Here is a 57671-nt window from a genome sequence, read left to right as displayed (position 1 = left end):
GAATGTCACCATCTCCCGGCTCCAACCTATCGTCAGATTGCGCTCAGTGCTTTTACACCCTACCGTCTTGGCCTCAGCGCCACTCCTGAGCGCAGCGATATGGCTCATCTGGAGCTGGAAGAACTCATTGGTCCCGAGGTCTACCGGCGCGGCCCAGAGGAGCTAACCGAAGATCGCTATCTGGCCCAGTATCGGGAAATCCGTATTGAGGTCACGCTTCCTCCCGAAGACCAGCAGCACTATGCCGAGCAGCGGGCCCTCTATCGTTCCTTCCTCCGTCGTCGCCGGATCGCTATTCGCTCGCCAGAAGATTTCCAGCAGAAGCTGATCTTTCTCAGTGCGCGTGACAAAGAAGCCCGAGCAGCCATGCGTGCCTGGAGAGAAGCGCGTCGCATTGCTCTCAACGCAGCTGCCAAATATGAGCAGATCGAGCAATTGCTTAAACGCCACGCCTGTGACCAGGTTATCCTCTTCTCCGAATATAACCAGGTTGTTGAAGAGATCAGCCGGCGCTTCTGTCTGCCAAGCGTCACCTACAAGACTGCTGCAGAGGAGCGTCAGCTTATTCTAGAGCGCTTCCGCCGAGGGCAGTACAGCAAGCTCGTTACTGGACGTGTCCTGAACGAGGGAGTTGACCTTCCCGACTGTCGCGTGGCTATCATTGTCAGCGGGAACAGCACCAGACGCGAATATATTCAGCGTCTGGGACGGGTTCTGCGACCCAAAGAGGGACAAGCCACCCTCTACGAGCTAGTCACCAGCGGCACGACCGAAGAGGAGATCGCTCGTCGGCGGCGCCAGTCATCTTGAGTGCCACAAGCCAGGCTTTTATGCCTCTGGGCCTCTCTTCCTTACTAACTAAGCTAAGGTGGACGTGAGAGGGAGGGGCTTCCTGCCTGCAGAGAACGGCTTGTCTCGAACCTGGACGAAGCAACCTGCTGTTCTAGCTTCCGCTCATTGCGGCTCAGACTTTTTGCAGGGGTACCGCGGCCAGATACTGACACTCGACATAGGCTTGATACATCCCTGCCGAACCCTGGTCCATCGTGGGCTGGTCGTTGGGTGGAATCACGCGTCCGGTATAGGAGTCTGCTGCAGCCTTCTTCAACTGCAGTGCCAGATCGAGTGCGTTCTGACTTCCCATCTGATCCAAAGGAGTCTGAGCCAGTTTAGCACTGTAGGTGCGCATATTGGCCACCCACTGTCGTAGATCGCTCAGGGCATTATTAATATGCTGGATATGCTGCAGCATTGTGCTATTCTGACCAGCGACCTCTTGCAAGTGGCTGATCTCGCTGGCCATCATGTCCAGATACCCTGGAGTAGATGGCGAAGAAATGAGGCCGATCGGGATCTGTAGGAGCGCAGGCTGATTCGCGGGAAGGTCGCCGCTGCTGTGAGCGTAGTTGGTACTGTCGATCATGGTAATAATGCGGTTCGCCTGGCGCCAGGCCAGACCGTAGTCGTGGGGACCTTGCAAATCATCGACGATACTGCTGGCCTTATCATTGATGGACTTAATTGTCTCGAACATCTCCACAGCGATACCAACCTTCTCGGGCAGGCCCGGGGCGAGGTAGAGCAAATGCTGCAGGTAGGGAAGCGCGGCCCCATTCAGATTACCAGCATAGACCTTGGGTCCTGCAGGAGCTTGCGGCTGCTGCTGGCCATCTTCCAGGGTCACGAAGAAACCGGTAGCGACTGAGAGCAGATTTGTATGCTGGACATCGCCCGGATAGACGAGGCTTGCCTTGCCGTTGGAGATCAGTAACTTCCCGAGGGGGATAATGCGAGAGCCGCTGACCTGCATCCAGGCATAATAGGCCTGGTTCGCTGCCGGAGCAGGCAAGTCGGAGATCTCGATACGGAGCACATCGGCGTGACCCAGAGCGTCATCCTGGAAAAAGACGTAGCCGGGAATGCTGGGCGTCGCCGGCTGACTAGTCGGCTGACTTTGGTGGGGCCAGAGGCTGGCGAAACTGGCACCCAGAATGATGATACAGAGAACGACCCCGCTGATGATAGCGTAGCTGAGAGGAAACTCCTTTCCACGTCCTCGGGCAGGAACGGCAGGCAGCACTGCTGTAGTCGCTGGAGGCAGAGCAGGCGCAGGGGGAGCGGGCGGGAGAGGCTGGGGAACACGAGCGGAAACGGGAGCCGGCAAAGGCGTACTTGGCGCCGCTCCGCTCTCCGGGGTGACCACCGGGATGCGTCGTGTCGTCTGAGCGGTGGCAGCGGGCAGCGGGCCGGAGAGAGCGCTGGACTCCTCTGCGGAACCGTGGCCATCGCGGAGGAACTCGTCACCCAGCGAAAGCTGGCCCGTAGGTAGCGCCGCACAGGCTTCTGCTACCGCGTCGGCCAGGGCAGAAGCGCTGCGGAAGCGTGTCGCCGGGTCCTTAGCGATTGCGCGGAGAATCACCTCTGAAAGGCCTGGTGGGATGCTCGAATTAATCAAGATCGGAGGGGTCGGCAGCACGTTAATATGCTGCATCATCAGCGCGACAGCGCTCTCACTGCGGAAAGGCTGGACTCCGGTACACAGCTCATACAGAATGACGCCGAGCGAGTAAATATCGCTCCGCTCAGTAGGGGGCTGGCCACGGGCTTGCTCAGGTGAGATATAGAGGGCACTCTGCAAGCTGCTCGTCCCTTTGAAAAGCGTGGCCAGGCCAAAATCAGCGATGCGCGGCTCGCCAATCTTGCTGTGCAAAGCATGGCGCTGGTCCAGCAGGATATTGGAAGGCTTCAAACCGCCATGAATAATACCCTGCTGGTGAGCGTAGTCCAGGGCAGCTCCAAGGGCCTTAAAAAGATAGACGAGGGCGGAAATAGGAGGAAAAAGGCCCTTGCGCAGCGTATGCTGAATATAATGGGCCAGCGTCTCCCCCTCCACGTACTCCATCGCCATACAAGCCATCGTGCTGTTGGTCTCCGGTACGCGGAGCACCTCAAAGCCGAGCAACGACACAATATTGGGGTGATGCAGGGCGCTCAGCATCTGGCCAGCTTGGTGGAAGCGTGCCAGGAAGTTGGGGTCGGCCTGCAAATCGCTGTGGAACAGCTTGAGCGCTACCACCTGGTTGCGCTCAAGGTCGTAGGCCATCCAGACCTCGCCCAGGCTGCCACTGCCCAGTTGCTGCTGTAATCCATATCTGCCAATGCGGCGCGGGATGGTGCTCATAGCAACCCCCCTCTGTTCAGGATGGTGGTTGTCCTACAGTGTGTATGCTCTCTCCCTGAAATAGAACACGGTCGCAAGCGCCCATTTTTGTGAGGATAGCGCTGCGCTGCTTCCCTGCCCAAGCGGCGCGCCCAAGGGCGAGAGTGGCCGTTAACCAGCCCAATGCCCATCCATTGCCTTCCCGTGAGTACTATACCAGATACGGGACAACCATGCAATGAGATCATACCAATGTCTCTGGGTCAGCTTCTTTACAACCTTCACGACAAAATTCTTTTGGAGAGGAATGATTTTATCGATCATAATAATATTTTTGTTGCCTTTACGCCGGAGAACCCCCTATGTACGTCATACCCTCATGGGATGGGAGAAAGGTCCCACCGCTGGCCCGTCCGCTGGCCTGCTTGTGGCAGAGAGGTCACTGCTAGGCAGTGCCGCTTGTTTGCGATATAATGCCTCTGTCCGTTAGAGAACGACGGGGGCGAGAAGTCAGGGAGATCGTGTGTGCGTCTCAGTCTACAAGATGTCAAAAAGCAGGTCTACCGTCGCGGTGGCGAGCGCTATCTAACGCTGCGCTGGCTGCAGCCGGGAGAGCTAAGTGCCGAGATCGCGCAGCTCCTCGCCTACTATGAAGGGCTGCTCGGGCGACCGCGACGGGCCTTTTCTCTAGATGAAGCGCGTGCCTGTATTGGTGACTATCGTCTTGCCGATGGTCTGATTGCCGTTCTTGGAACCTGGTACACCTGGCAGCAGCCAGCCTGGACCGACGAGCTCAAACACCTCGCCGCTGGTGAGCAAGCGCTGATGGCTCTCCAACAAGCGGGCATTTCCTCCTCCGTTCAGCTCCGTCTTGCGCTCTTCGACTATGTCAACAGCAGCTACGACGGCTTTCTGGCCGGCAGCGAACGCACGGCGGCCCTCACAGCCTTTGCTGCACGTTTCTCTCTCTCGCTCCCCGAGCTAGAGCGGCTGCTCATCCTCGACAGTGAGGACGAGGCCTGTCTGGTGCGAGTGTGCGAAAGTCTTCCTCAGCCGGCGCTGATCGTCGCCCATTACAACCAGGCTATCTTTGAGGCAGCCTTGAGCAGCGCAGCTCGGGTGACCTTTCTCCTTGACTCTCAGGTGTTACGCGCTGTCGAGCCGGTCGGCCTGGGTGCAGTGATCAAACGCTTCTGCTACCTGGCGCGCCGCCTGGGCATCTATTATGATCTGGATTACGCCGCTGAGCTGGAGGGTGATCCTCTGCCGCTCTCCGAGAGAGATCAGCCCACTCGTCTGCGCCTGACCTGTTATGGTCCCCAGGAGATGACAGGCCTCCCTCAGCAGTATGGGCAGCGGCTGGCCCGTCTCTGTCGCTTGCTCCTGGAGTACGCGCCCTTGCCCGCAACGGACACAAGCGCCCGTCGGCGCCGGCGCAGCGGTGAACGACTGCGCAAAGCCATTGTGGCTGCCGAGGCCCTGGTTTATCTAGGCGAACGAGCCTATCATCTCCCCCTGGACCCTGCTCTGCTCTCCCTGCTGACCTTGCCAGAAGAGGACCAGGCGGGACGGCCAGCCGAGGCAGACGAAGCTCTCTTTGACAGCGAGCTGGAAAGTACCTTCGCCGCTGCCTTCCAGGCGCTCGAACGTGGCCCAGGTCAAGGACTGGAGGGCTGGTACCTGGAGCGTGAGCCTGAGCCACTGCTGCTGCGAGAAGGTATCTTTATTCCTGATTTTGCTCTTTCACGAGGACAGCAGCGCCTTTATGTCGAAATCCTTGGTTTCTGGACACCTGCTTATCGAGAACGTAAAATACAGAAATTGCGGCAGCTGCAAGGACGTGGCGATATTATTCTTCTCGTACCTCGCGATGCGCGGGCAGCCTTCGCCTCTCTGGAAGGAGCCTTTCCCATCGTGAGCTACGATGGCCAGGTGGCCCTCAGCGATCTCCTGCACCTGCTCCGCAGCCGTTACGATGACTTCGCCAGGCGCCTGGCCCTCCTCGATCGAGAGGCGATACGGCAGCAGATTCGTCGGGAGAACTTCATTGCTGAGCGTGACTGCTATACCTTGCTGTGCTGCTACCGGCGGACTGAGCTGGAACAGGCAGCAGCAACCATCAGTGATCAGCATATTCGCTTTCTTCCTGGCGTTGGTCTCTATACGCGTGAGTGGTTTGAACGCTTTGCCGCCTCATTCGTAAAGTGGGTAGAAGAACGTGGCACAACGGCCTGGAGCGCTGTAGCGGCTGAGCTACGTCTGCGATGGCCATGCCTGGCGAACTGTGATGATGCAGCCCTGGAGGCCCTACTTGAACAGCTTGAAGGCGTGGGCGTCGAGCACAGCTCCATCTTTGAGACACAGATTACCTATAGAGGCGTGGAGAGCACTACCACCACTGAGGTCACTAGCGCTAACGACGAGCCACCGTCGGTCGTCATCCTACCGGCAGGGCGGCCTGCGCGTGAGCGCAAAGCGCGTTCTGGCGCGGGAAGCGCAGGCGAAAAAGAGCGTCGCCCGCGCGCCTCTCAGGATCTGGCGCAACCTGATCTCTGGGCCTGAGCAGGGCATAACAGTGCCACCATCTCTGTTCTCTGCTTGCTGGGTAGTCAGAATAACAAGGGAATTGCTTCTTAAGGATAGAGAATGGACGTCAATGAGCTTCTAGGCGTGACGCTTGGCACATGTACACTAGAGCGGATCATTGGACGTGGCGGTATGGGAGCTGTTTTTCTGGCACAGCAATCGCGGCCTGTGCGCACAGTCGCCGTCAAGGTGCTGATTCCGTCCCTCAGCTACGACCCTGAAGAGCAACGGAATTTCTTAGAGCGCTTTCGGCGCGAAGCTGATACTGTTGCTCGTCTAGAGCATAAAAATATTCTTCCTATCTATGAATATGATGAAGCGCTCGTTGGTAACGAACGACTGGCCTACCTGGTTATGCCCTACATGCGCGGGGGAACGCTGCGCGACCGCATCGATGAAATGAAACGCGAGGGGCGGCACTTCGATCTGCGCATCATCGTCAGCTACATGAGCCAGCTGGCTGATGCCCTTAACTACGCTCACAACTTTGGCATCGTCCACCGCGATGTCAAACCGGCGAACCTGCTCTTCCATCTGGATGGGCGCTTGCTTTTGAGCGACTTTGGCATTGTGCGCCTGGAGACCTTACCGGCCTTGACTGCCATTGGTGACTTCCTGGGGACCGTTGAGTACGCCTCACCGGAGCAGGTCAGTACCAGCGAGGTTGATCATCGCTCCGACATCTATTCGATGGGGGTCGTGCTCTACGAACTCTTGACTGGTGAAGTGCCCTTCACCGGTACCACACCCTTTATCGTCATGAACAAGCATCTGAGCGAGCCTGTACCTTTGCCGAGCCAGAAGCGTCCCGACCTGCCACCAGCGGTTGAAGAGGTCGTTCTCAAGGCCCTGGCCAAGCGTCCCGAAGATCGCTATCAGAGTGCCTTAGAGCTAGCTGCCGCCCTGCGCAGCGCTGTACTCGGGGCCTTCCCCACGCCAGCTTCAGGCGTATTGCGTATCAGCGGCAATGCTGACAACAGCGATCTGACCGTTGCCGAGCCGGTGAGAGAGGCCGTGAGCGAGGCCGTAGGAGCGAGGCAGAAAGGCTGGGAGGGAGGCGCCTCCCCAGCAGGGCGCGCTCCCTGGCAGCAAGGGCCGCGACCCTGGGAATGGCCTTCACAACACCAAGCGCAGGAGCAGCTCACACCGCCTGTTTCGCCGGATGAAGAGACCGAGCCAGCTCCGATCTTCCACGAGGGGCGGCGTCTCTTTTACTATAGTCTGATCCTCATCGCCCTGGTGGCCCAATTCCCGATTCTGGCCCTGCTCTACGCTCTCAGCAGTGGCAAGGGTGTGCTGCTGGCTGATCTCGGGGTCTTGCTGGCCACGGGTATCAATCTGCTGGCCCTCGCCGCCCTTGGATTCTGCGGCGTTACGCGCTCCTCTCTGCGCAACGTCAGAGGAGCCATCTACCGCACCTGTGCGGCCTCGCTAGTTGCCCTGGCGGGCGCCACGCTCCTGGTCGGCCTGGCTGATGCTGCCGCTCCCTGGCTGCCGCTGCTGGCCTATATCCTGCTTTTAGGCAGCAACATCTATGCCGTGCGTCAGCTGGGGCAGGTCGATGTGGCCCATGATCAGGTCGAGGTTGCTCCTGTCCATTGGCGCGCCGCTGCTGAGGCGGCTCTCACCGGACTCTTGCCTCTTACTATCATCTTGATCCTGACCTTAGCCACCTCGGCTCAGCACCTCTTTGTCCCCCATTTGCTCAACATGCTCGGTTTATTGCTCATTGCCCTTGTGGCTGCTCCAACGCCAGGCGCGGTAGTCTCTATCGAGATGCGCAGGCTCTCCACGGCCTCCTTCATACGCACCAGCGCCTGCGCAGGCCTCTTCATGTTTCTAGCGGCCTTCCTGTTCGCCTCTGCCTGGGGCTTACTCGTCGCCAGACAGAGCTGGTTCTTTGCCCAGTTTAATCCCCCCTGGATAGCCCTGCTCCTCTGGGCAGGTCTGCTGGCCCTGATCGGCTCCCTACGCGGCTTGCTCGATGCCTATCTCTACCTGCGCCTGACCCCGCACAGCCACTAAGACTGACTGGGCTGGTGGGGATAGCCCGGCCTCTGCTGAGTGCCAGAGACCAGGCTCTCAACATTGACAAGCCTGGCTTGACGGAGACGGCCCTATAGGGTATACTGTCCCTCAAAACTAGAACAAATTTTCTAAGTCGTCCCCAAAGCCTAAGCGCAAGACAAGAAAGGAAGCAGGTGACAGTTTGAACCCGAGCCATCTTCGGCGAGCTGCGGAGTCCCTCCCTCTGCGTCAGCTCCCGCACAGCGATGACGAACGAGTGAGCACAGTTCACGAAGAAGATGAAGCTTCCTGGAAGGAGGTGCGTCCCACCAGCGTCGTGCGTCGCTATCAGGTGTTAGCCGATGTGAAGACTGAGGTCGGGCGGGTTCGTGCCGATGCTCTACCGGAGAGTAGTCTGGTCAGTACACGGCCTAGCGCTGCTCAACGTCAGAGTGAAATGAGAACACCCGCGCCAGCGCGCCGCCGGGCCAGCGAGCGACAGCCTGCAGTGAACCCAGCAGTCGCTGCTCCAGAGCGGGCGCGGGAGCGGCGCACCGAGGAGCCATTACGGTCAGCACCATTATCCCAGCAAGCCGGGAGGCGCTATCACTGGCTGCTGTGGCTGGGCCTCTTTTGGCTGGCGATGGTTGTCGGCTGGGTCGTCCTGACCGCTCTGACCGGCTGGTGGCAGACCACGCTCGATGACTGGCGTTATGGGCGCCCGCGCACCTTCCAGATCGATGCCGTGGTGGGCCATAACGATTCCCCCACGAACCCGAGCCACTTTATTGCCTTGAATCTCAACCGCCACGTCGAGATTATCGAATTTCCTGGCGGCGATGCTACCAAAGCCCGTATCTATGTAGGGCCAGTACTGGTTGGGCCTGGGCAAGACCTGGCACCAGTGACTCTCAGCTTCCAGGATGTCAACGGAGATGGCAAGCCCGATATGGTTGTGACCATCGAAGGAAGCCACTTCTTCTTCATCAACGAGAACGGTTCCTTCCGCCCCGCTCGACCTGGCGAGCCACTCAGATTCACCTCTTCCTGATGTGGACAGCGCTGTCTCGGCCCCGGGGCGGGGTTCAGCGCCTCTCGCCGGGAGAGAGCTGGTCAAGATCAGCACTCTCTCCCCCGGCCCGGGAGGCAACAAACCGCTTGATGCTGCAGTGCATCTCTTGCTTCCTCTATCGCAGGGCGAGCAAGCCCGACTAGACTCAGCTATCGCGCTCCGATGGAGCGGCTACTCCCACAGCCTGCAGCACTTGTGGCTGCCGATGCTGGTGACCTGGGAGCTGGAATTCGGGCACAACACTGACTTCTGCGGCAGCTGGGACGTGATAGACACGTCCTTCAGCGCTTTCCTTGTTGGACGGTTCTGGACGTAATGCGAGAATAGCGAAAATGATTATCCATGAAATGAGTAGTATCAGAAGTGTCCAATATATAATAGTTTGGCTTAGCAGAATAGCGAGACCGCTCATGGGCACATCCCTTAGAGATTTGGATACGCTGACATTGTCGTAGACGATAACCAGACAACAGCTTAACGATGGCCAGACCAAGGTACCGCCGTAGTCGTTGGCTGCGGGTAGGTGCCGAGGGTTTCAAAAGGACAGAGGCGAGCTGGCCTCGCTCTGTCGAGCGTTGTGCCTTCTTCTCCCTCCTGTGCTGATAGACTTTAGAGAAGCAGCCGACCGTACAGACTCCCCAAGGTTTACAAACGTATCCTGCTCTCAAAAGTTACGTAGGAGGAGAGGATTTTTCTCCCCTCGATGGGCGGCGAGACCAGCGCGTGCAAAAGTCAGACCGCTGCTCCTGATGGCGAGGAATAGGTCTGCCTACGCCTGGCCTGTGGAGAAAGTCTTGGCCCTGCTTGCATCAGCATCCGCTGTCTGCCAAGCAGGCATGATCTCTCTAGTAAGATAGACCTGGAGAAAAGCACTGCTTTGACAGGCAGCGCCAGCGCTCAATCAAGCTTAATTGAGCACCCCTTCCCTGCTTGTCTTCCCATCGGGAGAGGAGCATAATAGAAGCGAATGATTCCGGTGAAGGGGTGCTGAGCCTGGTAAGGAGGGAGTGCATGGAGCGTGTTAACTGGCAGCGTGTTCGAGATATTCTCATTAGCATTGTCTGCATCTGCATTCTAGGCTGGTTAGGATGGAGCATTTCCGGCCTCTTTCTCCATGCCCTGGTGCTGCTCCTGCTGGCCATGGCCATAGCTTTTCTTGTCTCGCCACTGGTCGACAAGCTCCAGCGCTTTGGTCTACCGCGCTCGCTGGCCACACTGCTCGTCTACGTTGTAGTATTAGTAGTGGTCGGAAGTCTCTTCTACGCCTTGCTGTTTGCCCTCATTCGTCAGGCGCAGACCTTCTCGGTGACCATCCAGAATTATGCCTATCAGCTACCTGAGTTGTCGGCGAAGCTGCAGAAATTTCTTGTTGACCAGGGCATTCCGCAAGAAAAGATCGACAGCGTCTTAACGCAGATCGAGATGCAAGCGACCGACTTTGCGCGTTCGCTTGTCAACAACATTGTGGGCTTTCTCTTCACCCTGACTGATCTCATTGTCAATGTCGTCCTGGTGACGGTCCTCAGCTTTTACCTGACCCTGGATGGCAAACGTATCCGCGACAGTCTTTTCAAGGTGGTGCCGCGGCGTTCATTGCCTCACTTTCTCCTCTTCGAAGATGCCCTCAATCGCGTCGTAGGCAACTATATCCGCGGTCAGTTGACGCTGGCGGTCATCATTGGGGTGCTGGCGGGGCTGGGCTGCGCCAGCCCCTGGTTGGGACTCAAAGACTATGCCTTGATTGTGGGGGCCCTGGCCTTCCTCTTTGAGACCATTCCGATGGTCGGTCCGGCTCTGGCCTCTCTGCCGGCGGTGGCCATCTCCCTTCTCTTGCCCGAGCCATTCCCTCGCACCTTCGTGGTCATCGGCTACTTCGTGATCATCCAAATCGTCGAAAGTAATGTCCTGGGTCCGCGCATCGTGGGCCATGCTGTAGGGCTGCATCCGGTGGCCTCGATCCTGGCCTTAATCATCGGCGCCCAGCTCTTTGGAGCCTTCGGCGCCCTGATTGCGACTCCCATTGTGGCCGCCGCCTGGGTGGTGGTTACCAGCATCTACCGCTCCCTGGTGAAGGGAGAGAGCGCTGAGCAGATCTTGACCCCGCGCCGTCAGCCCTGGGTCTTGCGTCGACGCCGCACTCAGCAGCAGCCGGGCCTGACCGGCGCGGCCAAGGTGGCTCATGGTCTGCGTACTACAAGTGAGGTGATCCTTGATCAAGGGATAAACCGTGTCAGCGCCGCTCCGGCTATCAAGAAGGGAATCGACCTGGAGGAGAAGATCGAACAGCTCGACCTTCTGCGCTCCTTCCCTGAGCCGCAGGAACAGCGCCACACGGTTGTTCAGGGTGAGCAACAGGAACAGGATGAACCTGTCGAACGCTAACAGGGGCAAGCGGACCGCTTTAGCCAAGCGCCCCAAAAGCTTTGCGAATGGCGTCCTCGCCTTCTGGACTCACCAGCGCGAAGATCTCGTCATCTTCCTGGATCACAGTGTCGGCGTTGGGGATAATAGGCTGGTTATTCCGCACGATCAAAGCCAGGTTACTATTGCGCGGCAGGTTGATCTCGCGTAAGGTCTTGCCGATCGTGGGCGACTCCGCAGGTATGCGCAGTTCGACAAAGTCAAGGCCCGCCCTGCGTAGCTTCATGAGCGGTACAAAGCGTGTGGTAGGTATCTCCGCCTCGATGAGCGAGAGAATGGCTTTAGTTGGACTGACGGTGATATCGATGCCAAGCTTCTGAAAGATCTTTTCGTGCTTCGGATTGTTGAGCCGGGCTATAGTGCGGTTGACGTTAAAACGTCGCTTGGCCATCTGGCAGATGACCAGGTTGTCATCGTCTTCGCCGGTGACGGCGATGACCACATCCGCACGCTTGGCACCGGCATCTTCCATGACGCGCGCTTCGCAGGCATCGCCACGCACGACGGCCTCCCCCAGCTCTTCACTCAGTGCCTGGTAGCGCGCGGCGTCCTTCTCAAGGAGCAGAACCTCATGTCCCTGGTTCAGGAGCGTTTTGGTGAGGTAGTAGCCGATGTCGCCACCGCCTCCGATGATGATATACATAGAGCTATCCTCTATTGTTTCTCGTCTTGTCGCGCTGCTTTTGCCGCTGTAGGCTCGCTGAGGAGGACCTCAGCTAGCATCTGCGCCCCTATCGTTGTGGGACAGAAGGTCTCCAATCCCAGCTCATGATAGGTGCGCTCCCGAATCGGGTCGTAAATACGGCAGACGACTTTTTTAACGTGGAAGATCTCCTTGGCGATCTGGCTCGCCATGATGTTGCGATTATCGCCATTCGTGACCGCCGCGAAGGCGTCGGCTTCCTTGATACCGGCGCGGATCAGGATGTCCTCATCGACCCCGTTGCCCAGGATGGTCTCGCCCTTGAAGTCGGGATCAAGACGCTGAAAGGCTTCGCTACTATAGTCGATGACCGAGACCTGGTGACCCGCGCGATCCATCATATTGGCCAGCGTTGCGCCAACGCGGCCACAACCGAGGATCACTATTTTCACCTGTTGCCTCCTGATTGGCAGTGAGGGTTGACGTCCCTCCCGCCAGTACTATCAGCCTTGGCTCGCTGACTGACCAATGCCGCACCTCTCCGCTCGTGGACAGGTGTGCATAGCGGGGAAACCCACCAGACGATATTATATCATTGCTGTGCCAGCCTGTACGCTCTCCCTGACCGGGCCTCCTGTTGCCAGCCAGGCTCCTCCCGGGACGAACTGCTCTCTTGTCGAGAGCGCTGAGCATGATACAATAAGGCTCATGAAGCAAGGTTATCTCTTGAAGAGGATTGACGAGCGCCGGGTCTGGGATAGCTTTCTGGAGGAACACGACGGCCACCTGTTGCAAAGCTGGGGCTGGGGTGAGCTAAAGGCCGAGGCTGGCTGGCAACCTCTGCGTCTGGCGCTCTGCGAGCGGTCGACGGGACGCATAGTGGCTGCTGCTCAGGTGCTCTGCCGCGGCGCTCCTCAGATGCCGTACTGGTGTGGGCATCTGGCCTACATTCCTCGCGGCCCTGTGCTCGACTGGTCTCATGAGGAAAGCTGCAGCGCTTTCTGGACAGCTCTCCATCGTCTGCTGCGCCGACGTGGGGCCTTAGCTCTGCGCCTGGAGCCACCCCTGCTGGCGGGCACTGAGCTGGGAGAACGAGTGGCACACCGCCTGCTGTCCTCCGGCTTCCGCCCTGTGCGCACTATTCAGCCGCTGCGCACAATCATAGTTGATCTAGACGCTGACGAGGAGACACTCCTGGCTCGTATGAAGGAGAAGTGGCGCTATAATCTGCGTCTGGCTGCCCGACGAGGTGTCAGGGTGCGCGAGGCTCAGACCCTTGAGGATGTGCGCGCCTGGTATGAGCTATTGAAGATCACGGCAGCGCGCGATGGCTTTGGTATCCATCACTACGAGTACTATGAGCACGCCTGGCTGATTCTCGCTCCCCGCAATCAGCTTGATTTGCTGCTTGCCGAGTATGAGGGACAGCTCTTAGCTGGGATCTTTGTGGGACGCATGGGGCGTGAGGCGCTCTATCTCTATGGGGCCTCCAGCAACGAGCTGCGCCAGCTTATGCCCAATTATTTGCTCCAGTGGGAGGCAATGCGTCGGGCCCGCGCCGCTGGGGCTGTCCGTTACGACCTGTGGGGTATTCCTGAAACCGAAGACGAGCACGAGCCGCTAGCGGGTGTCTACCGCTTCAAGCGCGGCTGGGGTGGCGAGGTAGTGCGCTTCCTCGGCGGCTATGAGTACGTGTATCGCCCGCTCAGCATGAATCTGACACGGCGCCTCCTTGGCAAGCGCCTTGCCCTCTAGGCAGACACCTGCTCTTTCTCACGCTCTCCCCTGTGTTGCCCTCCCCCTCGGCTCCATTGCCGCTTCTTCTGGCCTCGCCTCTCTCCGACCTGTCACCTTCTGGCTGGCTGATCCGTGTCTTTGGAGGAGAGAACCAGGCGAAGAGAACATGCTCTTGGAGAGTGGGCTGCTGGTGAGGCGTATCAGGCCCATTTTCCCCCCCTGGACTTCTTTCTCAAAGAGGTGCAGATCATTCAGAAGTGGTGCGGAGGGCAGGAGCAGGTTAATCGCTAGCGGGACCTGCTCTGCCCTGTTGGCCTGCATAAGCGGTTTTACCTAAGGAGGCGATATGTCCGGTGAGCGTGGATGTTTATTCAATTCACTGCTCTTTCTCATAATCGTCTTTGTGCCAATTGTTGGGCACATTATCGAGACATTCATGATTTTAGAGGATGGCCATTCGACCGCTGGCAAGCTCCTCTGGCTGGCGGTCATCTGGTTCATCCCGTTCCTTGGGCCGTTTCTCTACCTGCTCTTTGGTCAGCGGCGTCATCATGTTGCCTTTGGCCAGCCGAGCTATGGGACGCGCTAAGACTGAGAAGGGGAGGAGGGCATGGTGGATGGAGCCTCGCGCAGCATGGCCCACAGGCGCAGGCCCTGGCCGTGGGGAATCGGCGTCTCGCTGACCACGCGGAAGCCATGCCTCTCGTAAAAGCCGACGTTGCGCGGATTCTGGGTTTCCAGGTAGCAAGGGAGGTGGCGGGCGTCGGCCTGCTGGAAGACAACCTTCAGCAAAGCGCTGCCGATTCCCTGGCCCTGGTAAGGAGGATCAACACCCAAGGCCCAGAGATACCAGTGTGGCCCATGTGTGTGCAGCGCATGCTGACGGGCGGCATAGCGCTCGGCCAGGCCGATCCGCCAAAGACCGCCCAGGCCGACGCGCAAGGGAGAAAAGCGCAGGCCGATGCTCAAGAGGCGCTCCAGTGTAGGGGTTGTCTCGCCGGGTGGTAGCCAGCAGGCGATCCCTTCCAGGCCCGGTGAGGCATAGACCTGACCGTAGCGCAGGCAATAGTGGACCGTCATGGAAAAAAGGCCGGGCAGCACAACGGCGCGGCGCCTCTCCTCAGGAAGCACAAAAACCATCAGCGGATCATGTTGGAAAGCTCGTGCCAGAACCTGGCAAGCCTCGGCTGCCTTTTCTGCAGATAACAACATTGGTTCAGATCTCGATTGATTCATAGCCTTCCTTTCGTCCTTCTCTCTTCTCTTGGTGTCCATACCAACCTGGCCCGCTCATCTCCGCCCAGCTGACAAGCAGCCTGGCGTGGTCGAGAAGCGGCCAGGCCGCAGAACAACCAGTGCCATGCTGACCCTTGACAGCTCCAGCCATCTCCGCTATACTAACTAACAACTATAATGTACCCGAACAATTGAACCGACGCGGTTAGCGCTCTCATCAAGACGGGTGGAGGGAGACGGCCCTGTGAAGCCCGGCAACCCGCCAGCAGAGCTGCTGGTAAGGTGCCAATTCCGGCGGAACACTGTTCCGCAAGATGAGGGGAACCTGGCAATGATGCTAAAGACCCCTTTTCACAAAAAGGGGTTTTTTCTTGCCCCGCGTACCGGGCGGGTACGAGTGTGCTCACCAGTCGTCTAGCGGTCAATCGAATCGAGAATAACGTTGACGAGGACGAGTAGACGTCGTATGCGGCTACAGAGAGTCGGCGGCGCTGAGATGCCGGCGCTGCGGCGGCGTTGAAAATGCCCTCCGAGTTGCAGGTTGAAGGCCCGCCTTGGGCGGGCGAGTAGACTGTGCCGGGTGGCTCCGTTACAAGCTGCAGTGTTGCGAGCGAGCTGCATCCTGGGCAAGATGCGGCCTTGGATGGTTCGGTCAGCCCGACAGCTGAGATCTGAGCCGGGCCAAGAGTAGCCAGAGGAAGGAAACCGCCTGAGTTGGGCTGCGCTCTGATGCAAGGTCATGGTTGAGCCTGGGGACCTGCGGCTTGGCAACACTCCAAGGTCAGCGTCGTGAGGCGCTGGCAAAACAGGGTGGTACCGCGAAGAGACTGTCCCTCGCCCCTGGGTAGGGTGAGGGTTTTTTTGTTCCCTTTTTGTTGCAAGGAGTGTGCACATGGTGGCTCGCGTCGAGCACAGTGTGGTGACAGGTACACAGCCTGCTCCTGTGAATCACTTGCAAAGCTATACCTTTGACTCGTTGCCGCTTCAGTACGGTGGCCGTTTTGGCCCCGTGACGCTGGCGTACGAAACCTGGGGGCGCCTCAACGCGGCAGGCGACAATGCCATCCTGATTGCCCATGCCCTGACGGGCAGTTCGCATGCCCATGATCCTGAGCACCCGGACGACCCGAAGGCCGCCTGGTGGAACCCGCTGATCGGCCCGGGCCGGCCCTTCGATACGTCGCGCTACTTTGTCGTCTGCTCAAACGTGCTCGGCGGCTGCTATGGCAGTACTGGTCCTTCGTCGATCGATCCGAGCACGGGGCGACCCTACGGCATGCGTTTCCCGCTGGTCACGATCCGTGATATGGTCCATGCCCAGCGCCGCCTGATAGAGCACCTGGGCATTCGGCGCTTGATTGTGGCCGGCGGCTCGATCGGTGGACAGCAGGCGCTGGAGTGGGCAGTTTGCTACCCGGAGCTGGTGGAGAAGGTCATCGTGGTGGCAGCGACGGCGGCGTTGACAGCTCAGGCTATTGCCTTCAGCGAGGTGGGGCGCCAGGCCATTATGCTGGACCCGCGCTGGCAGGGCGGTGATTACCCACCCGGTCAGGGACCCGATGCCGGCCTGGCCATCGCACGTATGCTTGGCATGATCACTTACCAGAGTGAAGAGGCAATGGAGCTGCGCTTCTCCCGTCGCCCGGCTCGCGCTGGTGAAGTGCCTTCACCGACCCGCACTCCAAGTCTGGGAAAGCGCTTCGATGTAGAGAATTATCTGTATTATCAGGGTAATTCCCTGGTGCGGCGCTTCGACGCCAATACATATCTATATCTGAGCCGCGCGATGGATCTCTACGATGTCAGTGAGGGCTATCCTTCTCTCGATACGGCTCTTACTCGTATTCGCAGCCGCGCGCTCTTTATCGGCATCCGCTCTGATTTTCTCTTTCCGGCGGCCCGGGTCCGCTGGCTGGCCGAGCGTGTTCGAGCGCTTGGAGGAGAGGCGACCTATGTCGAGTTGGATTCTCCTCATGGCCATGATGCTTTCTTGAAAGAGTGGGAGCAGATGAACGCTGCTCTGCGCTGGCTGGAAACCTGATCAAGCCGCGCATTGCCGGGCGCCCGTTCCCTTGTCCGAAGTGTCCGAAGCGTCGTCGGTTCTTCTGTCCGTCCCTGCGGTGGCGGCCTGTCGTTAGATCTGGTTTTTCTCAGGAGTAGATTCTCTCATGGCACTGAACAGCAATCGTAGTTATGGTTTTGAGACGTTGGCGTTGCATGCAGGTCAGGAAACGGCTGATAGCGCCACAGGTGCCCGGGCCGTTCCTATCTATCAAACAAGCTCGTTCGTGTTTGACAGCCCGGAGCACGCCGCTGATCTTTTTGCGCTGCGCAAGTTCGGCAATATCTATACGCGCATTATGAATCCTACCCAGGACGCCTTCGAGCGCCGGATCGCAGCGCTGGAGGGTGGTGTGGGGGCGCTGGCAACCGCTTCCGGCCAGGCGGCAGAGACGCTGGCTATTCTGACCATTGCTGAGGCAGGCGATGAGGTGGTCTCCTCCACCAGCCTCTACGGCGGCACCTATAATCTCTTCCGCTACACGTTGCCGAAGCTTGGCATCACGGTGCGCTTCGTCGATAGTCGTCACCCGGAGCAGTTCCGTGCTGCGATCACCGAGCGCACCAAGGCGATCTACGCTGAGGCCCTGGGCAATCCCCGGCTGGACATGCTCGATATCGAAGCTGTAGCTGCCATTGCTCATGAGCATGGTGTTCCCTTAATTGTTGATAATACCTTGCCCACGCCCTATTTGTTGCAGCCGCTCAAGCATGGGGCCGATATTGTGGTCCATTCGGCAACCAAGTTCATTGGCGGACATGGCACCTCCATCGGCGGGGTGATTGTCGATGGCGGCAAGTTTGACTGGAGCAATGGGCGCTTTCCGGCCTTTACTGAGCCTGACCCTTCTTATCATGGCCTGCGTTATGTCGAGGCCTTCGGGCCGCTAGCCTACATTATCAAGGCCCGTGTGCAGCTGATGCGCGATATTGGCGCCGCCGTCAGTCCTTTCAATGCCTGGCTTTTCCTGCAAGGTCTGGAGACCCTGCCCCTGCGTATGGAGCGTCACAGCCAGAATGCCCTGCGTATCGCTGAGTTTTTAGAAGGCCACCCGGCGGTGAGCTGGGTCAGCTACCCTGGTTTGCCCAGTCATCCTCAGCATGAGCTGGCGGTGCGCTATCTAACACATGGTTATGGGGCTATTCTGGGCTTTGGCATCAAGGGAGGGCTGGAAGCTGGTAAGATGCTGATTCGCCATGTAGAGCTGTTCTCTCATTTGGCGAATGTGGGCGATGCCAAATCGCTGATCATCCATCCGGCCAGCACCACTCACTCGCAGCTGACGCCCGATGAGCAGCTGGAAACGGGCGTGACCCCCGATTTTATCCGCCTTTCGATTGGGCTGGAAACTGTTGAGGATCTGATTGAAGATCTAGATCAGGCGTTGCGAGCGGTCTCGGCTAAGCTCGGCGAGCCGCTTGGTGTCGCGTAGGAAGAAGCGAGGCAAGCAAGAGGTGTCTCGCCTGGGAGATAAAGGGTGATTGTCAATGGATGTTGAGTGTTCGCTCTGTGTGCTAAAGTTCGGTGGTACCTCTGTTGGTAGTGGCGATCGTATTCGCCGTGTTGCCCAGATTGTAGCTCAGGCAGCCACTAAAGCTCTCGACGAGGCTGCGCCTTTTCCCGTCGTTGTAGTCTCAGCGATGTCAGGCATTACGGATCAGCTGCTGCGCATTGCCCATCATGCCCGTCGTAGTGAGAGCCATGAATGGCGTCGCGAGTTGGCGGCTCTACGTGAGCGGCACCTTCAGGCCGCTGAGAAGGCTGTCCATGATGGAAAGCGTCTGGCGGAGCTCAACGCTGCTCTAGAGCAGGCGCTGGCCGGACTGGAGCGTGAGGCCGCTAGCTGCGAGGACTATGTTGACGCAGTGGCTGCCTGGGGGGAGCGCCTGTCTGTGCTCTTGCTGGCTGCCGCCATCAATGACCTTGGCCTGCCGGGAGTAACAGCGAACCCGGTGCGTGAAGAAGTTATTGTAACGGGAGAGCCGCAGGGCAGCGCGCCGAGCGAGCCGGGCGCTGTCATTGGCGCAGAGCCTCTAGAAGAGGAAACGCGTGCTCGTGCGCAGCTGTTGCTCCAGCCACTGCTTCAGGAACGGACAGTACCGGTGGTGCCGGGCTTCATCGGTCGCACGCGTGCTGGGCTAGTCACAACCCTGGGGCGCAACGGCTCCGACTACTCTGCCACTGTCATCGGGGCCGCCATTGACTGCGGCGAGGTGGCTATCTACACCGATGTGGACGGGGTTATGTCTGCCGACCCGCGCATCGTCGCCAATGCGCGTCTGCTGCCGGCCTTGACCTATGCGGAGGCGGCGCGCCTCTCCTGGTTTGGCGCCAAAGTCTTGCATCCGCGCACTCTGATCCCGGTAGCCCAGCGCAATATCCCCGTGCGCGTGCGTAACACCTTCCGTCCTCAGATGCAGGGCACGCTCATTGGACCAGAGGGCAAGTATCACAGTGGCGCGACGGCCATCACTGTTCGGCGGCGCCTGGCTCTGGTGACTGTCGAGAGTACCAACATGTTTGGGGCGCCCGAGAACGCTGGTCAGGTCTTTGCCCTGGCGGCTCGTGTCGGGGCTGCCCCCGTGGCCATCTGCTCCTCTTCCGGCCACCATCTCTCGTTCATGGTCGAAGAGCAGGCCGCGGCCTCAGTCGTCTCCTTGCTTCAGCACGACCTGGGGCACTGGCGTGTCAGCTGTCGTCCAGGCCTGGCTGCCTGTGCCTGCCTCGGCTCCGGCTTCACGAGCGATCCGATGAGTCCAGCCCGCGCTATTAGCGCGCTAGCGCGCGAGCGCATTCCGATTATCTCCCAGGGAGCTTCCGAGCAGGGCATTATTCTCATCATTGAGGATGGCGACAGCGAGCGTGCTCTGCGCTGCCTCCATCGCGATTTGATCGCGCCGGTGATCCCTCTAGTGCGCCCTCCAGCTCATGGAAAGCGTCTGGAAGCGCTGAAAGCCCGCTAGGCTGGGATAGAGAGGATGCGCGAGTAGAAGGCATGGGCAAAGGAGGATGCCTTGACAATGCAACAGATACAACAACGTCTTCCGGTGGCGGTACTCGGGGCGACTGGTATGGTAGGGCAGCGCTTTATCGAGCTGTTACAAGGCCATCCCTGGTTTGAACTGGTAGCCCTGGCGGCCTCTGACGTACACAGGAGCCGCCCCTATGGCGAGGTAGCGCGCTGGCGTCTTGGAAGCAGCATGCCCGAGCAGGTGGCCCGACTGCCGGTCTTGCCCTGCCGCCCGGAGGCTCTGCCCGAGGTCAAGATTGCCTTCTCGGCTCTGCCGGCTGAGGTCGCCGGCGAGGTCGAGGCTGCTTTTGCACAGGCTGGTGTGGCCGTCTTTAGCAATGCCAAGACCTATCGCATGGAACCCGATGTGCCGCTATTGGTGCCCGAGGTCAATGCTGAGCATGCCCTGGCCATCCAAGAGCAGCGCAAGCGCCGAGGCTGGAGCGGCTGCATTGTGACCAATCCCAATTGTTCGGCCACCCCGTTGGTGATGGCGCTCAAGCCCTTGCAGCAAACCTTTGGCATACGCAAAGTTCTGGTGACGACGCTGCAGGCGATCTCGGGGGCTGGCTATCCGGGTCTACCCTCCTACGATATTCTCGACAATGCCATCCCCTTCATCTCCGGTGAAGAGCCGAAGGTTGAGAGCGAGACACTCAAGATGCTGGGCGAGTGGCACGAAGCGAGTGGTTTCAGCATGGCGCCATTGGTCGTGAGCGCGCATTGCAATCGTATCGCCACGCGCGAGGGCCATCTGGAATGCGTGAGTGTCGAGCTGGAGCGTCCAGCCTCGCCTGAAGAGGTGATCGCGGCCTGGGAGCATTTCCTGCCTGAACCTCAACGTCTGCGGCTGCCGAGCGCTCCCGTGCCGCCGCTGATCTATCGTCGCGAGGAAGATCGTCCACAGACACTCCATGATCGCGATGCGGGTCGAGGAATGGCGGTCACGCTAGGGCGCCTGCGTCCCTGTCCCGTCTTGAGCTATAAATTTGTCGCGCTGGGCCATAATACCATCCGCGGTGCGGCGGGTGGCTCCCTTTTAAATGCGGAGCTATGTGTCAGCAAGGGCCTACTTTGAGAGCGCCTGGCTTTGACTGAGCAGAGAGCGAACCTGGAACTAAGTGTTTCCGGGTTCGCCGGCCTTGCGTTCAGCCCGCCTCTGCCTCTGGCCAGCGGCAGGCCGGGGATTTTATTGACCTGCCGCTGCCAGTGTGGCCTGGGTGCGAATCAGATCAGGAATCAGGTATTGAGCATTGGGGCTGCCTAGCCCGGTCACAGCATCCCAACCTGTTCCAGCAAGGTAGCCAGGGACATTCACCCCCTGGTGAACACTGTTATCCCCCACAGTAATATCGTGGAAATCGCGCTGGTAGTTCGCGGTAGTTGCCAGCGTATACAGGGCTGGGTTCAGAAAACCGAGTGGGTGACCGGCCATCTGATTGGCAATCGCCGCTAGCGCAGCCCACATTGGAGCGGAGGCGCTGGTCCCACCGACTGTCTCCCAGACGCCGTTGAAGTAAAAAGCCAGATTAGTGCTCGGATCGGCAGCAGCGGCCACGTCGGGAACCCCACGCCGGCCCTGGAACGCTGCCTGCGTGGAGGAGGGCAGCAACTTCTGATAGGATGGCTCCGGGAAGAAGGCACTGAAGCCGCCGCCGCTCTGGCTCCAGCCAATCTCGTGGATCTGGGTCCCCTGGCGCAGCAACGTTGTCCCTCCAACACTGGTCACCCAGGGCACATCGGCGGCGAAACTGGTCGTGGCCTTGGGCGAAAGCCGCGACATATTTAAATCGGCGTAGTCAGTGGCGCCTTGATCTCCCGATGAGCTAAAGAAAGTCATATGCTCCTCTAACGTCGCCTTCTGGAGCAGGGTGTTCCACTGTTGCACCTCCTGCCGACCTGCAGCATTCTCCAGGGTTACCTCGGAAGCCCCCCAGCTTTGGGAGACAATCGTGCCCAGGTGGTGGTCGATGGCATACTGGATCAGCTGGCGGAACTCGGGCAGTCCAACTGTGCCTTCCGTTTCGGCAACCGGGCTGACCAAGACCACAATATTAGCCTCGGGGGCCAGGGCATGGATGATCTCTACATCGAGTTCGGTTTCACCAGCCCAGCCGCTCTTGTCGTGGTGGGGATCGTACTCTGGCTTCTGGATTGGCTGGATCACTTGAACCTTGGTGAGCGGCAGCTGAAAGCGACGGCTGAAGACATCAAGATCCTGTTGCAGGGTGGGACTGCCGAACGAGACGATATCGATAATGGTCTGGCCCTTGCCGGTATAGCCGCGCTGGATTAACGGCTCGATGCCATAATATTGGCGAAGCTGGAGGGGAGTATAACAGGTTACTTCGGAGCTGAAAAGGATAGGAGGACAGCTCTCGACTGCTGCGTTGGGAGTGGGCGTGCGCGGCGTAGCGGTCGTCGTGGAGCTTCTCTGTGGGCCGCCATTGATCCCAGGTAGACCCGTGCAACCACTGAAGGCAAGCACGAGGGTGAAGGATATCAGTATCACCAGCTTGAGGAAAGGCTTTTGTTGGCCGTGGCCTTGCATCCAGCTCTCCTTCTGAAAAATATCCCTGTCTGCTGTGCCGTGCCATGAGTGGGCGCAAACAGTGCAGCATCCCATAGCGGTTCACTGCCGCCCAATGCGAAAGCAGTATATCCCGATGAGCCAAAAAGGTCAATTCTTCTTCATAGTAGTTCCTCCTCTCTCATCTCAAGAGATACCGTCCACCTGATAGGAAGAAGCGGCTGATCGGACAGCCTGGTAGCGGTGGGAAGCTGACGAGAAGCAGGCGGTTAAGAAGAGAACTACCGTGCGGTACTATGGTCCTAACAGTAGCAAGGCGCGCTTGACCGCTATCCTCTTTTCAGAGTACATTCAGGCATGATGACATAGAAAGATATCAATAAGAAGGCGCGCAACAACGCGGCTCATATTTTCAACGATAGGAAAGCAGCATGCTATCATTTAAGGACCGTCAAGACAGAGTCGCAGAAACGCAAGAACGAGCTGAGGAGCCGATTCGTATTCCTGGGCTAGTCACCCAGTTGTCGCCGGTTGAGCAACTCGCCTTTCCGGCTCAGTCGGTCTCCCTACCCGGTGCGACTGACCTGAGCGATGGCCGGCAGACGCCTCTCCCGGAGGTAGCGGGCGAGGAGGAAGAAAAGCAAACGGCCTTACTGCCAGTAGCCAGGGCTGGGGAAGGGGCGGAGTACGCTGCGCCCGAGACAGGGCAATTGCCAGAACTGCAGACGGCCCTGCTGCCGTTGGTCAGCTCCGCCAGCGCGAGCACGGCGCGTCCCCCGCTCATCATTCGTGGCGATGGCAAAAAAGCGCTCAGGCGTCAGGATGGGGCGCAGCTGCTTCCACGCAAGCGCTGGCATGTCCATGCGGCGGTCCTGGTCCTGGTTGCGCTGATTCTCACTGGTACCCTGCTCACGGTGCTGCCTGAGAGTCCTGTAGGAGCGCGGAGTGGGGGCGGGCTATTCCAGTCCATTATGAGTATGATCCCAAGCAACAGCGGCAGTTCCAGCACGCTGGATCTGGCCGCGATGCGCGCCGCCACGGCGACAGCTATTGTGCGCAGTGGGGTTGGTTACGATCCCGGTCCGAGCAACCCGACCGGCACACAATCGGGGCCGGTTGTTGGCAGCAGCTCGGGTGACCCTTTCCCATACGGCCAGTGCACCTATTGGGCCGATTACCGTTATCACCAGCTGACGGGAGTGTGGGTGCCCTGGGGTGGCAATGCCGATGAGTGGGTGGCAGGAGCCAGGGCCAATGGCTGGATTGTTTCAACTCAGCCGCATATCCCCTCCATTGTTGTCTTGATGCCTGGCGTCCAGGGCGCGAATATCTACTATGGCCATGTGGCCGTCGCCGAGAGCCTGACTTCCGACGGCGGTGTCTACACCAGTAATATGAACTGGTACGCCAATGGCGGCGGCTGGGGAATTGTCTCCTACTATACGTTCTACCCCGGCAGCGGCGTCTACTTTGTCTGGATCTAGGCGCCAGGCTTGCTACAGGTAGTCTGGATGGATAGATGGATGGACCGCACCAGCTGAAGCCAGCCCGCGCTCTGGCTGACTGAGCGGGCCCGCCGCCTGGATCTAGCTCACACGATAGCAGGAGGAGAGGCTGGTCTATCTTGCCTGACCAGCCTCTCCCTTTGTGCTCTCCTGACTCGCTGCAGTTTTCAACGCCTCTTGCTCCATGTACATTGGTTATTGGTTCGTAAAGGTGTACCGCCGGAACTCCTGGATTCCTCCAGAGGAGGAAGGCGGCCCCTCTTGCTCTCTCGCGGGGATGGACAGTACCCCTCCTGCCTGGGATCCCTTTTCTGGGAGGCTTCAAGGCACTGACCTGTGACTCAGCAACGGCTTCGCCTCCATCTCGTCCAGGGGAAGAGGGAGAGCAAACGGGTCAATCCCGCTTTACTCTCCTACGGGGCAGTGGGCTGCCGTCAACTAGCCCCGAAGCCCGGGCCGCTGCGGCTGCGGGCAAGCCCCTGGCTTGAGCCAGGGGTCGTTGACAAGTCGCTTGTTCTTCCTAGGACTCTCCTTCCCTGCGCCTTTCTTCCCTCGCCAGACCTCGCTGAGCATCTTCTCTCTCTCTGACCATGCCGTCCCACTCTCTCCTCGCGCTTGCCGACCCTGCTGACTACCTGACGACGCTGGCGCTCGCTGGAATTCTCCTCAAAGGCTGAGGAAAGAGTTAATTACTCTCTGCTTGCTATCTAAGATGTTTTTAGTACAATATTCCTACTTAGCAGCGAAAGTGGCTTGACCGTCAGCGGCCTACTGAGTAGAGTCAGACACATACCGAAGGCAACAGGTTTTACTCTAGCCAGATCGGGGAGCGTGTATGTCATGGTTGAAGGGTAGTCGAGACAGGACCGGCGGAGCGGAAATAGAGGAGCAACAGGCTGGAGAGCGGATCGGAGTGAGTGGAGGTCCAGCGATGCTTGCCGAACGACAGTCTTCCCTGTCGGCCTCTGCAGCGGCTGATGGTTGCCTGCCGCTGACCCAGACGGTAGAAAAAGCGCCGCTGAAGCCGTCGACGGAAGGAGAGAGACCGTCAGCAGTTTTGCCGGTGGTGCACAGTCCGGGACGTCCCCCGCTGGTCATTCACGGCTCGCCAGCGGGAGGAACTGGAGGAGGGCCTCCGGCACCGCGCCGACGTTGGTGGTTCCATCTTGTCACCCTGAGTCTGGTCATATTGATGCTTCTGATAACGCTAATAGATGTTTTGCCGGTAGGACCGGGAGACAGCGGCAAAGGTTTCAACCCGCTGCGCTCGGTTATCAGCTTCATTCGCAATGGCCAGGACAACACCTATCAGATTGGGTCCCAGGCGGCCACGGCTACAGCTGTCACGCAAGATGGCTACGACAGCGGGCCACTGCACTATCCCGGGCTGCCCTTGCAGCCGACGGAGGGGGATTTGAACCGTTTTGCCTATGGACAGTGCACCTACTGGGCCAACCTCCGCTATCACGAGTTGACCGGCTACTGGGTGCCCTGGCAAGGAGATGCCTACCAGTGGGTAGCGGGAGCTGAGCAATACGGTTGGGTGGTCTCTTCACAGCCGCATGTTCCCTCGATTATCGTCTTGCAGCCAGGTGTCCAGGGGGCAAGCGCCTATGGGCATGTAGCTGTAGTAGAGCGGATCAATCCCGATGGCAGCGTCTATACCAGTAACTACAACTGGTATGCCAATGGTGGCTGGAATCGTCTTTCCTATGCTACCTTCTATCCTGGCCCTGGCGTAGCCTTCGTCTGGCATCCATGATGCTCAGGGAGCCAGCTGGGCTGCTCAGAGGCTAACTCTACCTCTCTCTGCTCGGCTCTGCCAGCCACTGCCAGCCGGGCGAAGCGCGCGGGGCGGCCAGGAGTGGACCGCGCTCGTCAGCGTCCCCTGTTTGCCAGCCGGGAACATTGCGTACCCTTGCGAGAGAGACATACAATATGGCTGGGTCCGCTGTTATCAGGCGGGCGCAGACAGAGGGTCAGGCGAGCGAGCCAGCTGGCAATGCCGCCTGCCTGGCGATGCTGCCTACAGTCGGCGGCATCCTGAACTCGCAAAAAAACTGATCTGGAGAGGAAAGCCCGATGCGCACCAAGATAACCATTGTTGGCGCCGGTTTTGTTGGAAGCACGCTTGCTCAGCGTCTGGCAGAGCGCGACTATGCCGACGTAGTGATGTATGATATTGTGCCCAATATGCCGCAGGGTAAAGCACTGGACATGCTCCAAGCCGGCCCCGTTCTCGGCTATGATAGCCTCATCGTTGGCACCAACGATTATGCCGACACCGCCAACTCCGACCTGGTCGTAATCACCTCCGGCTTCCCGCGCAAGCCTGGCATGTCGCGCGATGATCTGCTGCGCAAGAATCAGGAGATCGTCACCCAGGTTGTGCAGGAAATCATCAAGTACTCGCCCAACTGCATGCTCATCGTCGTCACCAACCCGCTGGATGCCATGGCCCAACTGGCCTACCATGTCAGCGGCTTCCCCCGCAATCGCGTCGTAGGCATGGCGGGAGTCCTCGACACCGCGCGTTTCCGCACCTTCATAGCCCAGGAGCTAAACGTTTCCGTACGCGATGTCCAGGCTTACGTCCTCGGGGGCCACGGTGACACAATGGTCCCACTGGCTCGCATGTGTACGGTTGCGGGTGTGCCCATCTCGCAGCTGCTGCCTGCCGAGCGAATCGAGCAGATTATTCAGCGCACACGTGACGGCGGAGCGGAGATTGTCAACTTGCTCGGGACCGGCAGCGCCTATTTTGCTCCGTCGGCAGCAGTGCTGCAGATGATCGACTCGATCGTCCTGGACAAGAAGATGATCATGCCCTGCTCGGCCTACCTCCAGGGCGAATATGGTATTCAGAACCTCTTTGTCGGCGTCCCTGTGAAGCTCGGTGCTAACGGCGTGGAGCAGATCATCGAGCTAGAGCTGACAGAAGACGAGCGGGCCCTCCTGCAGAAGTCAGCGGCGGCTGTGCAGGAACTCGTTAAGGTGATGGGCATTTAGCTACCCTCCAGACAAGAGGGATGACCTGCCAGAGGGCGGCAGGGCCGTCTGTGTCTCCATCAGCGCAGAGACGGGCGGCCCTGCCTTATCGGTAAGGCAGACCTGAACCAGTGTGCAAGCGCTAATCCTCTTCCGCTTCGCTGTCTGGTTCATCCACCTCTGCCGAAGGAGGCTCCGCCCAGGTGGCACCCTCCTGATGGATCGCTTCTTGCTCGCCTGAGGCACCAGCAACCACTAGAACGTACTCGCCTCGCGGCTTCTCCTGAGCGATGGCCTCTAGCAGAGAAGAGAGCGTCCCACGATAGACCTTTTCGAACATTTTGGTTAACTCATTGGCGAGAGCTGCCGGACGATCACCGAAGACCTCCAGTGCATCGCGGAGAAGGTCAGTCAGCCGATAGGGGCTTTCATAGTAGATAAGCGTGTAAGGCGAGTGCCGATCTGCCTCCAGAAAGCGTCGTCGCCGACCCGCCTTGCGGGGAGGGAAGCCTCGGAAAGTAAAGCTGTGAACCGGGAGGCCGGAGAGAACAAGGGCCATAACAAAAGCGGCTGGACCGGGGATCATTGTCACCGGAATGCCGGCCTGGATGGCCCGCTGGACCAGAGTGTAGCCCGGGTCGGAGATGCCAGGCGTGCCAGCACTGGTCACCAGAGCCACTGACTTCCCCTGCTTGAGAAGAGCCTCAATCTGCCGTCCTGCCCGCTCCTCGTTGTGCTCATAAAAAGCGAGCAGCGGCTTGTGAATATCGTAATGCCTCAGAAGGATAGATGTCTTACGGGTATCTTCAGCGGCAATCAGATCAACACTGCGCAGAACCTCTAAGGCCCGCAAGGTAATATCGCCGAGATTGCCGATCGGAGTCGCGACGAGATAGAGTGTACTCATGCAACATGTCCACCTGTTATAAAACTGGCAGTGAGTTGGAGGCTGCAGCCAGGCTAGCACCAGTGTACCAGAGCCGCGGCTGCCCGGGCCAGACCGGGCCAGGAGCAATCAGATGCACTGGCGGCAAAACCCCATTAGTAATATTGGGAGGGTCAGACAGGAGCTGACCAACCTGAAGCGTTGTAGTAAATGACAGTCTTGTGGCCATGCCAAAGGGCTGGGGCGGCGGAAATATGGTCGGCTGTTTACTTGCCGTGGGGGATACGGCAGGACGCTAATGGTCACTGCCAGCACTGGCGCAGTGACTGGGTGCAACGGTGGAAAGGTGGAGGGAGAGATCCAATCTCGCTCTGATTGCAAGGGAAAAATAAAACGAGCATTGCTCATAACTCTGACTCGGAACCGATTCTTAACTGCTCAAAAGTGTGCTCAAATGCTGGCCGGCCAGAGAGATTATAATCGAGAGAGAGACTGTTTCGCTAGCACTGTAATCGTTGGACTTATTCCAGGTCTGAATGTGGGAAGGCTACCCCCTCTGAAGATCAAGGCGCTGGCACTCGCAAAGCATTTAGCTATTGTTGTATAATGATAGAGGAGCTAAGCTTTGCTGGCAGCGTAGTTGCATCTCAAATATGTGAATTTTGTATTCAAATCAAAAGGGAACAGGCCGTATTTTTGCTGCTCCTGAATCAGGCTAAAAAATTAACCTCCTAGGGACAATCAGGCTAGAGAAAAGTACCCATACAGAGAGAACCTATCTGGCTACTCCTTAAACTAATAATGCACGATATATTGACCTCGTGCCCTAAGTATGATAGAGTAGACTTGATGTTTTGCTTAGACTGCTCATCCCTGGATGTTGATACATCCCTTGCTTACTAATTCGCTGCAGCTTGTACAAACCTGTTGAAAACCTGCTGCTCAGCCAACCAACTAACTAACTAACTAACTAACCAGCCAGGGATGGCGGTGCGGCGACATCCAACGGATCTGGTGCATGGCCCGGGGCGGCCATCGGCAGGCAAGGTGGTGCTGCCCTGCATGTGCCGGCCAGACAAGCAAGCATACTTTCGAGAGAGCAAGCGGAATCTCGGAAAGGAAAGTCCTTATGCCGTCGACAGAAACTGCGAACGTGGGTAAAGCGGTTGCTGCCCGAGTGGGCACCAATATCCGTGAGGTGCGCACGCGGTTGGGCCTCACCCAGGCGCAACTGGCGTCGCCCGAGTTCTCAATTTCATATATCTCTGCTATCGAGCGGGGCAAGATCCGCCCTTCGCTCAAGGCTCTGTCTATTCTCGCCCGGCGGCTCGATGTCCCGCTTACCTTCCTGTTGGAGGGTTCGCCTGCGGGAGCGGCTGAGGCGCGAGCTGTTGGCTACTCGCCGGCGGACTCCGGTCCTGACCAGCGGGTTGAGGTCGATCTCTTGCATGCTGGCGTCCTCATCCAGCAGCAAGCCTACGAGCAGGCGACGCAGTTGTTGGCGCCCCTCCAGCCCGAGCGCCTCACTACCGATCAGGCTTTCCGTCTCTATCTGTTGCGGGGCCTGATCCATCTTGGAGCTGGGGAATATCAGGAGGCCGTCGTGGATCTACGGGCCGCAGTTAACCAGGGCGAGGGCATGAATGAAATCGAGTACAGCGAGCGTGCGCGCAACTACCTCGGCAAAGCTTACTTTCTCCTCTATAACTACACGCTTGCCTTGGAGAATCATCAGCGTTGCCTGGAGGTCATCGAGGCTGGCCAAATCAAGGACCCGATCTTTGCTCTGGAAGTCTTTAGCAATCTAGCAAATGACTACTTCCGCCTTGGCGAGCTGGAGAAGGCGGTGGCCTTCTATCATCGTGCCTTGGAGACCCTTGATGAAGTCTATCGCGACAGTCGGGCCTTCGCTCGTCGCTATATGGAGATCAGTCAGCAGTATCGTAGTGCTGGCAAACTGGCGATGGCTCGCGACTATGCGATGCGCAGCCTGGCCATCTACGAGATGCGCGATGAGCAGCGTCTGATAGGCCTGACCCATCAGCAGCTTGGCAAGGCCCTGGAGAAGCAAAACGATCTGGCTGGGGCCGAGCAGGAATATCGTCGCGCTATTGAGATCGAGCGCGGATTGAGTGATGAGGTGGCTGCCTCGCTCTGTCATACCAGTTTGGCGGAGCTGCTGCTGAAGGAAGGAAAACGGGCCGAGGCCGAGCGTGAAGCCCAGGAGGCTCTCACCCTGGCTCGTGCCAGTCAGGACCCGCGCACGCAGGGACAGGCCCTCATTGCTCTGGCTCAGATCCGTCATCAGGAGAGTGATTTCTCTGGTGCTGATGAGCTGTTCCATCAGGCCCTGGACCTCCTTGATCAGGCCAATGCCCATGAGCTGGCTGCCAGTGCCTACTTCCGCTATGCGAATCTTTTGGAGCAGCGAGGTGAGGTGCAGCGTAGTCTCAATGCCATTAAGAAGGCGTATGAGCACCAGCGCCAGGGGAAATTAGGTGATCTAGAGTAGCCTGCCCGGCCCGCTACCGCCCGCGCGAGGCGGGCAGTAGGACCGGGGCTACTCTTCTGCCGCCTTGGCGGATCTTATAGCCCTGGTGGAGACCCTGGCTGCTGGCCCGGCTGACCTGCCCAACGTTGCCGTCGGCTGGCAGCGCTGCCAGTCGCCTGAAAAGCTGGTCAGTTGCTGCCTATTGGGACCCTGGCCTTCTCGCTCAAGGCGCCCCCACCGCGGCGCTGCTCCTGCGCGCCACGGTGGTCCTCTCTCCTCTTTCTTTTATCGTTGCCCCTGGTGCACTCTTCGCCTGACATGAGAGAAGATAAGCGGCATCATCCTCCATAGCTTTGTGAAACACTCCCCTGTGCTCTGTCTCCTTGCTTGATGGCGCAAAAGCAGATATACTGCTGTGAGATCCTGCCCACGCTCACGCTGCCTTCGGGAGAGAGGCTCCGCCTGATCTTAAAGTCTTTAAAGGGGAATCTTGAGCATGTCATTCACGGCCCGTGACCTAAGATATGAGCCGGAAAAAAGCTTTCCAGCGCTGGAAGCTTTCCTCCGGCAGCGGGCTCAGCGCTACCTGGGGCCGCTGCAGTACGATGCTGAGGAGGTCGACCTGGTGGTCAACCACGTGGTTGAGCGTCTGGTAGCCTTGGGCCTGCTGGGGGGAGGAGACCGGCAGCCTGAGACGGTGCTGGACCGCCTGAGCGAAGCCCAATTCTATGCTTTCCTCAATAACTGTGTGCATCATAAGGCGATCGATCGCTTGCGCCGTCAACATCGGCAGATGCTCCCCTTTTCGGTCCTGCAAGAGAGTGAAGACTCCCAGGGCGAGGCTGATCCTTTGGGCGAGATCACTACATCGCTGTGGGGCGTGCCTCCCTTTGCTCATCCTGAAGAAGCAGCCCTGGCTGCTGTGACTCAGCAGGAGCTGCGCATCTTGTTGAAGCACTGTATTAAAGCGCTCGCCAGTGCGCCACGCCAGCTGCGGGCAGTGTTGCAGGAACTGGAAACGTTAGGGGCTGTGGAACTGGCTCGCGAGGTAGTAGAGGAACTCCAGGCGATCTCTATCACCCCTCTTCCTGCTGAGACCCCCCTGGCTCACCTGAGTCAGCATCGCGATCACGCTTATAAGAAGCTCCGCACCTGCCTGCAGTCACAGAGTTCCAATTTGGCGGTTATGGTTGCTCTGCGTCTAACAGAGTATGAGGCTTTGCTCTCGTCTCATAGCAATGAGGCTACTGGCGAGCTAGCGGTACCGATACAGGATCTGGTGCGCCAGGGGCTGACGCTGGCCGAGGTCAAGCGAGGACTGAGACAATTGACTTTCGAGGGCTTGCTGAACTGGCACGAGGGGGATGAGGTCGTGCATCTTGATGCTGCTCGCCTCCGCCGGTTGGCCCGTTACTATCGGGTCGAATAGCAGCAAATCGTGGTTTCCCCCCCAATCAAGAGGAAGGAAGGAGGTTGTGAATGAGCAACCACAGCAACTATGAGAGCGAAATGAACCAGCCACATCCGGGTTCTTCTGGGGGACTGGCACGTTGGTTGCAGGAGTTGATGCTACCCCCCAATGCGCCGGCTCCTTCCCCCTCATCTCCAGGCGAGCAGCTCACTTTGCTCCAGAGCCACGACGATCATCTGCTCCTTTATCAAAAAATACCTGATTTTTGTGAATCACTGCTTAAACATGATGATCAGGTTTACCTTCGTTATGCTGGACTCATCTATCATCTGATTGGTTGTTCGCTGTGCCGAAGCGCCTACGTGGAAACCTACGCTGCGCTGGGGAAAACCCTGGGAGATCAGCCTCGCTCGCCTGAGCAGGAGGCCCTTTTGCGCCCTCCGGCGACCGTTCCGCCGGCGCCAGCGCGATCTCTGGTGCATCTCTGTCAGGCCCTCATTCGCCAGGCAGAATTGCTGTTGCGTCAGGCAGAGCGCGAGCCGGAGCGCGAAGATGCACTCGTCGCGGCCCGGCAGCTGTTGCAGCGGGCGATCCGCCTGAGCGCTGGCCTGACTCAGCAGCGCGAGCAAGCCTTACACGATTTGGTACGCGTGGCAAGTCTGGTAACCACGAGCGAGGGACCACCCCGTGAACCGCCGCTTTATGCCTACGAGCTACGCCAGCCCGGTCCTGTAACGCGCTCTGTACGCAGGGGCGCCCTCCCTTTGGCGAGTGCCAGCTTGTCTGGCCAGCAGGCGACGCCGGCGGTGATCCTCTTGCAAGCTGGCCCTTATGAAGGCAGAATAGTGCAGGAGGGTGATCTCCTTGTGCTCTTCCTTCAGGGATTACCTCCGGAGCTGCATGGCCAATACCTGGAAGCGGCTCTTCCTCTAGGTACCCTGGTTGAGGCTGTGGAGTGGTTCGGCGGCAACCCGCAAGCGATTCGTTCTCCAGAGACGGTGGATTCCCAGGGCCGACTGCGCTTCCCATTAGGACGCACGTCACTTCAGCTGAGCAGGCCAGAGGAGCGCAACATGCTTGAAGTCGCTTTCATGCGCCTTGAATTGCGCCCCTGCCAGTCCTAGTGAGGGGCCAACACTGACCCTGAGCATGAGCAAAGACGGAGGAGAGGAGAAAGCGGCTCTCCGCTCAGGGACGAGTGCGGTGCTGGGCGATCTCGTAAGCACGGCGGAAGTAGAGAAAAGCTTCGCGTGCGTCCCCTCGTCCCTCAAGCAGGTGAGCATAAGTGCTGTAGTATTCAGCGAGCTGATCGCGGTCAATATGGAGGCGCTCCAAAAGAAGAAGCGCCTCGCGACAGAGTTGATCGCCGCGCTCGTATTGGCGCTCCTCGTAAGCAAGCTGGCCGAGAAGAAAAAGGGCCTCGGCCTGAATGAGATTCTCACCAAAGGTGCGCGCCAGGGCCAGGGCCTGCTCGCTGTAACGTCTGGCTTCTGCCAGCTGGTGCTCATGATGAAAATGCCAGTGTGCCAGGTGAAAGGCAATGCTGGCAGCTTGCAGAGGTTCTCTTGCTCGTTGCTGCAGATCTTCTAAGGTAGCGAGTGCTTGGCGTCGGCTGGCCTCATCGCTGCTCTGCAAGCGGATGTGGTAAAGCAGATGGGTTATCTCTCCTTGTAAACGACTGAGACGTCGCTGCTCCTGCACCGCCAGGGCTTTGTGGGCGCTGAGCAGAGCCAGTAAATGGTTGCCCTGGCGAGCATAGCCTGCGCTTAGCTCGGCGTAGGCCTGTTCGGGACGTTGAGCGGGGACCGCTGCCTCCCTCTCGCTCAGCGCTGCTGCCTGTTTCAAGGCGGTGATCGCGCGTTCGCTGTCGCCCCGCTCGAGGTAATGCTGTCCAAGGCCAAGATAGCATCGAATTAAAAGAAAATAATCTTTCGGCATGATTTTGTCGGAAATATTGATGCTTTCATTATAGAAAAATTCTGCTAAATAATAATTTTGCATAGAGAAATGTACAAGGCCAGAAAGGTAGAAGATACGAGCTTTTAAAGGAGAAGGCTCATAATCTGCGAGAAGCTGGCGACATTCTTCGAGGGAGCGCTCAGCCTCGGAAAGGCGCCCGACGGAGAAGGAGGCAAGGGCGAGAAGATAATAGACCCGCGCCTTATCCTGGCGCGGGAGCATGGCACTGATCAAATCATGCAAGATGGCGATGGCCCGGTCTAGCTCGCCCTCATGAATCCAGATCTCGCTCTCCAGCAGCCGCAGGTGCACTTCATTCTCACCTGCGAGGGCGTGCCGTCCATCGCGGGCAGCTACAGCTGGCTGACTCAGGGGTCCTCCTCCGGTCTCGGCCAGAAGCTGGGCGGGGGAAACGTTCAGCCGGCTCGCCAGGATCTCTAGCGCCCGAATGGAAGGCTGAATCTGCCCGCGCTCAATGGCTGAGATGTAACTGACGGAGAAATCGTGACCGGCCAGCTGGCTCTGAGTCAGTTTCCTGGCTTGTCTGATTGCTCGCACTCTTGCCCCTACTGAAGACCCGAGGTGGTTGGGCGTCTTTGGTGACATAGAACCCTCCTACGTACAGCACACTCGTGAATATGAATGGGGAGTCAATAAATAGATAACTTCCTCATAAAAGAGATTGTAAATTCTTTTTATTGTTGTGTCAATAGCAAGAAAAAATCAGCACGCAAAAAAGTCCCTTTCTTGTGTTACAACTAAAGCTGTCTCAAGCTCATGGTCTCCTGAATGGACAGCGTATTGCAGCAGTCATCGCAATGCTATGCACAGTTCAATCGAAATTCAAGCAGGGACTTCCCTCCGCTTTAGAGGCGCTGTCTGATAGCCGATCTGCCCGAACTGTTCATCAATCTCTCTCTATGGAAAGAGAGCGCAGAAGCTCTCCGCCGCTGGTACTATCTTCCCGTGCTTTTCTAGCCTGGCCTGGCTGCCTGCTCTCAAGGAATGAAAACCGGAGGAGAGGCATCTCCTACTGACGGCCTGCCCCCTTTCCCTGTATAATCAAGGCAATCTGGACTTCTGGGAGGGTGAGTCTGTCATGTTTCGCTTTCTCACCGCGGGTGAATCGCATGGTCCCTGCCTGACCATCATCGTCGAAGGGCTACCAGCCGGACTGGAGATCGACCGTGAAGCTATTGATCGTGATCTCCGTCGTCGCCAGGGAGGGTATGGGCGTGGGGGACGCATGAAGATCGAGAGAGACAGTGTACGTTTTCTCTCTGGTATCCGGCATGGGAGGACCCTTGGCTCACCGGTGACCATGCAGATTGAAAACCGCGACTGGGTCAACTGGCAGCAGGCGATGAGTCCTGAACCGCTAGAGGAGCTGCCCGAACCGGTGACGCGCGTGCGCCCCGGTCACGCCGATTTTACAGGAGCCATGAAGTATGGTCATCGCGATGTGCGCAATGTGATTGAGCGGGCCAGCTCGCGCGAAACCGCAGCGCGTGTGGCTGTAGGGTCCCTCTGCCGCCAGCTGCTACAGCCTTTTGGGATCTCCATTCACAGCCATGTCCTGGCCATTGCCGACGTAGGCTATGAGGAGCCGCGTCCCCTGACGCGCGACGCCTATCCCCCGAGCCTGTGGGAACAGGTAGAAGCCTCACCGATGCGCTGCGCTGATCCCGCCTTGACCGAGCGCATGATTGCTCGTATTCTAGAAGCAAAGCGGGCTGGCGATACCTGCGGCGGCGTCTTCGAGGTCGTCGCGCTTGGGGTCCCGATCGGGCTAGGGAGCTATAGTCAGTGGGATCGACGTTTGAGCGCGCGCCTCGGTCTGGCTATGCTCAGCATTCCCTCGGCCAAGGCTGTCGAGATTGGCGCGGGGCTGGAGGCAGCGCGGCGCACTGGCTCTCAAGTGCATGACGTGCTGCGACATGGGGCTGACGGAAGCTGGTACCATGTGACCAACAATGCCGGCGGCATCGAAGGAGGGATCACTAACGGCGAGCCGCTGGTGGTACGTGTAGCGCTCAAACCCATCCCTTCTCTGGCTCATCCGCTACCCGCCGTCGATCTGGCCAGTGGCGAGAATATCGATCAGACCCGCTATGAGCGCAGCGATGTCTGTGTAGTGCCCGCCGGCGGCGTAGTCGGTGAGGCGATGATGGCCATCGTCTTGACCGAAGCCCTGCTAGAAAAGTACGGTGGCGATAGTCTGGAGGAGATGCTGCGTCATTTCCAGGCCAGCCAGTCGGCTTAGAGCAGGGCCAGACCAGGCTGGGCTGGATGAAGAGGAAGCGCCGCCAGTGCTCGCCGCCAGTCTGAGCGAGGGTGCGGACCGGAAGGTAGCCTCGACGCTCGGCGCCCATGACGATGCTGCCGGTTGGCCCCAAGCTAGCAGGTGACGTTGCGTTCAGCTCTCGTCTGGGGTGCTGGTGCTCTTCATCCCTGCGGTCGACTCGCCTGCTGAAGGGAAGGACTGCCTTTTCTGCCAGCAGGCCTGACAGTAACCGCTGGCCACCAGATCCAGTGTCAGGCCGTGAAAGCCGTACTGCTGCTGCAGGTCTTCATGCAGATTGCCAAGCAGATTCTCGTCGAGATGGATAATGACGTGGCAGCCACGGCAGATCAAATGGTGATGGGCCTTGCCCGGCGCACGCTCGTAGCGTGGTGGCTCCCCCGGCAGACGGTTCTCTCGCACTAGCCCTAGCTCCTTGAGGAGTTCGAGCGTGCGGTAGATGGTCGAGAGACTGACCGCGGGATTCTGCTGCTGAACGCGCTCGCTGATCTGTTCAATGCTTAGATGGGCGTCTGCTTCGTGAATAACGTTCAAGATCATCGAGCGCTGCGGCGTGAGACGGTAGCCACGCTTGCGCAGCAGTTCGCTCGACGACTTGACATAGTGATGCATTGCTCAAACCTCGATGTGGGATCGACCTGAGCTGAGCTGTCCTCTGCTCACCGGGACAGCCTGACAGCTCTCTTCGCTGAGTGAGAAATACCTTGACGGATCGGGTGCGCGACCTTGCCTGAATCCTAGCATGGCCAGATGCGAGGCGTCAATGAGGACTGGTGGAGGCCGATGGCGAGCCAGCTCATCTGGCGAGTGCCTGGTGAGGGCGCGGTACAATGAAGGAGAACGGCACCATGACTGCTACCCATTTTTGGCGCTCTATCGTTGATCCGCTGCGTGTCATGAGTGCGCGCGTGCTGCACTGGGAGGAAGGACGTTCTCAGCCGCGCGAAGAGGCGCTGGCCGTCGAAGAGCCGCTGGAGGTCCGGCTTAACCAGCGCAGTCTCGCGATCATTATGCGCACCCCTGGTCACGATCGCGAGCTGGCCCTGGGCTTCCTTTTCAATGAGGGTCTCATTCGCTCGGCGCAGGAGGTGCTACGTGTTGAGGAGGCCGTCGATGCCGATGGCCTGCCGCTGCCCAACGTCATAGAGGTCACCCTGCGCGGCAGTGAAGCCCGGACGGAGCAGGCCAGTAGTGGAGCTGCCTGCCAGGCTACCTTTGAGCGTCATTTCGCGGTCTCCTCTAGCTGTGGATTGTGTGGCAAGAACAGTATTGCGGACCTGCTCAGCTCGCTTACTCCGCTAGAACCAGATAAGCTGCGTTTGCGAGCTGAGACGCTCTACATGCTACCTGAACAGCTACGGGCGGCCCAGGCTGTTTTCTCCCATACCGGTGGCCTGCATGCGGCGGCTCTCTTCTCTCTCCAGGGGGACTTGCTGCTCCTGCGCGAAGACGTCGGGCGGCACAATGCGGTGGACAAGCTCGTGGGCTGTGGCCTGCTCCAGGGCACCTTCCCCTACCGCGAGCACATTCTCATGGTCAGCGGGCGGACCTCGTTCGAAATTATACAGAAGGCTCTCTCTGCCCGTATCCCTTGTGTGGCCGCTATCTCGGCGCCATCGAGTCTGGCTGTGGAGCTGGCAGAGCAAGCGGGCATCACGCTTGTTGGCTTCCTGCGGGGACGTTCAATGAACGTCTACACGCATCCTGAGCGTCTGCTAGCCGCTGGCTAAAGTCCTCTTGCACGTCAGAGAGGACGGGACTATAATGCGGACTATGCGAGGAGCCATGCAAAGTGACACCATAGCAGCGATCGCTACCCCTCCTGGTGTGGGTGGCATTGGCATTGTGCGCGTGAGTGGGGAGGCAGCTTTCTCCATTGTGCTCCCGCTCTTTCGCCGTCCCGGTGGGGAGCAGACGCTCCCACCCTCGCATCAGCTCACCTATGGGCGGATTGTTAACCCGCGGAGTGGTGAGGTGCTCGATGAGGTGCTGGTGGCTTTCATGCGTCGGCCCCACACCTATACACGCGAAGATGTGGTTGAGATTCAGGGACATGGCGGGCCGCTCGTCTTGCAGCGTATTCTGCGCCTCGTACTGGAGCATGGGGCACGGCTTGCGCAGCCGGGCGAGTTTACCCTGCGGGCCTTTCTCAACGGACGTCTCGATCTGACGCAGGCCGAGGCTGTCATGGATGTCATCAGTGCCCGCACCGAGGCGGGGTTGCAGCTGGCCATGCAGCAGCTGCAGGGGCGCGTGTCAGCCCGTTTGCGTGAGGCCCGGCAGACTGTTCTAGGCGTCTTAGCGCGCATCGAGGCGAGCATTGATTTCCCCGAAGACGATATTCCGACTCCTCACGCCGACGAGTTGCGCCCCCACATGCTGACGGCCCAGCGCATGATAGATGAATTGTTGGCCGGAGCAGAGCAGGGACGCCTCTATCGTCATGGCCTGCGCACCGTCATCATCGGTCGCCCCAATGTCGGCAAGTCAAGCCTCCTGAATGCCCTGCTGCGCAGCGAGCGCGCTATCGTTACACCGATCGCCGGTACAACTCGCGATACGGTTGAGGAAGTGGCCAATCTCCGAGGCATCCCTCTGCACCTGATCGATACCGCTGGTATCACTCCTACGGACGACCCAGTCGAACAGATTGGCATTCAGCGCAGCCGTGCCGCCGCCGAGAGTGCTGACCTGGTGCTGCTCGTCTTCGACTGCGCTGAAGACTTCACTGCTCAAGACCGTCAGGTCTGTGAGGAACTCCTGCGTCTGGGTTTTGGTCGGCAGGACAAGGTGACGGCCAATGGCCGTGCAGGACGCCCGGTGATTCTGGTACTGAATAAGATCGATCGCCCGCGCTCACTGCCGCTTGAGCAGGTGCGCCGCTTCTGGCCGGAGGCGCCGCTGGTCATGACTTCAACATTGACGGGTGAGGGATTGAGCCAGCTGGAGGAGACAATCGCCAACCTGGTCCTGGCCGGCAGAGCCTTGCAAGACGATAGCGTGCTGGTGACGAACCTGCGCCACCAGGAAGCCCTGCGCCTGGCCTCTCAGCATCTGCAGGCTGCCCTGGCTACGCTGGAGCAGGGCCTGCCCCTCGATTTTGTCTCGATCGATCTACAGGCTGCCTGCCACGCCCTCGGCGAGATCACTGGCGAGACGGCCAGTGCCGATCTGCTAGAGCGCATCTTCAGTGAATTCTGCATCGGCAAGTAAAAAAATACTCTTTTGTTCTTTATATATTGATTTATTTGTAATATCCTCTAAAGGGGGACAATGATATTCAGGAGGAGTATGAAGCGATCGACGCTGCTTATCGCTGTGGCCATTGTCCTGAGCAGTGTCGTCTTGACCGCCCTGGCTTACCGGGTGGCGCTCGCGGGTATTGTAGGCGGTGAGGCCACACCGACGCCGGTGCCGCTTGCTCAGCGGCCGACGCCGACTCCTTCGCCAACGCCGACCTTTACGCCGACGCCGACCCCTTCACCGACCCCCTCGCCGACTCGTGATCCGGCCACCATCCTCGGCGTTGAGGGACGTACCGCTGCCGCTGCTGGTGGCATTGCCTGGGTTCGTCTGGGGGACCATAGTTGTGGCGCTGCTGGTTTACAGGGCAGCGCTCTCAAAAATGCCATTGCCAGCATGCATGCGGCTGGTTTCCATGTCTTACTGACGCTCTGTCAGCCAAGTGCAGGACCACCACGTCTCTACGATCCCAACATTATCCAGGATGCTGCTTCGGCAGGGGCGGATGCCGTGCAATGCGGCAACGAGCAGATGAAGCTTGACGCCTGGACGACCTATGTCACCCCTGAGCGCTTTGCGCGCTTCTATGATCTCTGTGCTCAGGCCGTGCAGACCTATGACCCTGGTGCCAAGGTCATTCTTGGCTCGATCGATCCGCTGGTCGTGCCAGACGACTACAGCAAGCTCATGGTCCGTGTCGCCTATCTGAACGAGATGCAGACCGCCATGAATACCCTCGTCCATCCGGGAGGCCACTGGAGCTGGCGCACGCAGATCCTGGGTCTCATCGATAGCTGGCACAATGGTTATCCAGGCGATTACGTCAATAACCTCTACGGATTGCTGGCCTTCTGGGCGCAACAGTTCGGCATTGATCTCAATAGCGGCAAGTTGGGAGAGCACATCTGGATCGTCGAAGGCACTGGCTGTTTTCAGGGCTGTGGCCTCAACGTCTACAATCCGGCGGAGATCGCCATCGCCCATATTCTGTCACTGATTAGCGATGTGCGTACGGCGATGAGCTATCGTGTGCCCTTCTTCTACTTTAGTGGGCAGGACTTTATCATCGATGGGCAGCTCTGGCCGATCGGCGTGGTGGATGTTGGGGGCCATCCCAAGCCCTTAAGGCAAGATCTGGGAATGGGGGCGCGCACGCTGACGCTCAGCTGTCCGCAGGGGGCAGTTCAGGTCCAGACACAGCCAGCCTTGCTCGGGGCGCTCTATCGCGGTTGCCAGCTACCGGCGGACTATCGGAGCGTGCTAGCCAGCTAAAGGCAGCGCCTGGAGCCAGTTGCTGAATCGATTCTGCCTCGCCCAGCCAGAATGGCTCTTCCTGACGTGGATCTGGGTAAGCAACAACACTCAGAGCAATTCTCGCTAAGAACCGACAAGGAGACTCCTCACCGTCAGGAAGGGAGTAGCAACAGTGAGCGGGGAGAGAAGGCCGCTCGTAAGAAATGCTGTGGCGCTCTTCTGCTCCCCGCTTGTCTCAGATCTGGAGATAGCGCAGGATCTCTGCGCGAGGAACGGCTATCTGACGTGCCTCCTCCTCAGCGCCCTCGGCGCGCAGAGAGCGGACAGTCACCAGTCCGTTGGCCAGCTCCTCCTCTCCTATGATCAGGGCGTAGACAGCGCCCGAGGTGTTGGCCTGCTTCATCTGAGCTTTAGGACTGCGATCGCCGTAGCTCATCTCAGCTTTGATGCCGGCATGTCGTAGCTCAGCCATCAAGCGAATTGCCGCCTCTTTAAGGGCCGGCTCCTTGCCCATGTAGACCACAAAAGCCCGTGGCCTCTCGGGAGGGGGTGGGGTGATTCCCTGGCGCTTCAGTTCTAGAATAACGCGCTCGATACCCATGCCAAAACCGATGCCGGGCGTAGGAGGGCCGCCCAAGATCTCGGCCAGCCCGTCATAACGTCCCCCCCCGTTGAGGGCCGTGTTGTCCATCTCTGAAGTGAACTCGAAGACCGTGCGCGTATAATAATCCAGACCACGCACAAGCAGCGGATTCAGCTCGAAAGGCACCTCGTAGAGCTGCAAGAAGCGCTGCACACGCTCGAAATGCTCGCGGCACGCCTCACAGAGGTAATCAACACTATGAGGGGCAGCGGCGATCTTGGCCTGATCTTCTGGCTCTTTGCAATCCAAGAGACGAAGCGGGTTCTTCTGGAAGCGAGACTGGCAGTTATAGCAGCACTGGTCCAGTAAAGGGCGATAGTAAGCGCGCAGAGCCTCCACGTAGCGCGGGCGGCAAGTTGAATCACCAATGCTATTGAGCTGAACGCGGATGCCTCGCAGCCCGAGCTGGCTGTAGACCTGATAGAGCAAGGCGATCAGCTCGGCATCGATCGCAGGATCACTCTCGCCGAGGGCCTCGCAGCCGAACTGGTGGTGCTGGCGATAGCGCCCGGCCTGGGGACGTTCATGGCGAAACATTGGCTCGCTGAGGTAGTAGAGCTTGACGGGCTGAGGCAGCTTGAACATCCCATGCTCCAGGTATGCCCGCACCACGCCCGCCGTCCCCTCGGGGCGCAGGGTCAGACTCTGGCCGCGGCCCTCCTTTCCTGGGCGATCCTCGAACGTATACATCTGGTGCTCAACCACGTCTGAAGTTTCGCCAGAGGTCTTGAGAAAGACCCCTGTCTCTTCCAGAATGGGCGTCTCGATACGGCGGTAACCATACAACTCGGCCACAGCCGCGGCGGTCTGCTCCACGAAGCGCCAATAGGGCTGCTCCTCGGGCAAAATATCGCGGAAGCCCTGCAGGGCTCGGTACTGCTGTGCTGACATAGTCCGGTTCTTTCGCGCCTCCAGATCGGAAATGCACAGCCTATTATAGCAGATGATGTCCAGAGGAGGGGGCCGGAGGAGTGAGCCAAAGGACTGGGAAGAGAGGGGTATCATCCACTTCTGCATTTAAGCCGTAAGCGGCGGGCTGTTACTCTTGAGCTAAAGCAGGCGTTACACTCATAGTTAGTTGAGGGGAGGACCAGCTGGCCTGCCAGGTGCTCACAGGAGGTGAGCGATGGGGGGCCTGAATGAGCTACGTCTAAGATCCTCGGCATGGCAGGGAGAGGTGCGGCCTTATCTATGGTCGAGGAGCCTGGCCTCTGGACATTCTGGCGGGGAAATGGTATTACACAACTGAGGAACTGGCTCGTTCTGTAGTTGCCATCAGGCTTGCTGGAATGCCATAGGGCCTGTCCGCACGCGATCGGATGGTAGGTCCTGCACGCGCCTCCGCCGGCAGTCGGCATCAGGCATCCGGCTATGCATGGGCCAGAATGGTCAAGGTCTGCACGTGAGCAAGGATGCGACTGACATCTCCGTTGGGCCGTGCGAGCCAGAAGAAATGCCCGGTTCTTCTTCTTCATCTCAACCGCCGTACGGCAAGTAACAGGGAGCTATGAGCGAATTACAATCAGAAACCATTGAGACAGGAGTCAAGACGAAGTACAGCCTTTCGGTCATTCTGCCTGCCCATAACGAAGAGGCGGCCATTGCCGGTACACTCCAAAATGTGCTGGAGACCCTGACCCCCTGGGTGCAGGACTTTGAGGTCGTAGTAGTCAACGACGGCAGCAAAGACAACACCAAAGCCATCGTGGAGAGCCTGGCTGCCGCTGATCCACGCATTCGGCTGATCAACCATCCGGTCAATCGCGGCTATGGGGCGGCCCTGGTCAGTGGCTTTGAGGCAGCGAGTAAAGACCTTGCCTTTTTCATGGACTCTGATGGCCAGTTTGATATCCGCGACATCGAGCAGTTTTTCCCGCTCATTGAGCGCTTCGATGCGGTCCTGGGCTATCGGATCAAGCGGCAGGACACCTGGATGCGCAAGCTCAATGCCTGGGGCTGGAAATGGCTCGTGCGTCTGGTCTTTGGCCTACGCGTGCGCGACATTGACTGCGCCTTTAAGCTATACCGGTCGCAATTTTTCCGCGAGCACAAACTAGAGACGCGCGGCGCCATGATCAACACGGAGATTCTCTACAAGTTCACGCGTGCGGGCTATACCTATACTGAGGTTGGCGTTCATCACCTGCCCCGCAGAGGGGGGCGAGCCACAGGTGCCAGACCGGAGGTCATTGCGCGGGCCTTCCGTGAGCTGATCTACTATGCCTGGAAGTGGCGAACAGAGGAGCGCCATCAGAGGAGAGCCTATCGGGCTATGCTACACGAATGAGGTAGAGAAGGAATGAGCGCGACCTTTGCCGAGCTATATGCTCCTGCCCTGAAAGAGGTCTTCACTGTCCAGGCCCGGCAACGCTTAGCGGAGGGAGTGGATGGCCTGGAGTATGCGCGCTCCTATGCCGAGCGGGGCAAACCTGATTTTGTCCTTGCTTTCCTGCTCCTGGTGGAAGCCGGGGATGATCTCAAGCGGGAGCTGTTGGCCTATGCCTATGAGCGGCGGGCTGTGCTCTCCGAACAGAAAGCTGCCAGCTTCGCGCGGCAGTTCCGCCGTCCCTTTCCACTCGTACGCCAGAGCGCCCGTCAAGATCGGCTGGCAGCTCAGCGCATCCGCTCCGGCCAACCGCTGCCGTCGCCTCACGAGCTGGCCCGGATCTTCAACGAGCAGGCGGAGCTATAGAAGAGCAGAGCAGGGTCAAGGCGACCTCAAAAGAGCGGGGCCGGTCAGATTTGGCCGGCCCTCTCCTCTCATGTACTAAGGCTGTCTATCCCTGTTCCTGCTCAGGCTCCGAGCTTTCATCAGAAGAAGCCAGCTCTCCGTTGGTTTGCAGCTCTTCTCTCTCGGCGCCCGGTGTCTGATCATCCTGCGGCGTGAGGCCCTCCTCGCGCTCACCGTTGCGTTTCCCATTCGTCGTCGCCACTGCCACCACGCTATCGCCTTCTGCAATGGTCATCAGGCGCGTGCCCTGAGTCGCGCGGCCCAGGCGTGAGACATTGCTGATCTCCGTACGGATTACCACTCCGCCGGCGGTAATAATCATCAAATCATTATCGAGATCAGTAATGATACGAGCCGTCGCCACTGGCCCGGTCTTCTCTGTCACCTTGGCTGTCAGGACCCCGCTGCCGCCGCGGCTCTGCACTGGATACTCCTCGATGGGAGTGCGCTTGCCGTAGCCGCGCTCCGTCACCACCAACAGCTCGCTGTCACGTGGAGTCAGGTTAAGCGAGACCACGCTGTCGCCCTCTTCCAGCCGAATACCACGCACCCCGCCGCTCATGCGCGAGGCCGCGCGCAGCTCCTCCACGGTGAAGCGGATAGCTTTCCCGTGGGCAGTAATCAAGAGCACGTGGTCATCGGCGCGCGCCAGCTTGGCTCCGATCAAGCGATCGTCCTCCTCGAGATTCATAGCGATCAGGCCCTGGCGGCGCACACTCTCAAACTCGCTCATGACCGTCTTCTTCACCTCGCCCTTGCGGGTTGCCACGATCATGTAGTCGCGACTAACCCCCTTGGGTACGGCCACGATGGCCGTCACGCGTTCCTGCTGATCGAGGGCAATCAGATTAATCAGGTGCTCACCTCGGGCCGTGCGACTGACATCGGGCAGCTCATAGACGCGGAGCTGATAGACGCGGCCCCGGTCAGTAAAGAAGAGCAGATGATCATGGGCGTGAGCCACCAGCAAATGGCGAACGGCATCATCTTCGCGCGTGACCATGCCGGTAACGCCCTTGCCGCCGCGGCGCTGGGCGCGGTATGTGCTGGAGGGAAGACGCTTGATATAACCCTTCTCTGTCAGCGTCACCACCACTTCCTCATTCGGAATGAGGTCCTCTTCCGTGAAGTCGCCGGCCTCTCCTTCGCTGATATCGGTGCGGCGCGGATCGCCGTACTTCTCTTTCAGCTCCTCCAGATCGGCTTTAATCAGCTTGCGCACTTCATTAATATCGCTCAGCACCAGGTTATAGTAATCGATATGCTGCTGAACGGTGCGCAGCTCTTCCTCGACCTGCTGGCGTTCGAGGGCGGCCAGACGAGCGAGACGCATATCGAGGATGGCGCTGGCCTGAGCCTCCGAGAAACCGAACTGCGCCTGCAGCGTGCGATTCAGCTCGGCCTCCGTGCCCTGCGACTGGCGAATGGTCTGGAGAATGGCATCGAGGTGCTCGAAAGCCTTGCGGAAGCCTTCGAGGATATGCTTGCGGGCCTCCGCGCGCGCCAGCTCATAGCGGGTTCGCCGCGTGATCACCTGTTCACGATGGTTGATATAGTGCTGCAGGAAGCCTTTGAGCGTCAGAATACGCGGCTGGCGATCGACCAGCGCCAGCATGTTGGCATTAAAGGCGCTCTGCATGGCTGTGTACTTGTAGAGCGAATTGAGGACGCTGGTCGGATTAGCATCGCGCTTAAGCTCGATGACCATGCGCATGCCGCGACGATCGGATTCGTCACGCACCTCAGCGATTCCTTCGATCTTCTTGTCGCGAGCCAGCTCGGCGATCTTTTTAACAAGCTCGGCCTTGTTGACCTGATAGGGCAGTTCGGTCACCACAATACTGGCGCGCCCGCGCTCGTTTTCCTCGATATGAGTACGAGCACGGACAACAATGCGCCCGCGCCCATTGGCATACATATTGCGAATGCCTTCACGGCCCTGGATAATGCCACCTGTGGGGAAATCGGGGCCAAGAATGATACGTGAGAGGTCTTCAGTGGTGGCCTCGGGATGATCGATCAGATAGATGATGCCGTTACAGACCTCAACGAGGTTGTGAGGGGGGATGTTCGTGGCCATACCAACGGCAATACCGGCGGAGCCATTGACCAGAAGATTGGGTAGGCGCGCGGGCAGAACGGTTGGCTCTTTCGCCTGATTGTCGTAGTTGGGCACGAAATCGACCGTGTCCTTGTCGATGTCGCGTAGCATCTCGTCGGCGATGGGCGCCATTTTGGCCTCTGTGTAGCGCATCGCCGCCGGTGGATCATCGTCCTGAGAACCAAAGTTGCCTTGCCCTAAGATCAGCGGATAGCGCATTGACCAGGGCTGGGCCATGCGCACGAGGGTATCGTAAACGGCAACGTCGCCGTGCGGGTGGTAGAGTTTGAGCACCTCGCCGACGGTACCGGCACATTTGCGGAAGGGTTTATTGGCTTGCAAGCCCATCTGCTCCATAGCGTAGAGGATGCGGCGATGCACCGGCTTGAGGCCATCGCGCACATCTGGCAGCGCGCGGCTGACGATGACGCTCATGGAGTAGTTCAGATAGGCCACAGTCATTTGGTCAACTATATCGACAGTTTTGACATTACCTACTTCTTCCATCATGCAAAAATCCTCAAGTAAAAAGAAAGGTCAGTGCCAATGCTCAAGCGCTGCTGGCTGCATCGGATGGGGACGAGACGAGATGGACAGAGATGATGCCTCAACCCTGCCAGACCGGGCCGGGCCGGGCTGGGCCTCCTTCTCAAGCTCGCATTTTCTTATAGTATAGCACATTTGAGAGAAAATTGCGAATGGGGGCCAGAACTTCCCTATTGGGAGCTGAAAACCCGCAGCTTTTCACCCATCCAGTGCTATATTTCATAGCTGACATGTGGTATGATAGATGCTAGAGCGGGATTAAAAGAGGCTTGTATAGCGCTGTAAGGTAGGCGCCCTGGACTCTGCTCAGGGGAACTGCAGTGCTGCTAGCGACCGTGCTACGGCTGATGCCATTAGAGGGAGAAGGGTAAGCAAAACAATGGAATGGCATCTCACTCTTCAGACGGCCTTGTTCATCCTGCTGGTGCCGATCTTTCTCTGGCTCGGCTACCGTCGGGGATGGCGTCGTGAACTGTTCCTGTTGCCATTTGTGCTGGGAGCAGTGCTCTTTCTCATTCTGAATGTGGGGCGGGGGCTGACGCAGTTTCTGACGCAGCTCTTTGTTGATCAGCCTGGCATCAACCCCTCACCGCGGGCGGTGACTATTGTCACCGTGCTCTGTCTGGCGGGCATTATTGCGGCGGGCTATCTCCTGGGCAATCGCCTCTTTCCCAAGCCGAGCGCGCCCCAGGATCGCGTCCTTGGCCTTGGCCCAGCCCTGATCACCGGCTGCGTTGCTGTCTTCTATTTGACGACCCTCGTTTTCCCTCAGACCCAGGCGGTGATGCTAGGCCAGGGCTTCATTCTGCTGGATCAGTACCATCTAGGCTATTATGCGTTAGCGCTCTTTATTATCATCGCTGTTGTCGTCGTCATCCGACTGGTCTCGGCCAGTGCTGGCAAGAAGAAGTAGCGGCGGATATTAGGGGCGTGAGCCGGGTGAAGATAAGTGAAAAAGGCCAGCGAAGAAGGGACGACTGAGAGCGGCCAGGTGGAAGAGACCCAGTGAGGATGGCCTGACGAGTCGTCTGCCACGCAGCCGAGGTGTGTGCGATGAGCAAGAAAGACGCCAAAACCATTGCTGCCGAGGAACAGGAGAAAGACGATCCCTGGCGCTCGGGGCGAGCGCGCTGGAACATTCGTCAATTCCGAAGGGGACGTGACAGACGTTGGCACTTCCCCGGTCAGCAGCCTGATGAGGTTGTTCGGCTGGTTGTCCGCAAACACAAGATCTTTCTTTTGAGGCCGGCTATGCCTACTATTGGGCTAGCTCTGGCCTTGTTGCTGGTAATTTGGGCCAGTACCCGTCAACCGGCTCTTGGAGGAGTGTGGTTGGCCCTGGAGGTGATCATTTCGCTGCTGATGCTGGCTGCCTTGGGCTGGTTTCTGTGGAAAGACTTCCTTGCCTGGTGGTTGGAGACCTACATCATTACTAACAAGCGCATCATCAGTTCGCGGGGAGTGTTCCAGCCAGTGCGCCAGCAGATCGAGATCAGCAAGGTGAACCAGGTTGGCATTGACCAGGATAGCCTGATCAGCCTTTTGTTCTCCTACGGCAACGTGCATCTCTACCTCACCGGCGGCGATTTCATTATGAAGGATGTGCCTGCGCCGCGGAAGGTCAAGGATGCCATCGAGGGACTGAGCGCTGAGGTCAAAGGTAGTAAGAAGCCGGAGGAGAAACCTCTTGCTCCCCGCGATCAGGATCTAACCCGTGTGCTGGAGCAACTGGCCAAAGGCAAGGAGGTCCCTAAACTCCAAGATGCTGATGAGCGCTATCCGCTGCGCCATCCCGATCGCGTGCGTGGTCCCAGACGTACTTTTGGTGGCCCACTGCATATCCCCTGCGATGTGCATTATGCCTCGGGCGAGTTCACCGTTGAATACATCCAGCGCTCGCGCTACGTACTCTACCGCAACCTGGCTCTACCGCTCTTCTTCTTCATCTGCATTCCGCTACTAGCGATTCGCGTCTCGCAGCTTATCCCGGCAACCTGGTATCTGGTGGCCCTGATCGAGGTTGTGCTCCTGCTGGTCATGGGCCTGATCTACGTCAACTACGTCGATGACGTCTACATTCTGACGAACCGCCGCATCATCGACATCCAGCGCCGCCTGATTTTCCTCTACGAGGCACGGGTGGAGACCGAGTACAAGAACATCCGTGATATCAAAGTGACGGTCTCCAGCGTCATAGAGCGGCTGCTCGATATAGGCAATGTCTACATCGAGACCCCTGGTTCCAGCGCTGACATCGTCCTTTCTACTGTCGATCATCCTTTTCTGATCCAGGACAAGATCTACTCGATTAAGGGGTACAAGGATCGGGTAGACGCAATCTCTAAAGAGAACGCCAGCAAGAAGGAGCTGCAGACCTGGTTTGCGACAGTCCTGGCAACCTTGGAAGGGAAATGGCTCAACTATGGGACGCCCAATCTGCAGCGTCTCGATTATTGGTCGGCAGTCGAGCGTGCTAGTGAGTTTGGCCTGCGCGTCGTGGCTATGGGCGAGGATGCTTCCTATCCCGATCTGCCGCCGGGGCTGGTTGTGCGCCAGAATCCTCCGCCTGGCACCGTCATCAGCCAGGGGGGCGAGATTCAGGTCTATCTGAGCAAGCGACTCTAAGTAACGGCTGGAAGCCTCTGGTGTTCGGATGGCCACAGGCAGTGCCTGTCTGTCTGCCTGGGCAGAACGCCTGCCAGAAACGGAAAGCGCCATGCCGGCGCAACGGCTTTCTCCCCGCGCGGGAGAGGAAACCGCTGCTGGCACGGCGCTCTTGTATAACTTGTATAACAAGAGCAGAGAGCAAGGCTCAAAGCTTATTCGCTCACTCAGGAAGAAATGTCCTGTGGCTTAGGCGAGCGACTCGAACTCAGCGCATGTTCCCACGTACGAGCAGAGCCACGCACTCGATATGGTAAGTTTGGGGGAACATATCAATAGGTTGGGCGGCAATCAAGCGATAGCGATCGCCGGCGCAGAGCGTAGCGATATCGCGCGCCAGTGTACTTGGATCGCACGACACATAGCAAATAGCTCGTGGAGCCAGAGCCAGCAAGCCCTGCAGCGCCTTTGGGTGGCAACCGGCGCGTGGTGGATCGATCACAGCCAGATCAATGCGCTCGCGGCGATAGTGAAGCTGTCCAAGCAAGCGTTCGAGAGTGCCTTCGATTGTTGTAATATTGCTCTGATTATTGAGCAAAGCGTTGGCCCGCGCATCGGTGACGGCGCTGGGCTGTGACTCGATAGCGATTACACGGGCGGAGTGATTAGCCAGGAAAGCCGAGAAGAGGCCGACGCCGCTATAGCCGTCCAGAACTACGTCGCTACGGCGCGGCTCCAGCATCGCGAGTGTGCGCTCGATCAAAGTCGCGGCCTGAGTAATATTCACCTGGAAGAACGAATCGGCGGAGACGCGGAAGCGCTTACCGAGGACCATATCGGTGAGGAACTCCTGTCCCACCACCACGCGACCGAAGCGTCCGCCGACACGCTCGATAATGACCCCGACGATGCCGGGAGCGATCGTGATCAGCTCGTGGGCCAGCTGTTGAGGTGCCTCGATGATCGAGCCGGGGCGGGCCTGAATTGTCAGCAGCGTAGGCACAGCCCTGGCTGTCTCGCCGGAGCCGCCAGCGGGGCTGACAGTCCCGACGGCGCCGCGGATGGTGAACTTCTGGATCATCTGGCCGAGGGCATCCCCGAAGTACTTCAGCAGCTTTGCGCGTACGCGCTGATAGACCATATCCAGGGCGGGGTGCAACAGCGGGCAGTCCTCCAGATCCTGGACATCGTGGCTATCGGTCAGTTGGAAACCGATCTCACAGTTGGGACCGGTTGAGAACTGAGCGATATTGCGATAGTGCCAGGGCGAAACGCCGGCGGGCATGCCGATAGTTGGGTGGACCACCGCATCGGGCTGCTTGCCGATGCGCACCAGCAGCTGGCGGACGATGTGGGCCTTCCAGGTCAGCTGTGCCGGGTAAGCAATATGCTGCCACTGGCAGCCGCAGTCAGTCAGCTGAGGATAGCGCGGCTCTACTCGCTCTGGCGCCGGGCGTAAGACTTCCAACAGCGCCGCTCGCGCATGTCCGCGGCGTTCTTCAACGATTTCCACACGAACACGTTCGCCGGGAATGCCACCGGGTACAAAAAGGACCCGTCCCTCGTATCTTCCGACGGCGTCGCCTCCATAGGCAAGGTCTGTCAATTCAACGTCGATGCTCATAATCACCTCGGCGGCCACCTGCACTCTAGAGGCTTGCGTCCCTGCAAACGTCCTGATCGGTTGCGCGCATGACTGCGGGGGCAGGCCCTACGAGCGCATCGATTGTGCCGTCCCATCTTTCCAACATTGTAACAAACCTACACTGTTGTGCAACAGCAGGGGTGAAGAAGGAGGGGCCGTACGTACCCCCTCTTCTGAGCTTGGGAAGGGGGGGCCCGCAAGCGACGGGCCCAATCAGTAATACGCCCCTATTATACAGGATGTCGCACAGTCAGGCGATGGTTAGTTGTAACCAGCCCAGAACTCTCCCTGCTGCGAGCGGCGGCCTGGCGGGTAAATAGCTGGCTAACCGCGAAGGAGCCAGGCCAGGTTTTTTAAAGCATGAGCGGGTACCTGGGCAGGCCGTAGAGCCGCGTGCCAAAACGGCTCAGAAGAGCGGCGCCCAGGCCCAGTAGGCCTGCGCCCAGGCTCACCAGCCAGCCGAGAAGAGGGAGAGAGCTAGCCAGAGTCAGGATGATGAGTCCCACCGCCACCTGGAAACAGCGGGCGTGCCGCTGTGGAGCGGACGTCTGTAAGAGTCGTTCACCGATCAGCAGGCCGAGGGCGACCATGCCCAGCGCCCACCCCGCAATCAATCCTACAGCCACTATAATAGCCAGCGGAATAGTAATGATCAGCGTACTCAGCAGTAGGATGAGGACCGGGGCCAGAATTGAGCTGAGCAGACCTACGAGCAGACTGCGCCCGGCAGAGGTCTGGATGGTGGTACGTACCAGCATCACGTGCTCAGGAAACAGCCAGGTAAGCAGCAGTCCAAGCCCAACCCAGATCAACAAGGAAAGAGCAGGGAAACTGAAAGTCAGGGAGTTAGGGAAGGGCCAGATCAAACGCTGCGAGCGGTCAATGAGGGTGCCATCGAGCTGGGCGTTGCGCTCGCGGGCCCAGCGGGCATTATAGAGGTGGATATTGCCGTGAACGTGGGAGCCGCTCTGCAGGCTGACTACGCCGCCGTAGAGGTTCACATCCCCATTCACTGTACCCTCGATAATAACGTTGCCGCCGAACGCCACTACATTGCCATTCACCGTGCCATTAATGGCGACCGTGCCACCAAAAGAGATAAGATCACTACAGAGCACCTGATTGCTGGCAACCACGAGATTACCGCCGATGAACGGCCCATGTCTGGTGCACTGATCACCCCCTCCTGGGAACTCTTGCTGGGGAGTCACAGGGGAAGCGGCGAAAGTCTCCCTCGGGAACAGCGCTCCTGTGGGAAGGAGCAATAGGAGGCAGAACATCACCAACCCCATGCAGCTGGCTCCCGCGCGCAAGAGCCACAGCTGTCGTTTCCGCGTAGGCTTAAGCATCGGCTCCCGATCCCCTCGCTCTCGATATGGGCAACCGGTCAGGCTCAGGGGCTGGCTGTATCCCGCTCATGCTCCAGCCAACCGGTGAACCAGCCAGGCCTGCGGCAGCAAGTCTGGCCGGCGCTGTCCGCTTTGCCCCAGGGCCTTTTCTATCTTTTCTTTTCTTCCTTCTGTCACTGGTAGTTGGTCAGGCCTCTTGCGGAGCGCGCATGAGACGCAGCCATACCGCAGCGAGCAGCAGAAGGAGGAAGGCCAGAGCGGCCAATAACAGATTGTCTTGCGAGACAAAACTCAGGCCAAGGCGCAGATAGGTGAGCGCCACCAGGAAGGCGTCAACAGCATCGCTCAGCAGCAGCAGCGTTCTGACCAGTAGCTCTGGCTGATTGAAAAAGAGCAGGAATAACAATACAGGAATACTAGCGGTCAGAATAAACAGGGAGACCATAAACAAAGAGCTTAAGGTCTGGAGGCGTGCCAGGCGAGTGCGTTGCTGTTGATGCAGCTCCTCAAGCTGGCGAGTTGTACGCTGGCGCAGGTAGACCGCCTGCATGATCTGTTCGGTAGAGATGCGGCAAGAAACGGGCGAGAAATTCCCGTACAGAAGCCGTTTCAGACGCTGCTGCTGCTGCTCATAGTGCCGACAGGCAGGGCAGTGAGCCAGATGAGCAAGCACCTCGGAGCGCTGGCGGGCTGTCTCGACCTCGCTGTCGCTGTGCTCCTCAGCCAGCCATGCTCTAGCGTCGCGGCAGCGCATCGACCTCTCCCTCCTTTGCATCTTCCTGCTGCATATAGCGTGCGAGCAGCTCACGTGCTCGGTGCAGGCGCGCTTTCACCAGGGCGGGTGTCAGCTTGAGCGCGCTGGCAATCTCCTCGTAAGACAGATCGTACCAGTAGCGCAGGACAATCACTGCGCGGTACTTGGCGGGGAGACGCTGCAGGTAGCGCTGAATTTCGTCGTGCTGCTCGCCCTCAAGAGCAGACTGCTCGGGGCTGCTGCCGTGGTCGATGATCCATTCAAGAAAAGGCACTTCCTCCAGCGACCTGGCCAGGAAGCGCCGCCGCCTGAACTGGTCGATGGCCAGATGCGAGGCGATCGAGAGGAGCCAGGTGCTGAATTTATGGGCAGGCTTGTAGCTGGCCAGTTGCATATAGGCGCGGACAAAGGCTTCCTGCGTGACATCCTCTGCCTCAGTTACATTGCCTAACATGCGATAGGCCAGGTTGTAGACTGCATCTTTGTAGCGCTCGACGAGCACGCTGTAGGCATCTTGCTCGCCTGCCAGCACAAGCTCGACCAGAGCTGTATCGCTGATCGCCTCCACAGCTGCCCCTTGCATCTGCCCGCGCAGGAGCTGCTCTCCCGTGATAGTCCCTTGTCCACTCTGGCTACGACTCCGGCTGGAAATAGCCTCTGCGCTTTCCTCGAGCCGGCTACCTCGCTTGCGACGTATATGGCGCGCTGGTTGGGCCACTGGCCCCAGACCAAGCGTTCCTGATGCGCGTAGTGTCGAATCCATCTTTGACTATCCGCTCGTTTCCTTTTCGACCGCTTTATCTATATATAGAAATGGATTGGAAGACCCTTCTATAGCGAGATACGAGCGGTGACTAAAAAAGTTGTAATCTTTTGGCAAGTGTAGCACGAGGGGGGAAGCTCTGGCAAGGGGCGGCTCTGCTCTGGGAGATTTGGCTTGCAGGACAAGCTTCAAGGGAGCTGCAAGGGCTGCGCCAGCGCTGGAAAAACCATCTGGAGGACGAGAGAATGTCCGTCAAAAAGTGATCAAGGGCGGCTGCATGCTCTTCAAGAGGAGGGTAAGGCGGACGTCCTGTAGAAAGGACAAGAAGGCTACAGGACGTCCTGACTTTCCCTTGATAGGTGTCACCTGGGCAGGTGAAGCAAGAGGAGGGGTGAGTGAGAGCGCTAGATGGTGATATCCCAGATGGTTTGACCGCTCTCCAAGAGGTCGCTGACGAAGGCTAGGGTGTAGTGATGCTCTGAGAGGGGTACCTCGTAGGCTAACGTTCCGCGGATCTGTCCCCCGGCCTCAACCTTGCCATCAGGTGTCTTGGGAGCCGAGGTGACGATGGTGAAATCCATCTGCTGGCCGCTGCTGTCCCTCAGAGTGAAGTTCATGACAGAGGAGACACTCTGCTCGCTGCTGCTGAGGTTCTTCAGCGAGACGTCGATGAGCAGGAAAGTATCACCAGCTTTGGGCTGGTTGAATTCATCTCCGCTGCTGGTTTTGACGCCCAGCACAGTCACCTGCCAGGTGTTACCTACCTTGACCACCTGGCCAACTTTGAAATGCTGCGTTGCTGGAGCTGTGGCCCCGTTCGACTTGCTGGTGCTGGTCGAGGCAGCTGGAGTAACCGCGGTGCCCGTGTTGCTGCTCGTGCTTTCACCGCAGGCCAGCAGGGCCATAATGATGATAGCCGCTCCTATCACTAGGCTCAACACACGCTTCATCTTTCAATCATCCTCCATTCTTCTAGGTGGGCTAGTAGATCCTGGGAACCTTCTTCCCAATCGCTCAACGTTGGCAGCCATGATTTTTATCGCTCAGATTTCCTGAGCAAAATGGCTTAGTGTGCGGCTGGAAGCCTCATTAAACATGAAAATGCGTGTCTATTACGACAGAAAAAGCGAATTTTTCTACTTGATTCGCTGGCTTTTTTTAAGCCAAGGTGCCGGGCCTGGAGAGACAAAGCAGCGAAGGAGCAACCGCCGCTCGCGACTGGTCTGGCGTGAGGCAGGGCTGGACCTTCCCTGCCTTGCTCAGGCTCGGAGGCAGCATGGGAAGTATTCTCCTGTGGAGCGGATACGTAAGTTTTGGCCCTTGCTTCGTCGGTCGAGAGAGGGAGGTGGAAGTTGAAGGGGTGATGAGATTGTTAGCCGACCTAGGGGATATTGTAGCTGGCGGGGAAAAGAGGCTAAGGGGGGGCTGCTGGAGCGACAAGAGGAAACAGGTGGGGCGAGTGGGACTCGAACCCACACGGGGGTCTCACCCCAGGGGATTTTAAGTCCCCTGCGTCTACCATTTCGCCATCGCCCCGTTGTCTTCTGGTTTACCAGGTTGCACCTGTGCTCCTGGTGATGCTCTCCGCTTCGGCCTGCCGTCGCGCCCTACCAGCGGACCAAACCGTTCCTCCCCCTCGTCAGGGTTAACTCTGCAATGGTACAGATCCCAGTGCAATTCTAGCAGATCTGAGAGAGGAGGACAAGTCAACTCCTACCCACTTAGGCCTGCGATTTCCCCGCCCCACCGTTGCTGCGCCTAAGCTTGGGGCTAGTGGCCCTAACCGTCCACATCACCCACATGTCGCCTGTCTGGCATTTCTTCAGCGCCTCCTCGGCTTGGGTCGGGCCAGGCCAGCCCTCAATCATGGTGCTGGTACGGTCCAGTCGATGGGCAGGGAGGGGGGCATGTTTCCCAGGACCAGTCCTCTAGAGTGTGGAGGCTGTGCTGATGCGCTTCTAGCGAGCAGCTTGAGAAGCAATTTGTCAAAGGCGGCGGTGGCTGTATTGACGTGCCTTTTTATCTGCGGCATAATACCAGAGTGATCGTTATACATGTACATGACATGTAAGTGGGCGGAACGCAACAAATGACAAACGAAGCAGGCACTCATAGTCTTTCTGGCGAAGGGCAGCAGCGAGACACCTATGAAGTGATCGTGGTTGGGGCAGGCCACGCTGGCTGCGAGGCCGCGCTGGCCAGCGCGCGCATGGGCCGTAAGACGCTCCTACTGACCATGAACCTGGACAGTATAGCGCTCATGCCCTGCAACCCCTCGATGGGTGGACCAGCAAAAGGGCACCTGATCAAGGAAATCGATGCCCTGGGCGGCGAAGTCGGGCGCAATACTGATCGCACCTTCATTCAAATTCGTTTGCTCAACACTGGCAAGGGTCCAGCGGTCCAGGCCCTGCGTGCTCAGTGTGACAAGCAGGCCTATCGCCTGGCGATGAAATTTGCCCTGGAGGCTCAGCCTCATCTTGATCTGAAGCAGGCGACGATCACGCACTTTCTCTACGAGCAGGGTCAGGATGGGCGCCCGGCTATTCGTGGAGTCGTGACTAGTACTGGCTGGCAGTATGAGGCGAAGGCGGTGGTACTGACAACGGGTACCTTCCTCAACGGGCGCCTCGTGGTAGGCGAGAAGACGCAGCCGGGCGGGCGTGCTGGTGAAGGCCCCTCGCTGGGTGTCGCCGACTCGCTACGCGCCTTTGGCCTGGAGGTGCGCCGCTTCAAAACCGGAACACCGCCACGCATCGATGCCCGCACCATCGATTTCAGTAAGACAGAGCCGCAGCCGGGCAGCCGTGTACCCCTCTATTTCTCCTGGGATGAAACGGCGCGGGCCGACGTGCAGCTGCCAGGTGGGCGTCCCAATCCGGTCTACCCAGTTAGCGATGAGGATCTGCACGGCTGGCGCCCGCAGTTGCCCTGCTACCTGGTGCGTACCAATGAGCGCACCCATGAGGTGATTCGCTCCAATCTCCATCGCTCTCCTCTCTTCAATGGCCTCATCGAAGGCATCGGCCCCCGCTATTGCCCCTCGATCGAGGATAAGGTGGTACGTTTCGCTGAGAAGGCCTCCCATCAGGTCTTTTTAGAGCCAGAAGGCTGGCGCACGGGCGAGGTCTATGTACAAGGAATGAACACCAGTCTCCCCGAAGATGTGCAGCTGGCAATGCTGCGCTCTATCCCAGCTCTGGAGCATGTGGAGATTGTCCGCTTTGGGTATGCTGTCGAATATGACTATGTCCCCCCCTATCAACTCATGCCGACCCTGCAAACACGGGCCGTTGCCGGCCTCTTTCTGGCCGGTCAGATTAACGGCACCTCTGGCTATGAGGAGGCGGCAGCTCAAGGGATGATGGCCGGCATCAATGCCGCCCTCTACGCCCGCGGCGAGCCAGGCTTTGTGCTGGGCCGGCACGAAGCCTATATCGGCGTGCTGATCGACGACCTGGTTACTCGCCCCCTCAGCGAGCCTTATCGCCTGCATACTTCTCAGGCCGAGTATCGCCTCCTCCTGCGCGCCGATAGCGCCGATTTGCGTCTGAGCGACTACGCCTATCGCTTCGGCCTCATTGACGAGCAGCGTTATGCGCGGGTGCTGCGCAAGCGCGAACAGATTGAGCAAACCCTGGGGCGCTTGAGCAAGCTGATCTTTACCTCCTCTCGCAGTGTGGAGTCTGCCGCGCGCGAGGTTGGAATAGCTCCGCTGGGTCAGATGACCTCGGCTCGCGATTTGTTGCGTCGTCCCGAGACGCACTATACGCAGGTTGCAGAACTGGCCCGCCGCGTCTACCAGCATGAGGAAAGTGCGGACGCTGAGCCGCCGTTACCCGCACTCTCCCCGGAGGTCGCGCAGGAGGTTGAATTACAGGTTAAGTATGAATATTATGTTCAAAAACAGCAACAATTGGTTCGGCAGGCTCAGCGTCTTGAGGGACTCCTGATTCCGGAGAGCCTTGATTATCAGAGCATTCCCCACTTACGGACGGAAGCGCGGCAGAAGCTGGCCCGCTTGCGCCCACG

Annotated in this window: 41 protein-coding genes, 1 tRNA gene and 1 riboswitch (2 of these 43 cut by a window edge); of the genes, 26 read left to right on the top strand and 16 right to left on the bottom strand. The window is 58.6% G+C overall.

Going from position 1 to position 57671, the window contains the following annotated elements; all coding sequences use genetic code 11:
* Positions 1-810: the 3' portion of a DEAD/DEAH box helicase gene (locus KTAU_RS05365; RefSeq protein ID WP_151727364.1), read on the top strand. 606 nt of this gene lie to the left of the window's left edge; 810 of the gene's 1416 nt are visible here — the last part of the coding sequence; the start codon falls outside the window, past its left edge; the stop codon is at positions 808-810.
* Between the two features lie 154 nt (positions 811-964).
* On the opposite strand, the gene KTAU_RS05360 is transcribed toward KTAU_RS05365, so the two are convergent.
* Positions 965-3181 (bottom strand): serine/threonine protein kinase, encoded by a 2217-nt coding sequence (locus tag KTAU_RS05360; RefSeq protein ID WP_151727363.1) that lies wholly within the window; start codon positions 3179-3181, stop codon positions 965-967.
* Positions 3182-3685: 504 nt separating this feature from the next.
* On the opposite strand from KTAU_RS05360, the gene KTAU_RS05355 reads away from it, so the two are divergent.
* The 4 genes from KTAU_RS05355 (at position 3686) to KTAU_RS05340 (ending at position 11207) form a co-directional block, all read left to right on the top strand.
* Positions 3686-5722 (top strand): DUF790 family protein, encoded by a 2037-nt coding sequence (locus tag KTAU_RS05355; protein ID WP_151727362.1) that lies wholly within the window; start codon positions 3686-3688, stop codon positions 5720-5722.
* A gap of 84 nt (positions 5723-5806) precedes the next feature.
* Positions 5807-7771 carry a serine/threonine-protein kinase gene (locus tag KTAU_RS05350; RefSeq protein WP_151727361.1) on the top strand — a complete coding sequence of 655 codons (1965 nt, stop codon included), beginning with the start codon at positions 5807-5809 and terminating at the stop codon, positions 7769-7771.
* Between the two features lie 184 nt (positions 7772-7955).
* Positions 7956-8804, top strand: a complete 849-nt coding sequence (locus KTAU_RS05345; RefSeq protein WP_151727360.1) for an FG-GAP repeat domain-containing protein — start codon at positions 7956-7958, stop codon at positions 8802-8804.
* A gap of 1032 nt (positions 8805-9836) precedes the next feature.
* Complete coding sequence (locus KTAU_RS05340; RefSeq protein WP_151727359.1) at positions 9837-11207, top strand: AI-2E family transporter; 1371 nt, start codon at positions 9837-9839, stop codon at positions 11205-11207.
* 19 nt (positions 11208-11226) lie between these two features.
* Here KTAU_RS05340 and KTAU_RS05335 read toward each other — a convergent pair whose 3' ends face one another.
* Positions 11227-11889 (bottom strand): potassium channel family protein, encoded by a 663-nt coding sequence (locus tag KTAU_RS05335; protein ID WP_151727358.1) that lies wholly within the window; start codon positions 11887-11889, stop codon positions 11227-11229.
* Positions 11890-11900: 11 nt separating this feature from the next.
* Positions 11901-12341 (bottom strand): potassium channel family protein, encoded by a 441-nt coding sequence (locus tag KTAU_RS05330; RefSeq protein WP_151727357.1) that lies wholly within the window; start codon positions 12339-12341, stop codon positions 11901-11903.
* A gap of 274 nt (positions 12342-12615) precedes the next feature.
* On the opposite strand from KTAU_RS05330, the gene KTAU_RS05325 reads away from it, so the two are divergent.
* A complete protein-coding gene (locus KTAU_RS05325; protein ID WP_170293079.1) occupies positions 12616-13644 on the top strand; it encodes a lipid II:glycine glycyltransferase FemX in 1029 nt (342 codons plus the stop codon).
* A 328-nt stretch (positions 13645-13972) separates the two neighbouring features.
* Positions 13973-14215, top strand: a complete 243-nt coding sequence (locus KTAU_RS05320; RefSeq protein ID WP_151727355.1) for a PLDc N-terminal domain-containing protein — start codon at positions 13973-13975, stop codon at positions 14213-14215.
* On the opposite strand, the gene KTAU_RS05315 is transcribed toward KTAU_RS05320, so the two are convergent.
* Positions 14212-14862 (bottom strand): GNAT family N-acetyltransferase, encoded by a 651-nt coding sequence (locus KTAU_RS05315; protein ID WP_170293078.1) that lies wholly within the window; start codon positions 14860-14862, stop codon positions 14212-14214. The two genes, KTAU_RS05320 and KTAU_RS05315, sit on opposite strands and share 4 nt — an antisense overlap.
* A gap of 211 nt (positions 14863-15073) precedes the next feature.
* Positions 15074-15183: riboswitch (SAM riboswitch) on the top strand.
* A gap of 571 nt (positions 15184-15754) precedes the next feature.
* On the opposite strand from KTAU_RS05315, the gene metX reads away from it, so the two are divergent.
* The 4 genes from metX (at position 15755) to asd (ending at position 21012) form a co-directional block, all read left to right on the top strand.
* Positions 15755-16903: a homoserine O-acetyltransferase MetX gene (gene metX, locus KTAU_RS05310; RefSeq protein ID WP_151727353.1), complete on the top strand. Its 1149-nt coding sequence runs from the start codon at positions 15755-15757 to the stop codon at positions 16901-16903.
* A gap of 127 nt (positions 16904-17030) precedes the next feature.
* Positions 17031-18356 carry a homocysteine synthase gene (locus tag KTAU_RS05305; RefSeq protein WP_151727352.1) on the top strand — a complete coding sequence of 442 codons (1326 nt, stop codon included), beginning with the start codon at positions 17031-17033 and terminating at the stop codon, positions 18354-18356.
* 55 nt (positions 18357-18411) lie between these two features.
* Positions 18412-19887, top strand: a complete 1476-nt coding sequence (locus KTAU_RS05300) for an aspartate kinase (RefSeq protein WP_151727351.1) — start codon at positions 18412-18414, stop codon at positions 19885-19887.
* A 57-nt stretch (positions 19888-19944) separates the two neighbouring features.
* Positions 19945-21012 (top strand): aspartate-semialdehyde dehydrogenase, encoded by a 1068-nt coding sequence (gene asd, locus KTAU_RS05295; RefSeq protein WP_151727350.1) that lies wholly within the window; start codon positions 19945-19947, stop codon positions 21010-21012.
* A gap of 111 nt (positions 21013-21123) precedes the next feature.
* On the opposite strand, the gene KTAU_RS05290 is transcribed toward asd, so the two are convergent.
* The gene (locus KTAU_RS05290; protein ID WP_170293077.1) at positions 21124-22485 is read right to left on the bottom strand and encodes a S53 family peptidase; all 1362 of its coding nucleotides are present in this window, start codon (positions 22483-22485) and stop codon (positions 21124-21126) included.
* A 410-nt stretch (positions 22486-22895) separates the two neighbouring features.
* Here KTAU_RS05290 and KTAU_RS05285 point away from each other — a divergent pair, with 410 nt between their 5' ends.
* From KTAU_RS05285 to mdh, 3 genes are all read left to right on the top strand, one after another.
* A complete protein-coding gene (locus KTAU_RS05285) occupies positions 22896-23948 on the top strand; it encodes a CHAP domain-containing protein (RefSeq protein WP_151727348.1) in 1053 nt (350 codons plus the stop codon).
* 952 nt (positions 23949-24900) lie between these two features.
* Positions 24901-25731: a CHAP domain-containing protein gene (locus tag KTAU_RS05280; protein WP_170293076.1), complete on the top strand. Its 831-nt coding sequence runs from the start codon at positions 24901-24903 to the stop codon at positions 25729-25731.
* Between the two features lie 320 nt (positions 25732-26051).
* A complete protein-coding gene (gene mdh, locus KTAU_RS05275) occupies positions 26052-26978 on the top strand; it encodes a malate dehydrogenase (RefSeq protein ID WP_112429573.1) in 927 nt (308 codons plus the stop codon).
* A gap of 121 nt (positions 26979-27099) precedes the next feature.
* Here the strand turns inward: mdh and rsmI are convergent, their stop codons facing one another.
* A complete protein-coding gene (rsmI, locus tag KTAU_RS05270) occupies positions 27100-27864 on the bottom strand; it encodes a 16S rRNA (cytidine(1402)-2'-O)-methyltransferase (protein WP_151727346.1) in 765 nt (254 codons plus the stop codon).
* A 1108-nt stretch (positions 27865-28972) separates the two neighbouring features.
* On the opposite strand from rsmI, the gene KTAU_RS05265 reads away from it, so the two are divergent.
* From KTAU_RS05265 to KTAU_RS05255, 3 genes are all read left to right on the top strand, one after another.
* Complete coding sequence (locus KTAU_RS05265; RefSeq protein ID WP_170293075.1) at positions 28973-30355, top strand: helix-turn-helix domain-containing protein; 1383 nt, start codon at positions 28973-28975, stop codon at positions 30353-30355.
* Positions 30356-30830: 475 nt separating this feature from the next.
* Positions 30831-31763 (top strand): hypothetical protein, encoded by a 933-nt coding sequence (locus KTAU_RS05260; protein WP_151727344.1) that lies wholly within the window; start codon positions 30831-30833, stop codon positions 31761-31763.
* Positions 31764-31813: 50 nt separating this feature from the next.
* On the top strand, positions 31814-32869 hold the full coding sequence (locus tag KTAU_RS05255; protein ID WP_151727343.1) for a hypothetical protein: 1056 nt from the start codon (positions 31814-31816) through the stop codon (positions 32867-32869).
* Positions 32870-32933: 64 nt separating this feature from the next.
* Here KTAU_RS05255 and KTAU_RS05250 read toward each other — a convergent pair whose 3' ends face one another.
* Positions 32934-34310, bottom strand: a complete 1377-nt coding sequence (locus KTAU_RS05250) for a transcriptional regulator (protein ID WP_151727342.1) — start codon at positions 34308-34310, stop codon at positions 32934-32936.
* Between the two features lie 493 nt (positions 34311-34803).
* On the opposite strand from KTAU_RS05250, the gene aroC reads away from it, so the two are divergent.
* Positions 34804-35967 carry a chorismate synthase gene (gene aroC, locus KTAU_RS05245; protein WP_151727341.1) on the top strand — a complete coding sequence of 388 codons (1164 nt, stop codon included), beginning with the start codon at positions 34804-34806 and terminating at the stop codon, positions 35965-35967.
* Positions 35968-36120: 153 nt separating this feature from the next.
* Here the strand turns inward: aroC and KTAU_RS05240 are convergent, their stop codons facing one another.
* The gene (locus KTAU_RS05240; RefSeq protein WP_112429560.1) at positions 36121-36618 is read right to left on the bottom strand and encodes a Fur family transcriptional regulator; all 498 of its coding nucleotides are present in this window, start codon (positions 36616-36618) and stop codon (positions 36121-36123) included.
* 236 nt (positions 36619-36854) lie between these two features.
* On the opposite strand from KTAU_RS05240, the gene fdhD reads away from it, so the two are divergent.
* From fdhD to KTAU_RS05225, 3 genes are all read left to right on the top strand, one after another.
* Positions 36855-37736 (top strand): formate dehydrogenase accessory sulfurtransferase FdhD, encoded by an 882-nt coding sequence (fdhD, locus tag KTAU_RS05235; RefSeq protein WP_228026322.1) that lies wholly within the window; start codon positions 36855-36857, stop codon positions 37734-37736.
* A gap of 55 nt (positions 37737-37791) precedes the next feature.
* Positions 37792-39219 carry a tRNA uridine-5-carboxymethylaminomethyl(34) synthesis GTPase MnmE gene (mnmE, locus tag KTAU_RS05230; RefSeq protein ID WP_151727340.1) on the top strand — a complete coding sequence of 476 codons (1428 nt, stop codon included), beginning with the start codon at positions 37792-37794 and terminating at the stop codon, positions 39217-39219.
* Between the two features lie 78 nt (positions 39220-39297).
* Positions 39298-40521, top strand: a complete 1224-nt coding sequence (locus KTAU_RS05225; RefSeq protein ID WP_151727339.1) for a hypothetical protein — start codon at positions 39298-39300, stop codon at positions 40519-40521.
* A gap of 217 nt (positions 40522-40738) precedes the next feature.
* On the opposite strand, the gene hisS is transcribed toward KTAU_RS05225, so the two are convergent.
* Positions 40739-42037, bottom strand: coding sequence for a histidine--tRNA ligase (gene hisS / locus KTAU_RS05220; protein ID WP_151727338.1), 1299 nt, complete (start codon positions 42035-42037; stop codon positions 40739-40741).
* Between the two features lie 616 nt (positions 42038-42653).
* On the opposite strand from hisS, the gene KTAU_RS05215 reads away from it, so the two are divergent.
* Together KTAU_RS05215 and KTAU_RS05210 are read left to right on the top strand one after the other, a co-directional pair.
* Positions 42654-43433, top strand: a complete 780-nt coding sequence (locus KTAU_RS05215; RefSeq protein WP_151727337.1) for a glycosyltransferase family 2 protein — start codon at positions 42654-42656, stop codon at positions 43431-43433.
* 12 nt (positions 43434-43445) lie between these two features.
* Positions 43446-43838, top strand: coding sequence for a hypothetical protein (locus KTAU_RS05210; RefSeq protein ID WP_151727336.1), 393 nt, complete (start codon positions 43446-43448; stop codon positions 43836-43838).
* Between the two features lie 85 nt (positions 43839-43923).
* Here KTAU_RS05210 and gyrA read toward each other — a convergent pair whose 3' ends face one another.
* Positions 43924-46488 carry a DNA gyrase subunit A gene (gyrA, locus tag KTAU_RS05205; RefSeq protein ID WP_174844055.1) on the bottom strand — a complete coding sequence of 855 codons (2565 nt, stop codon included), beginning with the start codon at positions 46486-46488 and terminating at the stop codon, positions 43924-43926.
* Positions 46489-46903: 415 nt separating this feature from the next.
* Between gyrA and KTAU_RS05200 the strand changes: the two genes are divergently transcribed.
* On the top strand, positions 46904-47437 hold the full coding sequence (locus KTAU_RS05200) for a hypothetical protein (RefSeq protein ID WP_151727335.1): 534 nt from the start codon (positions 46904-46906) through the stop codon (positions 47435-47437).
* Between the two features lie 140 nt (positions 47438-47577).
* Entirely contained in the window at positions 47578-49149 is a 1572-nt protein-coding gene (locus tag KTAU_RS05195) for a PH domain-containing protein (RefSeq protein WP_151727334.1), read from the top strand.
* A 247-nt stretch (positions 49150-49396) separates the two neighbouring features.
* Here the strand turns inward: KTAU_RS05195 and rlmD are convergent, their stop codons facing one another.
* From rlmD to KTAU_RS05165, 6 genes are all read right to left on the bottom strand, one after another.
* On the bottom strand, positions 49397-50752 hold the full coding sequence (gene rlmD / locus KTAU_RS05190) for a 23S rRNA (uracil(1939)-C(5))-methyltransferase RlmD (protein WP_151727333.1): 1356 nt from the start codon (positions 50750-50752) through the stop codon (positions 49397-49399).
* Between the two features lie 374 nt (positions 50753-51126).
* The gene (locus KTAU_RS05185; RefSeq protein WP_170293074.1) at positions 51127-52065 is read right to left on the bottom strand and encodes a bactofilin family protein; all 939 of its coding nucleotides are present in this window, start codon (positions 52063-52065) and stop codon (positions 51127-51129) included.
* A 244-nt stretch (positions 52066-52309) separates the two neighbouring features.
* A complete protein-coding gene (locus KTAU_RS05180) occupies positions 52310-52876 on the bottom strand; it encodes an anti-sigma factor (RefSeq protein WP_151727331.1) in 567 nt (188 codons plus the stop codon).
* Complete coding sequence (locus tag KTAU_RS05175) at positions 52857-53639, bottom strand: sigma-70 family RNA polymerase sigma factor (protein WP_228026321.1); 783 nt, start codon at positions 53637-53639, stop codon at positions 52857-52859. The genes KTAU_RS05180 and KTAU_RS05175 overlap by 20 nt, the downstream gene beginning before the upstream one ends.
* 404 nt (positions 53640-54043) lie before the next feature.
* Positions 54044-54589 (bottom strand): DUF4352 domain-containing protein, encoded by a 546-nt coding sequence (locus KTAU_RS05170; RefSeq protein ID WP_151727330.1) that lies wholly within the window; start codon positions 54587-54589, stop codon positions 54044-54046.
* Positions 54590-55090: 501 nt separating this feature from the next.
* Positions 55091-55175 (bottom strand) — tRNA-Leu (locus KTAU_RS05165).
* A gap of 553 nt (positions 55176-55728) precedes the next feature.
* Between KTAU_RS05165 and KTAU_RS05160 the strand changes: the two genes are divergently transcribed.
* Positions 55729-57671, top strand: the 5' portion of a protein-coding gene (locus KTAU_RS05160) for a tRNA uridine-5-carboxymethylaminomethyl modification enzyme MnmG/GidA (RefSeq protein ID WP_151727329.1). The gene runs 106 nt beyond the window's last position; only the first 1943 of its 2049 coding nucleotides appear in the window; it begins with the start codon at positions 55729-55731; the stop codon falls past the right edge of the window.

It is taken from the genome of Thermogemmatispora aurantia (genome assembly GCF_008974285.1).
Taxonomy (GTDB): Bacteria; Chloroflexota; Ktedonobacteria; order Ktedonobacterales; family Ktedonobacteraceae; genus Thermogemmatispora; species Thermogemmatispora aurantia.
Note: the sequence above shows the minus strand (reverse complement) of the source record. Positions and strands in the feature narration are given on the sequence as shown.

Excerpts from the sequence above, each read along its gene's own strand:
- KTAU_RS05360 (WP_151727363.1), bottom strand. The coding sequence starts at position 3,181 with ATGAGCACCATCCCGCGCCGCATTGGCAGATATGGATTACAGCAGCAA.
- rsmI (WP_151727346.1), bottom strand. The coding sequence starts at position 27,864 with ATGAGTACACTCTATCTCGTCGCGACTCCGATCGGCAATCTCGGCGAT.
- KTAU_RS05285 (WP_151727348.1), top strand. The coding sequence starts at position 22,896 with ATGCTATCATTTAAGGACCGTCAAGACAGAGTCGCAGAAACGCAAGAA.
- KTAU_RS05255 (WP_151727343.1), top strand. The coding sequence starts at position 31,814 with ATGAGCAACCACAGCAACTATGAGAGCGAAATGAACCAGCCACATCCG.
- KTAU_RS05175 (WP_228026321.1), bottom strand. The coding sequence starts at position 53,639 with ATGGATTCGACACTACGCGCATCAGGAACGCTTGGTCTGGGGCCAGTG.
- KTAU_RS05240 (WP_112429560.1), bottom strand. The coding sequence starts at position 36,618 with ATGCATCACTATGTCAAGTCGTCGAGCGAACTGCTGCGCAAGCGTGGC.
- hisS (WP_151727338.1), bottom strand. The coding sequence starts at position 42,037 with ATGTCAGCACAGCAGTACCGAGCCCTGCAGGGCTTCCGCGATATTTTG.
- KTAU_RS05320 (WP_151727355.1), top strand. The coding sequence starts at position 13,973 with ATGTCCGGTGAGCGTGGATGTTTATTCAATTCACTGCTCTTTCTCATA.
- KTAU_RS05265 (WP_170293075.1), top strand. The coding sequence starts at position 28,973 with ATGCCGTCGACAGAAACTGCGAACGTGGGTAAAGCGGTTGCTGCCCGA.
- mdh (WP_112429573.1), top strand. The coding sequence starts at position 26,052 with ATGCGCACCAAGATAACCATTGTTGGCGCCGGTTTTGTTGGAAGCACG.
- KTAU_RS05280 (WP_170293076.1), top strand. The coding sequence starts at position 24,901 with ATGCTTGCCGAACGACAGTCTTCCCTGTCGGCCTCTGCAGCGGCTGAT.
- rlmD (WP_151727333.1), bottom strand. The coding sequence starts at position 50,752 with ATGAGCATCGACGTTGAATTGACAGACCTTGCCTATGGAGGCGACGCC.
- KTAU_RS05335 (WP_151727358.1), bottom strand. The coding sequence starts at position 11,889 with ATGTATATCATCATCGGAGGCGGTGGCGACATCGGCTACTACCTCACC.
- gyrA (WP_174844055.1), bottom strand. The coding sequence starts at position 46,488 with ATGATGGAAGAAGTAGGTAATGTCAAAACTGTCGATATAGTTGACCAA.
- KTAU_RS05180 (WP_151727331.1), bottom strand. The coding sequence starts at position 52,876 with ATGCGCTGCCGCGACGCTAGAGCATGGCTGGCTGAGGAGCACAGCGAC.
- mnmE (WP_151727340.1), top strand. The coding sequence starts at position 37,792 with ATGCAAAGTGACACCATAGCAGCGATCGCTACCCCTCCTGGTGTGGGT.
- KTAU_RS05210 (WP_151727336.1), top strand. The coding sequence starts at position 43,446 with ATGAGCGCGACCTTTGCCGAGCTATATGCTCCTGCCCTGAAAGAGGTC.
- KTAU_RS05195 (WP_151727334.1), top strand. The coding sequence starts at position 47,578 with ATGAGCAAGAAAGACGCCAAAACCATTGCTGCCGAGGAACAGGAGAAA.
- fdhD (WP_228026322.1), top strand. The coding sequence starts at position 36,855 with ATGACTGCTACCCATTTTTGGCGCTCTATCGTTGATCCGCTGCGTGTC.
- KTAU_RS05350 (WP_151727361.1), top strand. The coding sequence starts at position 5,807 with ATGGACGTCAATGAGCTTCTAGGCGTGACGCTTGGCACATGTACACTA.
- KTAU_RS05300 (WP_151727351.1), top strand. The coding sequence starts at position 18,412 with ATGGATGTTGAGTGTTCGCTCTGTGTGCTAAAGTTCGGTGGTACCTCT.
- KTAU_RS05290 (WP_170293077.1), bottom strand. The coding sequence starts at position 22,485 with ATGCAAGGCCACGGCCAACAAAAGCCTTTCCTCAAGCTGGTGATACTG.
- KTAU_RS05315 (WP_170293078.1), bottom strand. The coding sequence starts at position 14,862 with ATGAATCAATCGAGATCTGAACCAATGTTGTTATCTGCAGAAAAGGCA.
- KTAU_RS05305 (WP_151727352.1), top strand. The coding sequence starts at position 17,031 with ATGGCACTGAACAGCAATCGTAGTTATGGTTTTGAGACGTTGGCGTTG.
- KTAU_RS05260 (WP_151727344.1), top strand. The coding sequence starts at position 30,831 with ATGTCATTCACGGCCCGTGACCTAAGATATGAGCCGGAAAAAAGCTTT.
- KTAU_RS05200 (WP_151727335.1), top strand. The coding sequence starts at position 46,904 with ATGGAATGGCATCTCACTCTTCAGACGGCCTTGTTCATCCTGCTGGTG.
- metX (WP_151727353.1), top strand. The coding sequence starts at position 15,755 with ATGGTGGCTCGCGTCGAGCACAGTGTGGTGACAGGTACACAGCCTGCT.
- asd (WP_151727350.1), top strand. The coding sequence starts at position 19,945 with ATGCAACAGATACAACAACGTCTTCCGGTGGCGGTACTCGGGGCGACT.
- KTAU_RS05215 (WP_151727337.1), top strand. The coding sequence starts at position 42,654 with ATGAGCGAATTACAATCAGAAACCATTGAGACAGGAGTCAAGACGAAG.
- aroC (WP_151727341.1), top strand. The coding sequence starts at position 34,804 with ATGTTTCGCTTTCTCACCGCGGGTGAATCGCATGGTCCCTGCCTGACC.
- KTAU_RS05250 (WP_151727342.1), bottom strand. The coding sequence starts at position 34,310 with ATGTCACCAAAGACGCCCAACCACCTCGGGTCTTCAGTAGGGGCAAGA.
- KTAU_RS05340 (WP_151727359.1), top strand. The coding sequence starts at position 9,837 with ATGGAGCGTGTTAACTGGCAGCGTGTTCGAGATATTCTCATTAGCATT.
- KTAU_RS05170 (WP_151727330.1), bottom strand. The coding sequence starts at position 54,589 with ATGAAGCGTGTGTTGAGCCTAGTGATAGGAGCGGCTATCATCATTATG.
- KTAU_RS05185 (WP_170293074.1), bottom strand. The coding sequence starts at position 52,065 with ATGGGGTTGGTGATGTTCTGCCTCCTATTGCTCCTTCCCACAGGAGCG.
- KTAU_RS05225 (WP_151727339.1), top strand. The coding sequence starts at position 39,298 with ATGAAGCGATCGACGCTGCTTATCGCTGTGGCCATTGTCCTGAGCAGT.